A 57,671-nucleotide genomic window follows, 5' to 3' on the forward strand; every position below is an offset into this window, starting at 1 on the left:
GGACGAGGAGCTCGACGAGCCTGCGGCGGGCCGCGCGTGACCTGACAGCGGGCCCCGGCGCGGAGTGCGCCGGGGCCCGCTGTCGTACGTGCCTGCCCGCTGTCGTACGTGCCTCAGGAAGCCGCGTCAGGCGTCGGGACGGCTTCGAGCAGTGCCCGGAGCCGGGTCGTCCGCTCCTGGGCCGGGATCTGCGCCACCGCGTGCGGGAGCGCCTGGTCCACCCCGTGCACCACGGACAGATGGCGCTCGCCCCGGCCGAACGCGGTGTAGACCCACGGCCGGCTCAGCCCCGCCGCCGCGTCGCCCGGCAGCACCACCACCGCGGCGGGCCAGCGCATTCCGGCCGCCTGATGGGCACTGAGCGCCCACCCGTGCCGCACCGCCGACTCCACCCGCTCCTGCGGTACGACGACGGGGACGCCGCCGCACTCCAGGTGCAGCCCCTCGGCGTCGGCCGAGCGCACCACCCCGGGCACCGCACGGCCGGGCGCCGGGACATGGATTACGCGGTCGCCCGGGTCGAACCCGCCGAACCGGCCGGGCCCCGGGTTGAGCCGCTGCTTCAGGGCCTCGTTGAGCACCCGGGTCCCGGCCGCCCCGCCATGGCCCACGGTGATGACCTGGGTGTCGCCCGCGGGGATGGAGAAGGCCCGGGGCACCGAGTCCGCGACCAGCTGCACCGCGCGGTGGACGGCCTCGCCCGCGTCGCGGACCGGGACGATCACGACCTCCTTGCCGGGGGCCTCGACCTGGGTCAGCTCACCGATGCCGATACCGGAGACCAGCTCGCCGATCGGCCCGGGGTCCGGCGTACGGGAGACGACCTGCGGGCACGCGCGTGCGGCCAGCACGTCGGCGAAAACCCGCCCCGCGCCCGCCGAGCCCAGCACACCGGGGTCACCGCTCAGCACCAGCCGGACGCCGTCCGCCAGCGCCTCGACCAGGACGGCCGCGCCCTCCACGTCCAGCTGGGGGGCGTCCAGCACCACGAGCAGGTCCAGGGCGAGCGCCCCGTCCTCGTCGCGGCCGGGGCCCTCGGTGGCGGAGAGCAGCCCGGCCAGGGTGACCGCCGCGTCCGGGGCGCCGACCGCGTCCGCCAGTCGGCGGCGGCCGTCCTCGCTGTGGGTCGCGCCCAGGGCCCGCAGCCCCAGGCCCCGCGCCGCCGCGATCAGGGCGGCGGGCTCGGCCCGGGCCGCCTCGCCGCCGCTGTGCGCGACGAGCCCGGCGGTGGCCGCCGTACGGATCAGCTCGGCGGCCGAGGGGGAGGGCGCGGCGGCAGCGGCCTCCGCCCAGTCGGCGCCCTTCTCGCAGGCGTTCATGAGGCGGGCCAGGCCGTCGGCGAGGCTCTCCTCGGCCAGCGCGTACCGGTCCAGGCCCAGCAGCACCTGGACCGGCTCCGGGGTCTCGGTCCCGGTCTCCGCGTCCGCCGGGGCCTCGCCGTCCTCCTCGTCCTCGTACACGGCGTCCGGCTCCGTGGGGTCCGTGCCCTCCTGGAAGACCAGGGCGACACCCTCCTCCACGGCGTTGCGCACGGCCTCCTCCGGGTCGCTCACCGCACGCTCGGCGAGCGCAGCCCGGACCGCCTCGGCGTCCAGTGCCGTGTGGCCCTGGAGGGCGGCGCGCTCCAGCAGCCAGCCGACCAGGGCCGCCGTGCGGCGCCCGTCGTCCGGGCCGCACGCGGCGCCCAGCAGGGCCCGGGCGAAGCCGTCCGCCTGCTCGGGGCGGACGCCCGGGACCGCCAGCAGCTGCCAGGGGTCGGCGCGCAGCAGCTCGGCGGCCTGTTCGCCCAGGGTCCCGGTGGCGGGGCGGGCCAGGGCCTCGGGGGCCCCGCCCTCGGTGAGGACCGCCCGCACCGCCTCCGTCGCCTCGGGCGAGGCGGTCCGGTCGACGGGGTCGACCGGGGTCGGCGCGGGGCGGGGAGGCCGTCCTGCGGGGGCCGGGGCGGCGCGACGGGGCGCGGGTGCGGCGGCGGGGGAGTCGAAGAACTCCGTGCCCGCCTTCTCGCCGCTCTCCACGGCCCGGACGGCCGCCAGCAGATCGGCGGCGGGGCCGCTCAGCTTCGTACCGGCGGCGACGGGGCCTCCCTTCTCGGCCTTGCGCTTCGCGATCTTCTCGCGCAGCTCACGCTGGGCGGCCAGCTCGGCCTGCGCCTCGGAGAGCGCGGCGGCCGCGGGCGCTTCACCCGCAGGCCCGTCATCGGCCGCGTCACCGGTCTCGTCGGCCACTTCAGCCTCAGGCCCGGCCTCGGCCTCGGCAGCGTCGGGCGCTTCGGCGTGCGCGGGGCCTTCGGCGTCGGTGGCCGCCGGGGGCTCGGTGCCCTGCGGTGTGTCCGTGCCGACGGTGCCGGGGGTCTCCCCGGGAAGCGCAGTCACAGCGTGCTCCAGTCCTGGTCGGGATAGCGGTGCACGGGCGCCGACACATCGTCGAGCGCCTGGCAGATCTCGTAGGGAAGACTAAGCGCCTCCACTGACAAAGCCTCCGCGAGCTGCCCGGCGTTGCGCGCACCGACGATCGGGGCGGCCACCCCCGGCCGGTCGCGCACCCAGGCCAGCGCCACATGGAGCGGGCTCGTCGCCAGGCCGTCCGCCGCCGTCGCCACCGCGTCGGTGATCCGGGCCGCCGCGTCGTCCAGATACGGCTCGACGAAGGGGGCGAGCCGTTCGGAGGCGCCCCGGGAGTCGGACGGGGTGCCCTGGCGGTACTTGCCGGTCAGCACGCCACGGCCCAGCGGCGAGGAGGGCAGCAGCCCGATGCCGAGGTCCAGCGCGGCGGGCAGCACCTCCCGCTCGATGCCCCGCTGGAGCAGCGAGTACTCCATCTGCGTACTGGCCAGCCGGGTGCGCACCCCGGGCGCGGCGAGCTGCCAGGTGGCGGCCTTGGCCAGCTGCCAGCCGCAGAAGTTCGACACGCCCGCGTACCGGACCCGGCCGGAGGAGACGGCCAGGTCCACCGCCTGGAGCGTCTCCTCCAGCGGGGTCGCCGGGTCGAAGGCGTGGACCTGCCACAGGTCCACGTAATCCGTGCCGAGCCGCTCCAACGAGGCGTCCAGGGCGGCCAGCAGGTGTCCGCGCGAGCCGTTGACGCGTCGGTAGGGGTCGGGGACGTTTCCGGCCTTCGTGGCGATGACCAGATCCTCGCGTGGCACCAGGCTGCCCACGAGCCGCCCGAGCAGGTATTCGGCCTCCCCGCCCCCGTACACATCGGCGGTGTCCACCAGGGTGCCGCCCGCGTCCCAGAAGGCCTTGAGCTGGTCGGCGGCGTCGTGCTCGTCCGTGTCCCGGCCCCAGGTGAGGGTGCCGAGCCCGATCCGGGACACGCGTAGGCCGGTGCGGCCGAGATGCCTCTGCTCCATGGGCGCTGAGATTACTGGCCATGGCCCCACGGGGTGCAGGCCTGTGGACAACGGGAGGTCGCGCGGGCCTGCCGGATCGCCGCCACCCGCGCTAGAGTCCCCAGGAAGGGACGTTACTGATCAGTAAGGGGAGCGGCTATGCGGCTCGGCATCAATCTCGGTTACTGGGGCGCGGGGATGGACGGCGACAACCTCGCGGTCGCCCAGGAGGCCGATCGCCTCGGCTACGACGTCTGCTGGGCGGCCGAGGCCTACGGCTCGGACGCACCGACCGTGCTGACCTGGGTCGCGGCCCAGACCGAATCCATCGACGTCGGCTCCGCGATCATGCAGATCCCGGCCCGCCAGCCCGCCATGACCGCGATGACCGCCGCCACCCTCGACTCGCTCTCCGGCGGCCGTTTCCGGCTCGGCCTCGGCGTCTCGGGCCCGCAGGTCTCCGAGGGCTGGTACGGCGTCAAGTTCGACAAGCCGCTGGCCCGCACCCGCGAGTACGTCGAGATCGTCCGCAAGGCGATGACCCGCGAGCGGCTCTCCTACGAGGGCCAGCACTGGACGCTGCCGCTGCCCGGCGGCCCCGGCAAGCCGATCAAGCTCACCGTCCACCCGGAGCGCGAGCACATCCCGCTCTACATCGCCGCGATCGGCCCGAAGAACCTGGAGCAGACCGGTGAGATCGCCGACGGCGCCCTGCTGATCTTCCCCTCCGCCGAGCACCTGGAGGAGACCGCGCTCACCTATCTGCGCGCGGGCCGGGAGAAGGCCGGGAAGACCCTGGAGGGCTTCGACGTCTCCCCGACGCTGCCGCTCGCCATCGGCGACGACGTCAGGGGCCTCGCCGACATGTTCCGCCCGTACACCGCCCTGTACGTCGGCGGCATGGGCAGCCGGAAGCAGAACTTCTACAACCAGCTCGCGCAGCGCATGGGGTACGAGAAGGAGGCCGCCGAGATCCAGGACAAGTACCTGGACGGGGACAAGGCCGGGGCCGCCGCCGCCGTACCGCACCAGCTGATCGACCAGACGACGCTGCTCGGGCCCATCGAGCGCATCGCCGACCGGATGCAGGCGTACGCGGCCGCCGGGGTCACCACGCTCAACCTCGCCCCCGCCGGCTTCACCCTGGAGGAGCGGCTCACCGCCCTGCGCGCCGGCACGGACGCCCTGGAGCGCTCCGGGCTCGCGTAACGCCTTCAGAGGCTCTCGCGTAACGCCTTCAGAGGCTTCGGGGCAGCACTACGGCCGTGGTGGGGGCTCGGGGGTCTTCCCCGCCACGGCCGTCACCGGGAACAACGCGCCGCACGCCCCGGGGTTACGCGGGGCGCCTTCGCCGCCGCCTCCGTTGCTCCGGTTGCCGACTCCTCCCGGGCGCATTTGACTGCTGCTCTGCGCACTACTGCCCCGTGGCGTCCGCCTCGCGGGGACCGGTACGGAGGTGGCCGTCATGCTCTCAGCCCACAGCCTGTTCCAGGAGATCCTGGAAGACGACGAGGCCTACCGGCTCTTCTGCTCCATCGCCGCCAGCGGGGAGTCCCAGGGCGGCTGGGAAAACGCGCGGATCGCCGCCCTGGTCCCCGAGAGCCGCCGCGCCCTGGCGCCCAGGATCGTCCGGCACGGCGCCGACGAGGACAAGCACGGCCGGATCTTCAACGCCCTGCTGAAGAAGCGCGGGCTGCGACCGGCCGACGTCCCCCCGGAGACCGACTACACGATGCTCCTGGAGCAGCAGGGCATCGGCCTCGCCCACTCCCGGCTGCGCGGCGAGGAACGCCTCACCGAGCGCGACATCATCACCTATCTGGCCCACAGCCGGATCACCGAGCAGCGCGCCTCCGAGCAGATGCGGCTGCTGCGGCGCTACTTCGCCGACCACCCCGACATCGGCCGCGCGGTGCGGATGATCTCCGACGACGAGGACAACCACCTCGCCTACTGCCACGAGGAGCTGCTGCGGCTCGCCCGGGAGGGCCACGGCCGCACCATCCAGCGCATCATGCGCGAGTGCGCCCTGGCGGAGATCCGCGTCTACCGCGACGTCAGCCTCGCGGTGATGGACCACATGGGCCGGCTGCTGGGCTGGCCGCGCCCCAAGGCTCTGGCCCTGGCGGCCGGAATCCACGCCGTGTACGCGTACGAGCGTCTGATCGGCTGGTGGCGCATGGTCAGCCTGGAGATGCCCGAGCGGCGCGACGCGCTCGGCGGCCGGGCCGTACCGGAACCCGAGTACGCGTGACCCTGTACGGGCACGCGTGAACCTCAGGGCAACATGTGACCCTCACAGCCACCCGCGGCGCTTGAACTGGCGGTGCAGGCCGACCACCGCCAGGGTCATGAACAGGATCACCGCCGGGTACGTCCACCCCCAGTGCAGCTCCGGCATGTGGTCGAAGTTCATGCCGTAGATGCCCGCCACCATCGTCGGGACGGCGGCCATCGCCGCCCACGCCGAGATCTTGCGCATGTCGTCGTTCTGCCGCACCCCCATCTGCGCGAGATGGGCCGAGAGGATGTCCGACAGCAGCCGGTCCAACCCCTCCACCTGCTCGTTGACCCGCGTCAGGTGGTCGGCGACATCACGGAAGAACGGCTGCGCCTCCTGGTGGACGAACGGCACCCCGGCCCCCGCCAGCCGGGTCATCGGCGCAGTCAGCGGACCGGTGGCCCGGCGGAACTCCAGGACCTGCCGCTTGAACGTGTAGATGCTCGCGGCCGTGTTCGAGGAGTCGCCGCTCGCGCTCGGGGCGAAGACCTCGGTCTCCAGCTCCTCCAGGTCCACCTGGAGCTCACCCGCCACGTCGATGTAGTGGTCCACCACCGCGTCGCTGATCGCGTACAGCACCGCGGTCGGCCCGTGCGCCAGTATCTGCGGGTCCGCCTCCAGGCGGCTGCGGACGTCCGCCAGCGGGGCGCTGTCGCCGTGCCGGACCGTCACCACGAACGAGTCCCCGATGAAGATCATCAGCTCATCGGCGCTCACCGTGTCGCTGCTCGACTCGTAGACGACCGGCTTCAGCACCGCGAACAGGGAGTCGTCGTACACCTCCAGCTTGGGGCGCTGGTGCGCGCGCAGCGCGTCCTCGACCGCGAGCGGGTGCAGCCCGAACTCGTGGCGCACCAGGTCGAACTCCCGCTCGCTCGGCTCGTGCAGGCCGATCCAGAGGAAGGCGTCGTCGGACGCCCGCGCCTTGTCGAGCGCATCGGAGAAGTCGTCGGGCCCATCGGTCCGGCGGCCGTCCTGGTAGATGGCACAGTCCACGATCATTTCGGCATCCTCGGGAGGTTAAGGACCACAACGTACAAGGTGGGCGGGGTCAGCTCACCGCCCCCTCCTTCCCCGCGACGGCCGTCCTCGCACCCCCGCCCGTGAGACAAGCCCGGCATGATCCAAACGAGAGGCCCTAGGCTGACGGGTATGCCCACGCTGATCCTCGTACGCCACGGACGCTCCACCGCCAACACGGCCGGAGTGCTCGCGGGCCGCACCCCCGGGGTCCTCCTCGACGAGCGCGGCACCGAACAGGCCGCCGCCCTGCCCGCGCGGCTGTCCGCGCTCGCCCTCGCCGCCGCCGTCACCAGCCCCCTGGAGCGCTGCCGCCAGACGCTCCAGCCGCTCATCGACGCCCGGCCCGGGCTGCCCGTGCACACCGAGGAGCGCATCAGCGAGTGCGACTACGGCGACTGGTCGGGCCGCAAGCTCGCCGAACTCTCCGACGAACCGCTGATGTCCGTCGTCCAGCAGCACCCCTCCGCCGCGGCCTTCCCCGGCGGCGAGTCGATGCGCGCCATGCAGGCCCGCGCCGTCGACGCCGTACGCGACTGGAACGACCGGATCGAGGCGGAGCACGGCGAGGACGCCACGTACGTCATGTGCTCGCACGGCGACATCATCAAGTCCCTCGTCGCCGACGCCCTGGGCATGCACCTGGACCTCTTCCAGCGCATCCACGTGGACCCCTGCTCGGTCACCGCGATCCGCTACACGCGGCTGCGTCCCTTCCTCCTGCGGGTCGGCGACACCGGCGACCTCACCCCGCTGGCACCGCGCGAACAGGCCGTCGGTGCGGACGCCGTGCCCTCCGGCGCGGGTGACGCCACGTCGGACGCGGCGGTCGGGGGCGGCGGGGGCGCGCCGTGATCTCCGTGGGCAGTAGGGTGGACGCGCCGTAGCGCCGCTATCCACCCCATCGATTCTCAAGGGAGACAGGACGTGTCCCGTCAGGTGTTCCTCTACGACCCACCGGACCGATTCGTGGCCGGTACGGTCGGGTTGCCTGGCCGCCGTACGTTTTTCCTGCAGGCCTCCTCCAAGGGCCGGGTCACCAGCGTCGCCCTGGAGAAGACCCAGGTGGCCGCCCTGGCCGAGCGGATCGACGAACTGCTCGACGAGGTGGTCCGGCGTACCGGGGGTAACTCGCCGGTGCCCGCCGTGGCTCCCACCGACGTCACCGACACCGCCCCCCTCGACGTCCCCGTCGAGGAGGAGTTCCGGGTCGGCACCATGGCCCTGGCCTGGGACGGCGACGAACAGCGCATGATCGTCGAGGCGCAGGCCCTCGTCGAGCTCGACGCGGACTCCGAGGACGACCTCGCGGAGGCCGAGGAGAAGCTCCTCCAGGACGAGGAGAACGGCCCGCCGATGCTCCGCGTCCGGCTCAGCGGCGCCCAGGCCCGCGCGTTCGCCAAGCGTGCCCTGGACGTCGTCAACGCCGGCCGTCCGCCGTGCCCGCTGTGCAGCCTGCCGCTCGATCCGGAAGGACACGTATGCCCGCGCCAGAACGGATACCGTCGCGGAGCCTGACGGACACCGAGCTGCTCACCCTGCTCACCGAGGGCACGCTCACCGTGCTCGGGCAGGTCGGCGGGGCGTCCAACGCGGTGCTGCACTGCACCGTCGCGTACGAGGGCGAGGAGCGCACCTGCGCCTACAAGCCGGTCGCGGGCGAGCAGCCGCTGTGGGACTTCCCCGACGGGACGCTCGCGCAGCGGGAGGTGGCCGCGTACGAGATCTCCCGGGCGACCGGGTGGGACCTCGTGCCGCCCACCGTGCTGCGGGACGGGCCGTACGGGCAGGGCATGTGCCAGCTCTGGATCGACGCCCCCGAGGAGGACCCGCCCGAGCTGCTGGCCCTCGTCGAGGGCGACGAGCCGGGCGAGGGCTGGAAGGCGGTGGGCCTCGCCGACGTGGGAGGGGGGAAGACCGCGCTGCTGGTGCACGCGGACGACCCCCGGCTGCGGCGGCTCGCGGTGCTGGACGCGGTGATCAACAACGGTGACCGCAAGGGCGGCCATCTGCTGCCGGCCCCCGGCGGGCTCCTGTACGGCATCGACCACGGGGTCACCTTCAACGCGGACGACAAGCTGCGCACCCTCCTGTGGGGCTGGGCCGGCGAGCCGCTCACCGAGGAGGCGCTGCGGGTGCTCGGGCTGCTCGCCGGAGAGCTGGCGGCGGGGGAGCCCCTGGCCACCCGGATGGCGCAACTCATCACGGCGGCCGAGGTGGAGGCCCTCCGGGGGCGGGTGGCGGGGCTGCTCGGCAGCGGGGTGCACCCGAAGCCGGGCGGGCAGTGGCCGCCGATCCCGTGGCCGCCCGTGTAGCGGGCCTGGCGAGCATCGGCGAACACCCTGGCCGTACAGCCTTTCGAAGGTTTACCGCAAGAGTGCCTCTTCGGACAGGAATACGGATCCGGTTCGTATCCGGAAGCATCGTCCGGTTACGCTCATGACATGCATGCCTGGCCCGCTTCTGAGGTCCCCGCCCTGCCTGGCAAGGGCCGCGACCTTCGGATCCACGACACCGCGACCGGCGGACGGATCACCCTTGACCCCGGTCCCGTCGCCCGCATCTACGTCTGCGGCATCACGCCGTACGACGCGACCCACATGGGTCATGCGGCGACCTACAACGCGTTCGACCTCGTTCAGCGCGTGTGGCTCGACACCAAGCGGCAGGTTCACTACGTCCAGAACGTGACCGACGTGGACGACCCACTCCTGGAGCGGGCCGCACGCGACGGTCAGGACTGGACCGAGCTCGCGGAGCGCGAGACGGCACTCTTCCGCGAGGACATGACCGCCCTGCGGATGCTGCCCCCGCAGCACTACATCGGAGCGGTCGAGGCCATACCGGGCATCGTGCCGCTCGTCGAGCGGCTGCGGGAGGCGGGCGCCGCCTACGACCTCGAAGGCGACGTCTACTTCTCCGTCGACGCCGACCCGCACTTCGGCGAGGTCTCCGGGCTCGACGCGGCGGCGATGCGCCTGCTCTCCGCCGAGCGCGGCGGCGACCCCGAGCGCCCCGGCAAGAAGAACCCCCTCGACCCGATGCTCTGGACGGCCGCCCGCCCGGGCGAGCCGAGCTGGGACGGGGCCTCCCTGGGCGAGGGCCGCCCGGGCTGGCACATCGAGTGTGTGGCCATCGCGCTGGACCACCTCGGCATGGGCTTCGACGTCCAGGGCGGCGGCTCCGACCTTGTCTTCCCGCACCACGAGATGGGCGCCTCGCACGCCCAGGCGCTGACCGGCGAGCACCCGTTCGCCAAGGCGTACGTCCACGCCGGCATGGTCGGTCTCGACGGCGAGAAGATGTCCAAGTCCAAGGGCAACCTCGTCTTCGTCTCCACCCTGCGCCGCGAGGGCGTGGACCCGGCGGCGCTCCGGCTCGCCCTGCTCTCGCACCACTACCGCGCCGATTGGGAGTGGACCGACCAGGTTCTCGCCGACGCCGTCGAGCGCCTCGCCCGCTGGCGCGCCGCGGTCTCCCGCCCCGACGGCCGGCCGGCCGACGCACTGGTCGAGGAGGTCCGCGAGGCCCTCTCCGACGACCTGGACACCCCCGCGGCGCTGGCCGCCGTGGACCGCTGGGCCGAGCTCCAGAGCGCGGAGGGCGGTACGGACGAGGGGGCACCCGGCCTCGTGTCCCGTACCGTCGACGCGCTGCTCGGCGTCGCGCTCTAGAGGAGCGGCGGACCGCACCACGCGACCGGCCCCGGACTTCTCCGTGAAGTCCGGGGCCGGTTCTCGTGGTCACTCCTCGTCGGGACTCTCTCCGGACGCCTCGTCAGGCCCCTTGTCGCCCTTGTCCTCGGGCTTTCTCGTGGGCCCCGCCTCGGGGCGCGGCGGCTTCGGCGGCCGGGTGCGGCCGCTGGAGGGGTCCCGTAGATACGCCGCCGAGTCACCGCTCTCCGTCGCATGGCCGCCGGGCCCCGGGCCGCCGTCCCGGCGCCGCAGATACCGCTCGAACTCCCGGGCGATGGCCTCGCCGGACGCCTCGGGCAGCTCCGCGGTGTCCCGCGCCTCCTCCAGCGTCTGGACGTACTCCGCGACCTCGCTGTCCTCCGCCGCCAGCTGGTCCACCCCGACCTGCCAGGCCCGCGCGTCCTCCGGCAGCTCGCCCAGCGGGATGCGCAGCCCGATCAGGTCCTCAAGACGGTTCAGCAGGGCCAGCGTCGCCTTCGGGTTCGGCGGCTGCGACACGTAGTGCGGCACCGCCGCCCACAGGCTCACCGCCGGCACCCCGGCATGGGTGCACGCCTCCTGGAGGATGCCGACGATGCCCGTCGGGCCCTCGTACCGGGTCTCCTCCAGGTCCATGGTCCGCGCCAGGTCCGCGTCGGAGGTGACCCCGCTCACCGGCACCGGCCGGGTGTGCGGGGTGTCACCGAGCAACGCGCCCAGGATGACGACCATTTCGACACCCAGCTCATGGGCGAAGCCGAGGATCTCGTTGCAGAACGAGCGCCAGCGCATCGACGGTTCGATCCCGCGCACCAGGACGAGGTCCCGCGGCTTCTCCCCGCCGACGCGCACCACCGACAGACGGGTCGTGGGCCAGGTGACCTTCCGTACCCCGTTCTCCAGCCACACCGTGGGCCGGTTGACCTGGAAGTCGTAGTAATCCTCGGCGTCCAGCGCCGCGAACACCTCGCCCTTCCACTCCCGGTCCAGGTGGCTCACCGCTGTGGAGGCGGCGTCACCGGCGTCGTTCCAGCCTTCGAACGCGGCCACCATGACCGGGTCGATCAGCTCGGGCACCGACTCGAGCTCGATCACCCGGGCCTCCTTCCGAAGTCTCCATACGTACGGAGCAACCTTACGGCTTCGGGGCCCCTGGGCCGCAGCCCGTTTGCACGGCCGGGTGAACCTTGCCAGCAGGAGTGGATCAGCGGCCCGATCAGTGCATCAGCCCGTTTGCGCCCTCACTGCCAGAGTGTGGAAGGTGCCTCCCGCCGCACCACCGGGGCGATCTCCTCCGCGAACCGCTGGAGCGTCTCCAGCTGCTCCGGCCGGCTCAGCCCGAAGCCGTCCACGGTGATCGACTGGAGGTCGTGGCGGTAGACCGTGTGCCAGCCGAGGATCTTGTCGATGATCTGCTGGGGGGAGCCGATGAGTTGGGGGCCGCCCGCGATCGCGTCCTCGATGGTCCGGAACGGGGTGTTGTAGCCGGCCTTGCCCGCCAGGTGCGGCTTGAAGGTCTGCCGCACCCGCGCCTCGTACAGCTCCTTGTACTGCTCGACCGCCGCCTGCGAGCTGTCCGCGATGAGCAGCCCGCCGGAGCCCGCCGCCACCCGTGCGTCCGCCGGATCGTGCCCGTACGCCTCGAACCGCTCCCGGTAGTGCGCGATGAGCTTCGCGTACGCCTCGCGCGGCTGGATGGCGTTGGCCGTGAAGAGCGGGTCGCCGTGTTTCGCTGCCAGCTCCGGGGAGTTGAGGCTGGTCGCCGAGCCGTGCCAGATGCGGGGGAGACCGCCGTACGGACGGGGCACCGTCGTCACGTTCTTCAGCGGCGGGCGGAACTCGCCCTCCCAGTCGACGCCCTCCTCGGTCCAGAGGCGGCGCAGCAGCTCGTACTTCTCCTTCTGGAGGTCCCACTGCCGCTCCTCGTCGAGCCCGAAGAGGTCGAAGTGGCCCGCCTCGGCGCCCTTGCCGACCACCAGCTCGATACGGCCCCGGGATATCTGGTCGAGCGTCGCGAAGTCCTCCGCCACCCGGACCGGGTCCAGGATCGCGACGACGGTCACGCCGGTGAGCAGCCGGATCGTCCTCGTACGGGCCGCGATCGCGCCGAGCACCACGCTCGGGCTGGAGGAGAGGAAGGCCCCGGCGTGCCGCTCGCCGACCGAGTAGGAGTCGAAGCCGAGCTCCTCCGCCACCGCCGCGGTGGCGATCACTTCCTCGAACCGGTCGGCGGGGGAGGGGAGTTCACCGGTGAGCGGGTGTGGGTCATGGCCGATCAGGGAAAGCACCGAGAATCTCATGACCTCCACTCTCCTCGCGGCACATTGCGCGCGTATGGCGGGAGTGTGGCGCGTGGAGAGGGCGGCCCCCCCCGTGCGTGGGAAGCCGCCCTCGGCGGATCGTGGGCCCTCGGTGGGCCCTTGGTGGGTCAGTCGCGGTCGGCCAGCAGCTTCTCGACGCCGTCGCGGACGTCGTCCGTCGCCAGGCCGCGGATCGTCAGCGTGGTCCGGCGGCGCAGCACGTCGTCCGCCGTCTCGGCCCACTCGTGGTCGCGGGCGTAGGCGACCTGCGCCCAGATCTCCGGGGCGTCCGGGTGGACGCGCTCGGCCAGCTCCGGGCTCTCGTTGGCCAGCCGCGCGATGTCGAAGGCGAGCGAGCCGTAGTGCGTGGCCAGGTGCCGGGCGGTGTCCGGCGCCATGCGCGGGCCGGGGGCGGGGCCGTCGACGAGCAGCCGGTGGGCGACCGCGTTCGGGTTGGCGATCCCGGGCAGCGGCAGCTTCTTCGGCAGCCGGTTCATCGGCTCCATGTCCTCGGCCAGCGGGTGCCCGGGCAGGGCGGCCAGCTTGTTCATCACCGTACGGCCGATGTGGCGGAACGTCGTCCACTTGCCGCCCGCGACCGACAGCATGCCGCCGCGGCCCTCCGTGACGACCGTCTCGCGCTTGGCCTTGGAGGTGTCGCCGGGACCGCCGGGCAGCACCCGCAGACCGGCGAAGGAGTAGGTGATCAGGTCGCGCGAGAGCTGCTGGTCCTTGATCGAGAACGCCGCCTCGTCGAGGATCTGCGCGGTGTCGGCCTCGGTCACCGAGACGTCCGCCGGGTCGCCCTCGTACTCCTCGTCCGTCGTGCCGAGGAGCAGCATGTCCTCCCACGGCAGCGCGAACGTGATCCGGTACTTGTCGATCGGGGTGGCCAGCGCCGCCCGCCACGGACGGGTCCGCTTGAGGACCAGGTGGGCGCCCTTGGAGAGGCGGATGGAGGGCGCCGCGTTCGGGTCCTCCATCTTCCGCAGGTGGTCGACCCAGGGGCCGGTCGCGTTCAGCACGAGACGGGCGGTGACGCCGAACTCCGTACCGTCCACGCTGTCCTTCAGCTCGGCGCCCGTGACGCGGCCCCGGGTGAAGCGCAGGCCCGTGACGGCCGCGTGGTTGAGGACGACGGCGCCCGCGTCGACGGCCGCGCGGACCGTCATCAGCGCCATGCGGGCGTCGTTCATCTGGTCGTCGCCGTAGACCGCGACGGCCTTGAGGTTGTCGGTGCGCAGCTCGGGGACGTCGCGCGACGCCTTGGCCGGGGATATGACGTGGCCGACGCCGTCGCCGAACGCGGAGAGCGCGGAGTAGGCGAAGACCCCCGCGCCGAGCTTGGCCGCGCCGTGCGGGCCGCCCTTGTAGACGGGCAGGTAGAAGGTGAGCGGGTTGGCCAGGTGCGGGGCCACCTCGCGGGAGACCGCGCGGCGCTCGAAGTGGTTCTCCGCGACCAGCTTGACCGCACCGGTCTGGAGGTAGCGCAGACCGCCGTGGAGCAGCTTGGAGGAGGCGGAGGAGGTGGCGCCGGCGAAGTCACCGGCGTCCACCAGAGCCACCCGCAGCCCGGACTGCGCGGCATGCCAGGCGGTGGAGATGCCCAGGATGCCGCCGCCGATGACCAGGAGGTCGTACGTCGCCCGGGACAGCTGCTCCCGGGTTTCGGCGCGGCTCGGCAGGGAGCCGGAGGCCGGGTGCGTTCCGAGGGCGGGAACGCTCTGCAGGGTGGTCATTTCGAATGCTCCTCGTCAGCTTTCTTCGTCCTCGACCCAGCCCATGGTCCGTTCGACGGCCTTGAGCCAGCTCTTGTACTCGCGGGCACGGGTGTCCGCGTCCATGCGGGGGGTCCACTCGGCGGCCCGGCGCCAGTTGGCGCGCAGGGCGTCGGTGTCCGGCCAGAAGCCGACGGCCAGGCCGGCGGCGTAGGCGGCGCCGAGGCAGGTGGTCTCGGCGACCATGGGGCGCACCACGGGTGCGTCCAGGAAGTCGGCGAGGGTCTGCATCAGCAGGTTGTTGGACGTCATGCCGCCGTCGACCTTGAGCGCGGTCAGCTCGACGCCGGAGTCCTTCGTCATGGCGTCGCTGATCTCGCGGGTCTGCCAGGCGGTGGCCTCCAGGACGGCACGGGCGATGTGCGCCTTGGTGACGTAACGGGTGAGACCGGTGATCACACCCCGGGCGTCGGGACGCCAGTAGGGGGCGAACAGGCCGGAGAAGGCGGGCACGAAGTAGGCGCCGCCGTTGTCCTCGACCGAGGAGGCCAGCGTCTCGATCTCGGCGGCCGACTTGATCAGGCCCATCTGGTCGCGCATCCACTGCACCAGCGAACCGGTGACCGCGATGGAGCCCTCCAGGGCGTACACCGGGGGCTTGTCGCCGATCTGGTAGCCGACGGTGGTGAGCAGCCCGTTGTACGAGTTCACCGGGGTGCCACCGGTGTTCATCAGCATGAAGGTGCCGGTGCCGTACGTGGACTTGGCCTCGCCCTCGGCGAAACAGGTCTGGCCGAACAGGGCCGCCTGCTGGTCACCCAGCGCGGAGGCGACGGGCACGCCGTCGAGGATGCCGCCCTTGGCGTTGCCGTACACCTCGGCGGAGGAGCGGATCTCGGGGAGGACCGCGGCGGGGATGCCGATGGAGGAGAGGATCTTCTCGTCCCACTCCATCTTGTGCAGGTTCATCAGGAGGGTGCGCGAGGCGTTGGTGACGTCGGTGACGTGGACGCCGCCGTCGGTGCCGCCGGTCAGGTTCCAGATGACCCAGGAGTCCATGGTGCCGAAGAGGATGTCGCCGGCCTCGGCGCGCTCGCGCAGCCCCTCGACGTTGTCGAGCAGCCAGCGGACCTTGGGCCCGGCGAAGTACGAGGCGAGCGGCAGCCCGGTCTCGCGGCGGAAGCGGTCCTGGCCCACGTTGCGGCCGAGCTCCTTGCAGAGCGCGTCGGTACGGGTGTCCTGCCAGACCAGCGCGTTGTGCACCGGCTCACCGGTGTTCTTGTCCCACAGGAGCGTGGTCTCGCGCTGGTTGGTGATACCGATCGCCTTGACGTCTGCGGAGGTGATGCCGGCCTTGACGATGGCCCCGGCGACGACCTCCTGCACGTTCTCCCAGATCTCGGTCGCGTCGTGCTCGACCCAACCCGGCTTCGGGAAGATCTGCTCGTGCTCCTTCTGGTCGACCGAGACGATCCGGCCGTCCTTGTCGAAGACGATGCAGCGGCTGGAGGTGGTGCCCTGGTCGATGGCCGCGATGAACGGGCCGGTGCCGTGGGTGCCGGTGGTGTGTGCGTCGGTCACGGTGTGCTCCCGGAAGTCTGTGAAAGGAAAGGGTTACGGCGCTGATACCCGCGTGGGTCAGGCGAAGGCGAGGTTGTAGAGCCCACCGGCGAGCGCGCCGCCGATGAGCGGACCCACGATGGGTACCCACGCGTAGCCCCAGTCGGAACCACCCTTGTTCGGCAGCGGCAGCGCCGCGTGCACGATGCGCGGCCCGAGGTCACGGACCGGGTTGATGGCGTACCCCGTGGGCCCGCCGAGCGAGAGGCCGATGCCGACCACGACCAGGGCCGTGACCAGGGCGCCGAGCGTGCCGAGGCCGTTGCCCTCGTCGTTGAGGCCCTGGGTCAGGATCGCCAGGACCAGCACGAGCGTGGCGATGACCTCGGTGACAATGTTCTGCACGCCGTTGCGGATCTCGGGGCCGGTGGAGAAGATCCCGAGCACCGGTCCTGCCTTCGGGGCGGAGGTCTGGTCGACCATCGCCTCGTCGGTGGGCTGCGCCTTGATGATCTCCGGGTCGGTGAGGTGGGCGTGGAACTGCCCGTAGTACACCGCGTAGACCAGTACGGCGCCGATCATCGCGCCGAGCAGCTGCGACCCGAGGTAGAGGGGCACGTCGCCCCACGCGGTGCCGCCCTGAATGGCGAGGCCGAGGGTGACCGCGGGGTTGAGGTGGGCGCCCGAGACGCCGCCGGCCAGGTAGGCACCGGTCAGCACGGCGAAACCCCACCCGAAGGTGATGGCCAGCCAGCCCGCGTTCTGGGCCTTCGAGCGCTTCAGCGTGACGGCGGCACAGACACCGCCGCCGAGCAGGATGAGTACGGCGGTACCGATGGTCTCGCCGATGAAAATGTCGGAGCTGGACACCCGCGACTCCTTTGTCCTTCGTCCAGGGGGGAGCGGAACACCGGTCCCTCGGTGCTTCACGCCCCAGGCGGGGTATCCACAAATCGTGGGCGACCCACCTGTAAGGGCTTGACCGGCCCTTGGCACTGTCACACCCTAACGCGTATTGCCGTTAGGCGTTCGACAATGCCGACCGTTGAACGGCAGTGTTTCCCCCGAGTGAAGGAAGCGTCAAGGGTTCTGTGGCCGAGGACTCGGTGCGCGACGCGATCGTTACCCCACGATGCGCCCGGACGCGCGCGGGCGCACCCGGGCGCTCGGATGTGTAGGTGCGCCAGGTGTTACGGGGATGGTCGCCCCGGTTCTCAGAAGCGCCCGGCGCCCAGGTCTCGGGAGACCGCCCGCGCACAGTCCCGTACGGCAGCGATCAGCTCGGGCCGCAGCACGCCGCCCGGCGCCACCCGCTCCACCGCGCCCGTCACCGCCACCGCGCCCACCGGCATCCGGCGCCGGTCGTGGACCGGCGCGGACACGGCGGCCACGCCCTCCCAGGTCTCCTCGGCGTCGGCGGCCCACCCCTGAGCGCGGATCAGGTCCAGCATCGCCTCGAACTCGTCGGCGGCCGTCACCGTACGCGCGGTGAAGGAACGGCGCTCCGCCTCCATGACCTCGCTGTGCGCCACCGGGTCGTACGCGGACAGCACCTTGCCGAGCGCCGTGGAGTGCAGCGGCTGCATCGCCCCGACCTCCAGCACCTGGCGGCTGTCGTCGGGCCGGAAGACGTGGTGGACGATGAGGACGCCGTGCTGGTGGAGCACGCCGAGGTGGACGCTCTCGCCGCTGGAGCGGGCCAGGTCGTCCGTCCAGACCAGGGCGCGGGCCCGCAGCTCGTGGACGTCGAGATAGCTGTTGCCGAGCCGCAGCAGCTCGGCGCCGAGCTGGTAGCGCCCCGAGGCGGCGTCCTGCTCGACGAACCCCTCCAGCTGGAGGGTGCGGAGGATTCCGTGGGCGGTGCCCTTGGCCAGCCCCAGGGAGGAGGCGATGTCGGACAGCCCGAGCCGCCGCTCGCCGCCCGCCAGCAGGCGCAGCATCGCGGCCGCCCGCTCCAGCGACTGGATGTTCTTGGCCATCGCGCCGTACTCCTCCACCTCGGTTCGACAATGCTGAACACTATCGGTCGATGCCGACCTGCGCCGGATTCCGGGGGAAAGTCTCCTCCTGACGGCCCGCCGCGCCCGCACCCGCACAGCATGCAGTCCGTCTCATGGACGCACCGACCACGCGTCGAGGTGTCCGGCTACGCTGACGGGGTGCGCCTTCCCCAAGAAGGACGCAAAGCCGACAGCCGTCGCATCCCTGGGAGATCATCCATGGCCTCGTTGCCTACACCCGCCCCCGACAGCCGGACCCGCGCAGCAGCCCTGCGCGAGGCGCTCGCCACCCGGGTGGTGGTGGCCGACGGAGCGATGGGCACCATGCTCCAGGCGCAGGACCCGACCCTTGAGGACTTCGAGAACCTCGAAGGCTGCAACGAGATCCTCAACATCACCCGCCCCGACATCGTGCGCTCCGTCCACGAGGAGTACTTCGCGGTCGGCGTCGACTGCGTCGAGACCAACACCTTCGGAGCGAACCACTCCGCCGCCAACGAGTACGAGATCGCCGACCGGATCTTCGAGCTCTCCGAGTCCGGCGCCCGGATCGCCCGCGAGGTCGCCGACGAGTTCGCGGAGAAGGACGGCCGCCAGCGCTGGGTCCTCGGCTCCATCGGCCCCGGCACCAAGCTGCCCTCGCTCGGCCACATCACGTACGACGTCCTGCGCGACGGCTACCAGAAGAACGCCGAGGGCCTCCTCGCGGGCGGCTCCGACGCCCTGATCGTCGAGACCACCCAGGACCTGCTGCAGACCAAGTCCAGCATCATCGGCGCGCGCCGGGCCATGGAGGCCCTCGGCATCGACGTGCCGCTGGTCTGCTCCCTCGCCTTCGAGACGACCGGCGTCATGCTGCTCGGCTCCGAGATCGGCGCCGCCCTCACCGCGCTGGAGCCGCTGGGCATCGACTTCATCGGTCTGAACTGCTCCACCGGCCCGGACGAGATGAGCGAGCACCTGCGCTACCTCGCCCGCCACTCCCGTACGCCCCTGATGTGCATGCCCAACGCCGGCCTGCCCGTCCTCACCAAGGACGGCGCGCACTTCCCGCTCGGCCCCGACGGCCTCGCCGACTCCCAGGAGACGTTCGTCCGGGACTACGGCCTCTCCCTCGTCGGCGGCTGCTGCGGTACGACCCCGGCCCACATGAAGGCCGTCGTGGACCGGGTCCGCGGGCTCACGCCGCCCGAGCGCGACCCCAGCCCCGAGCCCGGCGCCGCCTCGCTGTACCAGCACATCCCCTTCCGCCAGGACACCGCCTACCTGGCGATCGGGGAGCGCACCAACGCCAACGGCTCCAAGAAGTTCCGCGAGGCCATGCTGGAGGCCCGCTGGGACGACTGCGTGGAGATGGCCCGGGACCAGATCCGCGAGGGCGCGCACATGCTCGACCTCTGCGTCGACTACGTGGGCCGCGACGGCGTCGCCGACATGACCGAGCTGGCCGGCCGCTTCGCCACCGCCTCCACCCTGCCGATCGTGCTGGACTCCACCGAGCTGCCCGTGCTCCGCGCCGGCCTGGAGCAGCTCGGCGGCCGGGCCGTGCTGAACTCGGTGAACTACGAGGACGGCGACGGCCCCGAGTCCCGTTTCGCGCAGGTCAGCGCCCTGGCCGCCGAGCACGGCGCCGCCCTGATCGCACTGACCATCGACGAGGAGGGCCAGGCGCGGACGATCGAGCACAAGGTCGCCATCGCCGAGCGGCTCATCGAGGACCTCACCACCAACTGGGGTATCCGCGAGTCCGACATCCTCATCGACACCCTGACCTTCACCATCTGCACCGGCCAGGAGGAGTCCCGCGGCGACGGCATCGCCACCATCGGGGCGATCCGCGAGCTGAAGAAGCGCCACCCGGACGTCCAGACCACGCTGGGCCTCTCCAACATCTCCTTCGGCCTCAACCCGGCCGCCCGCGTCGTGCTGAACTCCGTCTTCCTCGACGAGTGCGTCAAGGCGGGACTGGACTCCGCGATCGTCCACGCCTCCAAGATCCTGCCCATCGCCCGGCTGGAGGAGGAGCAGGTCAAGGTCGCCCTCGACCTGATCTACGATCGCCGCGCCGAGGGCTACGACCCCCTCCAGAAGCTCATGGAGCTGTTCGAGGGCGTCAACATGAAGTCGATGAAGGCGGGCAAGGCCGAGGAGCTGATGGCCCTCCCGCTGGACGAGCGGCTCCAGCGCCGCATCATCGACGGCGAGAAGAACGGCCTGGAGGCCGACCTCGACGAGGCGCTCCAGGACACCCCGGCCCTGGACATCGTCAACAACACGCTGCTCGAAGGCATGAAGGTCGTCGGCGAGCTGTTCGGCTCCGGCCAGATGCAGCTGCCGTTCGTCCTCCAGTCCGCCGAGGTCATGAAGAGCGCGGTGGCCCACCTTGAGCCGCACATGGAGAAGTCCGACGACGAGGGCAAGGGCACCATCGTGCTCGCCACCGTCCGCGGCGACGTCCACGACATCGGCAAGAACCTCGTCGACATCATCCTCTCCAACAACGGCTACAACGTCGTCAACCTCGGCATCAAGCAGCCCGTCTCCGCGATCCTGGAAGCCGCGGAGGAGCACCGCGCCGACGTCATCGGCATGTCCGGCCTCCTGGTGAAGTCCACCGTGATCATGAAGGAGAACCTCCAGGAGCTGAACCAGCGCAAGATGGCCGCCGACTTCCCGGTCATCCTCGGGGGCGCCGCGCTGACCCGGGCCTATGTCGAGCAGGACCTGCACGAGATCTACGAGGGCGAGGTCCGCTACGCCCGCGACGCCTTCGAGGGCCTGCGCCTGATGGACGCGCTCATCGGGGTCAAGCGTGGGGTGCCGGGCGCGGCCCTGCCCGAGCTGAAGCAGCGCCGGGTCCCGAAGAAGGAGGCCGTGGCGGTGCTGGAGGTCGAGGAGCCCGAGGGCTCGGTCCGCTCGGACGTCTCCACCACCAACCCCGTCCCCGAGCCGCCGTTCTGGGGCACCCGGGTCATCAAGGGCATCCCGCTCAAGGAGTACGCCTCCTGGCTCGACGAGGGCGCCCTGTTCAAGGGCCAGTGGGGCCTCAAGCAGGCCAGGACCGGTGACGGACCGACGTACGAGGAGCTGGTGGAGACCGAGGGACGCCCGCACCTGCGCGGCTGGCTCGACCATCTCCAGTCCAACAACCTCCTGGAAGCCGCCGTCGTCTACGGCTACTTCCCCTGCGTCTCCAAGGGCGAGGACCTGATCCTCCTGCACGAGGACGGCTCCGAGCGCACCCGCTTCACCTTCCCGCGCCAGCGCCGCGGCCGCCGCCTCTGCCTCGCGGACTTCTTCCGCCCCGAGGAGTCCGGCGAGACGGATGTGATCGGCCTCCAGGTCGTCACCGTCGGCTCCCGGATCGGCGAGGCCACCGCCGAGCTGTTCGCCGCCAACTCCTACCGGGACTACCTGGAGCTGCACGGCCTCTCCGTCCAGCTCGCCGAGGCCCTCGCCGAGTACTGGCACGCCCGGGTCCGCAGCGAGCTGGGCTTCGCCGGGGAGGACCCCGCCGACGTCGAGGACATGTTCGCGCTGAAGTACCGGGGCGCACGGTTCTCGCTCGGTTACGGGGCCTGCCCCGACCTGGAGGACCGCGCGAAGATCGCCGACCTCCTCCAGCCGGGCCGGATCGGCGTCGAGCTCTCCGAGGAGTTCCAGCTCCACCCGGAGCAGTCCACCGACGCCCTCGTCATCCACCACCCCGAGGCGAAGTACTTCAACGCACGGTAGCCGCCCCTTCACCCCGCGGCTCCGCGTCGTTCGCGCACCGCGGCCCGACACGTCGTACACTGGTCGGTCCAGTGCAGGCCGGTCGCCCTCCCCTTGGGGAATGGCGGCCGGCCTTCTCGTCCCTTACGGAAGGTGTGCCGGATGACGAGTACGGTCCCCGCGTCCCTGACCCGCACGGCCGAAGGCGCCGCCCTGCAGGCGGTCCTTCTCGACATGGACGGAACCCTGGTCGATACCGAGGGCTTCTGGTGGGACGTCGAGAAGGAGGTCTTCGCCGACCTCGGACACCGTCTGGAAGAGCCCTGGCGGGACGTCGTCGTCGGCGGGCCGATGACCCGCAGCGCCGGCTACCTGATCGACGTCACCGGCGCCGACATCGCTCTGGACGAGCTGACCGTGCTGCTCAACGACCGCTTCGAGAAGCGCATCCGGCACGGCGTGCCGCTCATGCCCGGCGCCGGGAGACTGCTGGCCGAGCTGGCCGCGTCACAGATCCCCACCGCGCTCGTCTCGGCCTCGCACCGCCGGATCATCGACCGGGTGCTGGACTCGGTGGGCCACCACCACTTCGCGCTCACGGTCGCCGGTGACGAGGTCACCCGCACCAAGCCGCACCCCGAGCCCTACCTCACCGCCGCCGCGGGCTTCGGCGCCGACCCGTGGTGCTGCGCGGTCATCGAGGACACCGCGACCGGGGTGGCCGCCGCCGAGGCGGCGGGGTGCCGGGTGGTCGCCGTACCCTCCGTGGCCCCCATCGCACCCGCCTCCGGCCGGGTCGTCGTCGGCTCCCTCGAAGAGGTCGACCTCGCCTTCCTGCGGAAGCTCATCACCTCCACGGGCTGAAGGATCCGTGTGCGTTCCGGCAATTTTCCGTGGACGTGAATCAGCCACAGGCCCCCTGTGTGAAGAGGCGGGAAGGGTGAGCTTCCTCACCTGGAAGCCCTCCCTGGCCTGCCGTGATCGGTTGATCTGTCCGGAATGGTGATCAAATATCGCCCCCTTCGGAGGCCGGGGGAGGGCGGCCCGCTCCGAGCGCGGTCGGGGCGGTCACCGGCGGCTACTAACTTTGATTCCTCACCCACCGTGATGAGGGAGAACGTCCGTATGAACCGCAAGACCCTGGTGCTGCCGGCCGTCGTCGGCCTGCTCGCCCCCGTGCTCGCCGCCTGCGGCAGCACGGACAGCGGCGCCGGTGGCGAGGGCGCCATCGTCGTCGGCACCACGGACCAGCTCGTGGCCTCCGAGGAGAACCCCGCTCCTCTCGACCCGGCCATCGGGTACGAGGCAGGCGTCTGGAACGTCCTGCGGCAGACCGTGCAGACCCTGACCACCGTGCCGGGCGGCGGCGGCGAGCCGGTGCCCGAGGCCGCGCAGAGCTGCACCTTCACGGACAACGCGAACGAGAGCTACCGCTGCACCCTGCGCGCGGGCCTCAAGTTCGCCGACGGCACCCCCGTCACCGCCGAGGATGTGAAGTTCTCCATCCAGCGGGTGATCGACATCAACTCCGACAGCGGACCGGTCGGGCTCCTCGCCAACATCGACACGATCGAGACCAAGGGCAGCGACCAGGTGATCTTCCACCTGAACACGCCCGACGCGACCTTCCCGTACAAGCTCGCCACCCCCGCCGCCGGCATCGTCCCCAAGGGGAAGTACCCGGCGAAGGAGGCGCGCGACGGCTTCCAGGTCGACGGCTCGGGGCCGTACACCATGAAGCCGCAGGTCGAGGACGGCCGGGTCACCCGGATCGCCTTCACCAAGAACCCCTCCTACAAGGGCGAGCTGAAGGTCCTCAACGACAAGGTCGAGATGGACCTCTTCCCCGACGCCGACGCCATGGGCAAGGCGCTGGAGGAGAAGAAGATCCACATGATGACCCGGGCCATGTCGCCCGAGCAGGCCCGCGACATGCTGGTGAAGCCCAAGGAGGGCATCGAGCTCACCGAGATGCCCGGCCTCGCCATCAGCTACCTCGGGTTCAACACCAAGGACCCCGTGGTCAACAAGTCCGTCCGGCAGGCCATGGCGCAGATCATCGACCGGGGCGAGATCGCGGGCAAGGTCTACGGCACGACCGCCGAGCCGCTCTACTCGCTGATCCCCTCCAGCATCACCGGCCACACCAACGCCTTCTTCAACAAGTACGGCGAGCCCAGCACCGCCAAGGCCGCGCAGACCCTCAGGAACGCCGGGGTCAAGACGCCGGTCAAGTTCACCCTGCACTACACCAACGACCACTACGGCTCCGCCACCGCCAAGGAGTTCAAGGCGCTCCAGGCGCAGCTGAACGGCTCGGGCCTCTTCGACGTCGACGTCCAGGGCAAGGAGTGGTCGAAGTACCGCCCGGAGCAGAAGCGCGGCGACTACGCGGCCTACGGCATGGGCTGGTTCCCCGACTTCCCGGACCCGGACAACTACACCGCCCCGTTCCTGGACAAGAACAACTTCCTCAACTCCCCCTACCGGTCGCAGGAAGCGCAGAACGTCCTCATCCCGAAGTCGCGCCGCGCCGCCGACCGCAGCGCCGCCGCCACGACGTACGAGAAGCTCCAGGACATCGTCGCCACCGACGTCCCCGTCCTGCCGATCTGGCAGGGCAAGCAGTACGTGGCCTCCCGCAGTGGGGTCGCCGGTGCCGAGCGGTCCGTCAGCGCCACCTCGGAACTCCAGCTCTGGGAACTGAACAAGACCAACGCCTGAGCACCGCCCGGAACCACGAAAGCCGTCCGGCCCGCACCCCCTGTCAGCAGGATCGGTGCGGGCCGGACGGCTTTTGTGCGGCGGCTGTTACTGCGCTCCCGGACGCACCAGGCCGCTCTCGTACGCGTACACCGCGGCCTGCACCCGGTCGCGCAGGCCCAGCTTCGTCAGCACATGGCCCACATGCGTCTTGACCGTCGTCTCGCTGACGAACAGGTCCGCCGCGATCTCCGCGTTGGACAGGCCCCGCGCCACCAGCTTCAGGACCTCCACCTCCCGGTCCGTCAGCGTGTGCAGGGCGTCCGGGACCGGATCCTCGCCCGAGGGCAGGTGGTCCGCGTACTTGTCGAGGAGCCGGCGCGTGATGCTCGGGGCGAGCATCGCCTCACCCGCCGCCACCACCCGGATCGCCTGGACCAGCTCGTTGGCCGGGGCGTCCTTCAGCAGGAAGCCGCTCGCGCCGGCGCGCAGCGCCTCCACCACGTACTCGTCGAGATCGAACGTGGTCAGCACCAGCACCTTCGCCGGGCCGTCCTTGCCGGGGCCGGTGATCTGGCGGGTGGCCTCCACCCCGTCCATCCGCGGCATCCGGATGTCCATCAGCACCACATCGGGCTGAAGCGCCCGCACCTGGTCGATGGCCTGCAGACCGTCACCGGCCTCACCCACCACCGCCAGATCGCCCTCTGCCTCCAGGATCATCCGGAAACCGGTGCGCAGCAGAGGCTGGTCGTCGACCAGTAGGACGCGGATCGCCACGGGAACTCCTTAACGGCCCTCAAGAGCCACGGGTCGGCCGGCCTCGGCCCGGACCGGTCCCATTCTGCCTTGATCATCCTCGCCCGACTCCGCCGGGCGGATCGACAGCGGATACACCGGGGGAGTCCCGCCGAATTCCGGACACACCGCCTGGTGATCGCACCAGCCGCACAGCTTCGTCGGGCGCGGCCGCCAATCGCCGGTCCGCGTCGCCAGGTCGATCGCCTCCCAGAGCGCGAGCAGCTTGCGCTCCACCCGCTCCAGGTCCGCCACCACCGGGTCGTACGTCAGCACATCGCCGCTGCCCAGATAGACCAGCTGGAGGCGGCGCGGCACGATCCCCTTCAGCCGCCAGATCACCAGCGCGTAGAACTTCATCTGGAAGAGCGGGCCCTCGGCGTACTCCGGCCGCGGCGCCTTCCCCGTCTTGTAGTCGACGATCCGCACATCCCCGGTCGGCGCCACATCGATCCGGTCGATCACCCCGCGCAGCCGCAGCCCCGACTCCAGCTCCGTCTCGACGAAGAGCTCCCGCTCGGCCGGCTCCAGACGCGTCGGGTCCTCCAGCGAGAACCACCGCTCCACCAGCCGCTCCGCCTCACCCAGCCAGCGCGACAGCCGCTCGCCCTCGGCGTCGTCGGCGAACAGCTCGCCCAGCTCCGGCTTCGTCTCCAGCAGCCGGTCCCACTGGCCGGGAATCAGCGCCCGCGCCCGGGGTGCCGTACGGTCCGCCGCCGGGGCGTCGAAGAGCCGCTCCAGCACCGCATGGACCAGCGTGCCCCGGGTAGCAGCCTCGCTGGGCTTCTCCGGCAGTTTGTCGATGACCCGGAAGCGGTAGAGCAGAGGGCACTGCATGAAATCGCTCGCCCGCGACGGCGACAGAGATGTGGGCGGCTGCGGCGGCCGGGGCACGGTGCTCATGTCTCACGACCCTACGGCCCGCCACTGACAACCGGCGGCATACCATCGACGGCAGACCATCCCAGACAGCATCATCGTGGCGCAGGCCACGTACCGAACCGAAGGGACCCCGTGGACGAGAGCGGCGACAGCGGGCGGCCGCAGCCCGGCGCAGGGGGAACGGACCCCTCCGCCGCCCCCGGCAGCGGCAAGCCGAAACGGCCCGCTGATCCGGGCGGCGGCCTGCTCATGGGCCGTCCCTTCGGAGTGCCCGTGTACGTGGCGCCCAGCTGGTTCGTCGTCGCCGCGCTGATCACCTGGGTCTTCGGAGGCCAGCTCGACCGGGTGCTGCCCGAACTCGGCGGCGCCCGCTATCTCGTCGCCCTGTTCTTCGCGATCGCCTTCTACGCCTCCGTACTCGTCCACGAACTGGCCCACACGGTCGCCGCCCTGCGCTACAAGCTCCCCGTCCGCCGCATCCAGCTCCAGTTCTTCGGCGGCGTCTCCGAGATCGAGAAGGAGACCGAGACCCCCGGCCGCGAGTTCATCCTCGCCTTCGTCGGCCCCCTCCTCTCCCTCGTCCTCGGCGGTGTCTTCTACGGCGCGATGCGGTTCGTCGAGCCCGGCACCGTCCCCGGCGTCCTGATCGCCGGCCTGATGATCTCCAACCTCATCGTGGCCGCCTTCAACCTGCTGCCCGGCCTGCCCCTCGACGGCGGCCGGATGCTCCGCGCCATCGTGTGGAAGATCACCGGCAAGCCCATGAGCGGCACCATCGCCGCCGCCTGGGTCGGCCGGGGCCTCGCCGTCACCGTCCTCATCGGCCTGCCGCTGCTCACCCACACCGGTGCGCTCGGCACCGCCAACGAGGACATCGGCGGTGTGGAGACCGTCATGGACGCCCTGCTCGCCGCGATCCTCGCCGGCATCATCTGGACCGGCGCCGGGAACAGCCTGCGCATGGCCCGGCTCCGCGAGCACCTGCCCGACCTGCGGGCCCGCACCCTCACCCGGCGCGCCGTCCCCGTCGAGTCCGCCACCCCCCTCTCCGAGGCGCTGCGCCGGGCCAACGAGGCGGGCGCCCGCGCGCTGGTCGTCGTCGACGGACAGGGCAACCCCAAGGGCGTCGTCCGCGAGGCCGCCATCGTCGGCGTCCCCGAACACCGCCGCCCCTGGGTCGCCGTCAGCGGCCTCGCCCAGGACCTCACCGACGGCATGAAGGTCCCCGCCGAACTCGCCGGCGAAGCCCTCCTGGACCGGCTCAAGGCCACCCCGGCCACCGAGTACCTGGTGATCGAGGAGACCGGCGAGATCTACGGCGTCCTCTCCACCGCCGACGTGGAGCGCGCCTTCGTCAAGGCCATGGCCCGCCCCGAGTCCTGAAGGCCCCGGAAAAGGGCCCCTGAAACACCGGTACGCTGGTCACATGTCTGAACCGACCGGTGCCGCCCGCCGACGTGGGCCCTTCAAGGTCGGGGACCAGGTCCAGCTCACCGACCCCAAGGGACGCCACTACACCTTCACGCTCGAAGCCGGGAAGAACTTCCACACCCACAAGGGTTCTTTCCAGCACGACGAGCTGATCGGTGCTCCCGAGGGCAGTGTTGTCCGAACCACGGGAAACGTCGCCTACCTCGCGCTGCGGCCCCTGCTCCCCGACTACGTCCTCTCCATGCCCCGCGGCGCCGCCGTGGTCTACCCCAAGGACGCGGGGCAGATCCTGGCCTTCGCGGACATCTTCCCCGGCGCCCGCGTCGTGGAGGCCGGGGTCGGATCCGGCTCGCTCTCCACCTTCCTGCTGCGCGCCATCGGTGAGCAGGGCATGCTGCACTCCTACGAGCGCCGCGAGGACTTCGCCGAGATCGCCCAGCAGAACGTCGAGCGCTACTTCGGCTCGCCGCACCCCGCCTGGCAGCTGACCGTCGGAGACCTCCAGGACAACCTCTCCGACACCGACGTCGACCGCGTCGTGCTGGACATGCTCGCCCCCTGGGAGTGCCTGGAGGCCGTCTCCAAGGCCCTGGTGCCCGGCGGCATCCTCTGCGCCTACGTCGCCACCACCACCCAGCTCTCGCGCACCGTCGAGTCCATCCGCGAGATCGGCTGCTTCGCCGAACCGCAGCCCTGGGAGTCGATGATCCGCAACTGGCACGTCGAGGGCCTGGCCGTCCGCCCCGACCACCGGATGATCGGCCACACCGGCTTCCTGGTCACCGCCCGCCGGCTCGCGGACGGCGTCGAGCCGCCGCTGCGCCGCCGCCGCCCCTCCAAGGGCGCCTACGGCGAGGACTACGACGGACCGGGCAGCCAGAGCCGCGGAGGCTCCGCCGCCGACCGCGGCTGACCCGCCCAACGAACCGGCGCCGCCGCGCAGTTCCCCGACCGACCGGGGAACTGCGCGGCGGCGCCTTCGCGTTGCCCCCGGGCGCGAGCCCTGGCGGTGAAACCGGCGCACACCCCGCCGTTCCCCCGGCGTGTGAGGTGTGGCACGATGCTGGCCACCCCTCGGGGGCGGGCCCGCCCCCGCCCCGGGCTCCCAGGAACCACATGGAGACACACCGCGTGCAGACCTCCGCGCTCCCGGACCTCGCGCACACCGCCACGAAGCCGGTGCACTGGCTCGCCACGGCCGCGGCCATGGCCGGCGTCGTCGCCCTGGCCGGGCTGCTCCAGCCCCGTACGGCCACCGCCACCGCCACGGCCCCGGAGAAGCGGACCACCACGCCCGTGGCCGCCCCGGACCCGGCGACGGTGGACTTCCCCCTGGAGTGCGGCGGCGCCGGGACCACCGTGGCGAAGCAGGCCCCCGGAGACCTCGACGGCGACGGGCGGCCGGAAACCGTCGCCGTGGTCCACTGCGACGCGGGCTCGGGGACCCCGCCGAGCGGCATCTACGTCCTGACGCAGCGGAGCGGGGCCGCACCGAGGGTCGTGGCGACCCTGGTGGACCCCGCTGACAGGAAGACCGTCGGGGAGTTCGCCGTACGCGAGGGGCGCGTCTCGGCGACCCTGCTCGGCTACTCCTCGCTGGAGGTGCCCCGCTGCTGCCCCGACCAGGAGGAACAGGCCTCCTGGCGGTGGAAGGGCCATGCCTTCGTCCGCACCTCGGGAGACCTCGCGCGCAGCGTCTGAGCGGCTGCCCGTACGGGTCAGGCCGCGTCCGGCCCGTACACCTCGACGTTGTCCTTCACGCGCCGCACGTGGATGCAGTCCCCGGGGCACTCCTTGGCCGAATCCACCACATCCTGGAGGAGCGGCAGCGGCACCGGTGTGGTGGCCCCCGGGTCCTGCAGCAGCTCGTCGTCCGAGCTCTTCACGTACGCCAGGCCGTCGATGTCCAGCTCGAAGACCTCCGGCGCGTACTGCACGCAGATGCCGTCGCCCGTACAGAGGTCCTGGTCGATCCAGACCTCCAGGTCCTGCGTGTCACTGTCGCCCGGCGAGTCCTGCTGCACGGTCATGCTTCCTGCCGTTCCTGCGTATCCGAACCAATTGGAGCCAGCTCTGACGGGTGTTGAACGCTTCGACGATACAACCGGCGGCTTTCCGATGCCGAAGGGTGGGTATTCCCTTGACGTGAGGGAGAGCGCAAGGGTGAAGATCGGACACACCCCGCAGTCTTTGTGATCTAGGGGTTTCAATCACCACCAGCCCAGGTAGGGTCAGGAAGCGTCCAGCTCCCCATGGAGGAGGTGAGGACCGTGGCAGCCCACGACGACGACATCAACCGCGGCATCCGGCCCGCGCGAGGGTCAGAAGACCCGGCCGGCCAGGTTGCCTATCTCGAGCAGGAAATCGCCGTCCTGCGACGTAAGCTCGCCGACTCTCCGCGTCATACGAGGATTCTCGAAGAGCGGATCGTCGAGTTGCAGACGAATCTGGCAGGCGTGTCCGCTCAGAACGAGCGGCTCGCCAACACGCTCCGTGAGGCGCGTGACCAGATCGTGGCGCTCAAGGAGGAGGTCGACCGGCTCGCACAGCCGCCGGCCGGCTTCGGAGTGTTCCTGCAGGCCAACGAGGACGGCACCTGCGACATCTTCACCGGGGGCCGCAAGCTCCGGGTGAACGTGTCCCCCAGCGTCGAACTGGAGGACCTCCGGCGCGGCCAGGAGGTCATGCTCAACGAAGCGCTCAACGTGGTCGAGGCCATGGAGTTCGAGCGGGCCGGGGACATCGTCACCCTCAAGGAGATCCTTGAGGACGGCGAGCGCGCCCTGGTGGTCGGGCACACCGACGAGGAGAGGGTGGTGCGGCTCGCCGAGCCGCTGCTGGACATCACCATCCGCTCCGGTGACGCCCTGCTGCTGGACTCCAGGTCCGGTTACGTCTACGAGGTGGTCCCCAAGAGCGAGGTCGAGGAGCTCGTCCTCGAAGAGGTTCCGGACATCGACTACGACAAGATCGGCGGTCTGGGCGACCAGATCGAGCTGATCCGCGACGCGGTCGAGCTCCCCTACCTCCACCCCGACCTCTTCAAGGAGCACGAACTGCGACCGCCGAAGGGCATCCTGCTCTACGGTCCGCCCGGCTGCGGCAAGACGCTCATCGCCAAGGCCGTCGCCAATTCGCTCGCCAAGAAGGTCGCCGAGGTGACCGGGCAGCCCGCGGGGAAGAGCTACTTCCTCAATATCAAGGGCCCCGAGCTCCTCAACAAGTACGTCGGCGAGACCGAGCGGCACATCCGCCTGGTCTTCCAGCGTGCGCGGGAGAAGGCGAGCGAGGGCACCCCCGTCATCGTCTTCTTCGACGAGATGGAATCCCTCTTCCGCACCCGCGGCAGCGGCGTCAGCTCGGACGTGGAGAACACCATCGTCCCGCAGCTGCTCGCCGAGATCGACGGTGTGGAGGGTCTGGAGAACGTCATCGTCATCGGCGCCTCCAATCGCGAGGACATGATCGACCCCGCCATCCTGCGACCCGGCCGACTCGATGTGAAGATCAAGATCGAGCGTCCGGACGCCGAGGCAGCGAAGGACATCTTCGCGAAGTACCTGACCCCGTCGCTCCCGCTGCACGCGGACGACCTCTCCGAGCACACCGGCTCGCGGGAGGCCGCCGCCCACGCCATGATCCAGTCGGTCGTGGAGCGGATGTACACGGAGTCCGAGGAGAACCGCTTCCTCGAGGTCACGTACGCCAACGGCGACAAGGAAGTCCTGTACTTCAAGGACTTCAACTCCGGCGCGATGATTCAGAACATCGTCGACCGGGCAAAGAAAATGGCCATCAAGGCATTCCTCGAACACCAGCAGAAGGGTCTGCGCGTCTCTCATCTCCTCCAGGCCTGCGTGGATGAGTTCAAGGAGAACGAGGACCTGCCCAACACCACCAACCCGGACGACTGGGCCAGGATTTCCGGTAAGAAGGGTGAGCGGATCGTCTTCATCCGCACACTCGTCACCGGAAAGCAGGGCGCGGACACCGGGCGCTCCATCGACACGGTGGCCAATACCGGCCAGTACCTGTAATACGCCGACCGGCTGCGGATGCCTGGAGGGGCATCCGCAGCCGGTCGTTTTCCCCCGTTCCGGCCACACCGGAACAATGTCGTAATTGATCTCCCCACCGGCGCAGAGGCGCTCTAGGCTCTGCGGTACCGCCGAGTCGCGCAGTGCGGTGACGGGCACCGCATACGCACCGGACAAGCAGCGGTACTTGAGCGTCGCTCCCGGACGGGACCGACGCCGGGCAAGGAGGGCCGCATGACCGTACGGCGAGTAATGGGCATCGAGACGGAGTACGGGATCTCCGTCCCCGGCCACCCCAACGCCAATGCCATGCTCACCTCGTCCCAGATCGTCAACGCCTACGCGGCGGCGATGCACCGGGCGCGCCGCGCCCGCTGGGACTTCGAGGAGGAGAATCCGCTGCGTGACGCGCGAGGCTTCGACCTCGCCCGTGAGACCGCCGACTCCAGCCAGCTCACCGACGAGGACATCGGCCTGGCCAATGTGATCCTCACCAACGGTGCCCGGCTCTACGTCGACCACGCGCACCCCGAATACAGCTCGCCGGAGATCACCAACCCGCTCGACGCGGTGCTCTGGGACAAGGCCGGCGAACGGATCATGGCCGAGGCCGCCGAGCGGGCCGCCGCCATCCCCGGCGCCCAGCCGATCCACCTCTACAAGAACAACACCGACAACAAGGGCGCCTCCTACGGCACGCACGAGAACTATCTCATGCAGCGGGAGACCCCGTTCTCGGACATCGTGCGCCATCTGACGCCGTTCTTCGTCTCCCGCCAGGTCGTCACCGGCGCGGGGCGGGTCGGCATCGGCCAGGACGGCCACGAGCACGGCTTCCAGATCAGCCAGCGCGCCGACTACTTCGAGGTCGAGGTCGGCCTGGAGACCACGCTCAAGCGCCCCATCATCAACACCCGGGACGAGCCCCACTCCGATGCGGAGAAGTACCGCCGGCTCCATGTGATCATCGGCGACGCCAACCTCTCGGAGATCTCGACCTATCTGAAGCTCGGCACCACGTCCCTGGTGCTGTCCATGATCGAGGACGCCTTCATCACCGTCGACCTCGCCGTCGACCAGCCCGTCCGCACGCTGCACCAGGTCTCGCACGACCCGGACCTGCGCCAGCTGATCACGCTCCGCAGCGGCCGGACACTCACCGCTGTCCAGCTCCAGATGGAGTACTTCGAGCTGGCCCGCAAGTATGTGGACGAGCGGTTCGGCACCGACGCCGACGACCAGACCAAGGACATCCTGACCCGCTGGGAGGACACGCTCAACCGGCTGGAGACCGACCCGATGAGCCTGGCCGGTGAGCTGGACTGGATCGCCAAGCGGGAGCTCATGGAGGGCTACCGCCGCCGCGACTCGCTCGACTGGGACGCCCCCCGGCTGCATCTGGTCGACCTCCAGTACGCCGACGTACGCCCCGACAAGGGGCTCTACAACCGTTTGGCGGCCCGTGGGCGGATGAAGCGGCTGCTGGACGAGGACGACGTCACCAGGGCCCGTACGAAGCCTCCGGAGGACACCCGGGCCTATTTCCGGGGCCGCTGTCTGGAGCAGTACGCCGACGACGTGGCGGCCGCCTCCTGGGATTCGGTCATCTTCGACCTGCCGGACCGCGACTCGCTCCAGCGGGTGCCGACCCTGGAGCCGCTGCGGGGCACCAAGGAGCACGTCAAGGACCTCCTCGACCGCTGTCGTACGGCGGATGAGCTGGTCCGCACGCTCTCGGGCGGCTGAAAGGGGTCCGGGCTGGGAATCAATCACCCGAGGCCCGGACGTTGAACAACTACCGGGCCAAATGTCGGACCTCGTGGGTAGGGTCTGATCAAGAGCTGCGATTGCTTCGAACCGAGCGGGGTGAGCTACATGGCGACCAAGGACACCGGCGGCGGACAGCAGAAGGCCACGCGTTCCACCGAGGAGACCGAGGAGCAGGCGCAGGACGCGCAGGCGTCCGAGGACCTCGCGGAGCGCCAGGAGAAGCTGAGCGACGATGTCGACTCGGTCCTGGACGAGATCGACGACGTCCTCGAAGAGAACGCCGAGGACTTCGTCCGGTCCTTCGTTCAAAAGGGTGGACAGTAGTTCACGAGTGTGAACGCCCGGTAGGTCCCGGGCGACCGTGTTGAACCGGGGGAGACGGGGTGACGGCGACCGCCACGGCGGTCGCCGTCACCCCGCTCGCCAACCGGAGGAGCGCCACCGGTCCGCGAGCGCGGGATCTGCGCAGATCCCTTCGCCGAACATGTGGATCACCGCCTCGAGGCGGGTAGGGTCCGTGGCGTACGTTGCTTCAACTGCAATCCGGCCATCGGCAAGTTGGGGGATGATCCTGACTCTCTTGCGCAGGGCCATCGCATACCTGGAGGGAAACGCGTGGAAGCCAACACTCGTAGCACCGGGCGTCTACCAGCTGCCTTCCTGACGCCGGGTTCGTCCTCGTTCATGGACTTCCTGTCCGACCAGTCGCCCGAGATGCTCCCGGGCAACCGGAGCCTGCCGCCGCTCCAGGGGGCCATCGAGGCACCGCACGGGACGACCATCGTCGCGGCGTCCTTCCCCGGTGGCGTCGTCCTGGCCGGTGACCGGCGCGCCACCATGGGCAACATGATCGCGCAGCGCGACATCGAGAAGGTCTTCCCGGCCGACGAGTACTCGGCGGTGGGCATCGCCGGCACCGCCGGACTGGCCGTGGAGATGGTCAAGCTGTTCCAGCTGGAGCTGGAGCACTTCGAGAAGGTCGAGGGCGCCCAGCTCTCCCTGGAGGGCAAGGCCAACCGGCTCTCCACCATGATCCGCTCCAACCTGGCCATGGCCATGCAGGGCCTCGCCGTGGTCCCCCTCTTCGCGGGGTACGACGTCGACCGCGACAAGGGCCGCATCTTCTCCTACGACGTCACCGGCGGCCGCTCCGAGGAGAACGGCTACGCCGCCACCGGCTCCGGGTCGATCTTCGCCCGCGGCTCCATGAAGAAGCTCTACCGCGAGGACCTGACGGAGGAGCAGGCCCTCACCCTGGTCGTGCAGGCGCTGTACGACGCCGCGGACGACGACTCGGCGACCGGCGGCCCGGACGTGGCCCGCCGCATCTACCCGATCGTCACCGTCATCACCGACGAAGGCTTCCGGAGGCTGACCGACCAGGAGTCCTCCGAGATCGCGCGCTCCATCCTGGAGCGCCGACTGGAGCAGCCCGACGGCCCGCGCGCCGCGCTGCTCTGACCCGGACTCCGAGCCTTTTTCCGATGCACTCGTCACTGACAGGAAGGGACGGATAGCCGGTGTCGACGCCGTTCTATGTCTCACCCCAGCAGGCCATGGCCGACCGGGCGGAATACGCCCGCAAGGGCATCGCCCGTGGTCGCAGCCTCGTTGTGCTGCAGTATGCCGACGGCATTGTCTTCGTCGGCGAGAACCCGTCCCGCGCGCTGCACAAGTTCAGCGAGATCTATGACCGGATCGGCTTCGCCGCCGCCGGCAAGTACAACGAGTACGAGAACCTCCGCATCGGCGGCGTGCGCTACGCCGACCTGCGCGGATACACCTACGACCGCGACGATGTGACGGCCCGTGGGCTGGCCAACGTCTACGCGCAGACGCTCGGCACCATCTTCTCCAGCGCGGCCGAGAAGCCCTACGAGGTGGAGCTGGTCGTCGCCGAGGTCGGGTCCGCGCCCGAGGGCGACCAGATCTACCGGCTGCCGCACGACGGTTCGATCGTGGACGAGCACGGCTCGGTCGCGGTCGGCGGCAACGCCGAGCAGATCAGCAGCTTCCTGGACCAGCGCCACCGCGACGGCATGACGCTCGCCGAGGCGCTCAAGCTGGCCGTCCAGGCGCTCTCCCGCGAGCCGGGCGGCGGGGAGCGGGAGATCCCCGCCGAGCGCCTCGAAGTCGCGGTGCTGGACCGTACGCGGCCCCAGCAGCGCAAGTTCAAGCGGATCGTCGGCCGCCAGCTGACCCGGCTGCTCGACGCGGAAGCGGCGAGCGCCACCCCGACGGACGCCCCGTCCGACGTGGAGGACGCCGATACCCCGGAGGCCGGCTCCTCGGAGACCGCCACCCCGGAGAACCGTACCCCCGGCACCGGCACCGGGAACGCGCCCGACTCCACCGAGGAGTAGACGGAACGCACCCCGCAGATGCCCCCAGGCCCCGCCGGCCTGGGGGCATCCGTCATGTCCGGGAGGCGGCGGGCGGCGGGGCCGTGGAGCCCCGTACGACCAGCTGGACCGGCAGGCTGCCCGGCTCGGCGGGGCGGCCCTCCAGTACGGCGAGCAGCGCCTCCATGCCCCGCTCGCCGACCTGCTCGGCGGGCAGCCGTACGGTGGTGAGCTCCGGCTCGACGGCGGTGGCCAGCGCCAGGTCGTCGAAGCCGGTGACCGAGAGATCGTCCGGCACCCGCAGCCCGAGCCGGCGGGCCGCCTTGCAGGCCCCGGCCGCCAGGATGTCGTCGTCGCAGACGACCGCGGTGGGCCGCTCCCCGGCGACCGCCAGCGCCTGCTCGGCCGCCTGGCGCCCGGCCCGTACGTCGAGCGGGGACCGTACGGTTCGGACCGTGGCGTTGGGCACCGCGCCCACCGCGTCCCGCAGCGCCTGCGCCCGGACCGCGAACGTCCACGTGTCCACGGCGGACGCCAGATGCACGAACCGGCGGTGGCCGAGGCCCAGCAGATGCTCCGTCACCTGGCGCATGCCGTCGGCGATGTCCAGGTTCACGTGGGCCGCGGCGTCCGTGCCGGCCGGGTCGCTGTCCAGCATCACCAGAGGCAGGTCGGCCCCGTGCAGGGCGCTCAGCGCGTCGGAGGCCATCGAGGAGGCGATCACCCCGTCCAGGGCGGCGCGGGCGGAGGCGAACGGGGCCCGGGCCGGTCCCGTGCCGTCCGGTGAGGGGTAGAGCACCACGCCGAAGTCGTGCTCGGCTGCGACGGCGGCGGCCCCGGTGTAGACCCGGGCGAAGAACTCGTTGGTGAGGGCGGGGACCACCAGCAGTGCGGTCCTGGTGCGGCCGAGGCGCAGATTGCGGGCGGCCAGATTGGGCCGGTAGCCCAGCTCCGCCGCATGGTCCCGGACCCGCTGGGCGGTGGCCTCGGACACCCGGCCCGGCCACTTCTCGCCGAGCACCAGGGAGACCGTCGCCTGCGAGACGCCCGCCGCACGGGCCACGTCGCGGCTGGTGGGCCGGGGCGGGGCGGGCTGGTGGGGGTCGGTCACTCGGGCCTCCGTGCGGGGTGTTTCCGTGACGCCGCGAGGTGGACCCGCGGACTGCGGACATGGTACGTATGAACCTCGACGTTATACGTAAAACCTCGGGTGGCGGCAGCCGCCCGGCGGAAAGGGGCGGGAATGGCCGCGGGATATCTGGACATCCTCCGGGCGCGGCATGCCGCCCGGCTGCTGACGGGCACGCTGGTGGGACGGCTGCCCAACGGCACCGCACACATCGCGATCGTGCTCTTCACCCGAGCCGAGGGCGGCAGCTACACGCTGGCCGGCGCGCTGGCCGCCGCGTACGGGCTCGCCACCGCCGTCGGACAGCCGCTGCTCGGCCGGGCCGTCGACCTGTACGGGCAGCCGCGTGTCCAGCTCCCCGCCGCCGTGCTCTCCGCGCTCGGCATGGTCCTGTTCGCCGTCGCAGGCCTCGGCTCGCTGCCGCTGGCGTACGCGGCCGTCGTCGTCGCCGGAGTCGCCACACCGCCCCTGGAGGGCGGTCTGCGGGCCCTGTGGCCCAGCGTGCTGAAGCGCGAGGACCAGGTGCACCGGGCGTACGCCCTGGACGCAGTGGCGCAGGAGATCATGTTCACCGTCGGGCCGCTCCTGGTGACGCTCCTCGTCTCGCTCTGGTCCCCGGCCGCCGCCCTGCTCGTCATCAACGCCATAGGCGTCCTGGGCGCGCTGTCGGTCGTCCTGTCTGAGCCCTCCCGCACCTGGCGCTCCGCACCCCGCGAGGCGCACTGGCTCGGCGCCCTGCGCTCGCCCGGACTCCTCGCCCTGCTCGGCACGTTCTTCTTCGTGGGGCTCGCGCTCGGCTCCATCACGGTGGCCGGTGTGGCCTACGCGGACGACCACGGCCGCGAGTCGGTGTACGGCTGGCTGATGGCCGCGCTCGGCCTCGGCGCCCTGATCGGGGGCCTGGGCTACGGGGCGCGGCAGTGGGCCGGTGCGCCCGAGCGGCGGCTGCGCGTCATCGTCGGCCTCCTGGCCCTGGGCTACCTGCCGTTGACGCTCACCCCCTCGGTCCCGGTCATGACCGCGCTGGCCGCCCTCGCCGGAGTCTTCCTCGCCCCGGCCATCGCCTGCTCGTTCATCGTGGTGGACCGGCACGCGCCGCGCGGCACGGTGACCGAGGCGTTCTCCTGGCTCGTGACCACTTTCGGCGTCGGCGCGGCAGCCGGAACGGCCGTCGCGGGACCGGCCGTGGAGCTCGGCTCGACCGCCTGGAGCTTCGGCGTGGCGGGGGTCGGCGGAGTCCTCGCCCTGGTGGTCCTGCTGGCCACGGGGAAGGTCCTCGCAGCTCCCGTACGGGACCCTGCCGTCGTGACCGGATCGGAAAATGATCGAAACGGTGCTGTCGAACCCGGTTTCAGCACCGGCCGTAAGGCGTAATGTTCAGTCATGGACCGCCGCATTTTCGGGCTGGAGAACGAGTACGGCGTCACGTGCACGTTCAGGGGACAGCGCCGACTGTCACCTGACGAAGTGGCGCGCTACCTCTTCCGCCGTGTTGTGTCATGGGGCCGCAGCAGCAATGTCTTTCTGCGGAACGGCGCCCGCCTCTACCTCGACGTGGGATCGCATCCGGAATATGCAACCCCCGAATGCGACAACGTGACCGAACTGGTCACGCACGACAAAGCGGGCGAGCGCATTCTCGAAGGCCTGCTCGTCGACGCCGAACGCCGCCTGCACGAGGAGGGAATCGCGGGCGACGTCTATCTCTTCAAGAACAACACCGACTCAGCGGGAAACTCCTACGGGTGCCACGAGAACTACCTCGTCGCCCGGCACGGGGAATTCTCCCGGCTCGCGGACATCCTCATCCCCTTCCTCGTCACCCGGCAGCTCATCTGCGGCGCGGGCAAGGTGCTCCAGACGCCGCGCGGAGCCGTCTACTGCGTCAGCCAGCGTGCCGAGCACATCTGGGAGGGCGTCAGCTCCGCGACCACCCGCTCCCGGCCGATCATCAACACCCGTGACGAACCGCACGCCGACGCGGAGCGGTACCGCCGCCTCCACGTCATCGTCGGTGACTCGAACATGTCCGAGACGACCATGCTGCTCAAGGTCGGCGCCACCGACCTGGTGCTCCGCATGATCGAGGCGGGCACCGTGATGCGCGACCTGACCCTGGAGAACCCGATCCGGGCCATCCGCGAGGTCAGCCACGACCTCACCGGCCGGCGCAAGGTGCGCCTGGCCAGCGGCCGCGAGGCCTCGGCCATCGAAGTCCAGCGGGAGTACTACGAGAAGGCCGTGGACTTCGTCGAGCGCCGGGGCATCCGCACCGGCACCGTCGACCAGGTCCTGGAGCTGTGGGGCCGCACGCTCGACGCCATCGAGGCCGAGGACCTCGACCGGATCGACACCGAGATCGACTGGGTCATGAAGTACAAGCTCATCGAGCGGTACCGGGCCAAGCACAACATGACCATGTCGAACCCGCGGGTCGCCCAGATAGACCTCGCCTACCACGACATCCACCGTCGCCGCGGGTTGTTCTACCTCCTGGAGAGGAAGGGCCAGACCGCCCGCATCTGCAACGACCTGAAGATCTTCGAGGGCAAGTCCGTGCCCCCGCAGACCACCCGGGCGCGGCTGCGCGGCGACTTCATCCGCCGGGCCCAGGAGCAGCGGCGGGACTTCACCGTCGACTGGGTCCACCTCAAGCTCAACGACCAGGCGCAGCGCACGGTGCTCTGCAAGGACCCGTTCCGGTCCGTGGACGAGCGCGTGGAGAAGCTGATCGCGGGCATGTGAGCGGCGCCGGGGCACCCCCTCGGCAGGCTGTGGCGTGACAAGGCCCCGTACGTGTTCCTCGTACGGGGCCTTGCGCACGGCCTAGAGTGGTTCGGACTAACCACAGTGCCCCCTGAGATCTGAGGAACCAGTGCGCCGAATTGCCGGCCTTCTCGTCGCCCCCCTCCTGCTGCTGTCGGCAGTGGCCTGCGGCAGCGACGACAAGGCCTCCGACTCCGCCTCGTCCAAGAACGGCGTGCCCGCGATCACCGCGGGCGCCAAGGTCGGCGAGAAGCCCACCATCTCCAAGGGCGAGGGAGACCCGCCCAAGGAGCTGAAGACCGAAGTCATCAGCGAGGGCGACGGTGCGAAGCTCAAGAACGGCGACGCGATCCAGGTCAACTACCTCGGTCAGTCGTGGGACTCCGACAAGCCGTTCGACAACAGCTTCGACCGCAAGCAGCCCTTCGACCTGACGCTCGGCGCGGGCATGGTCATCCAGGGCTGGGACAAGGGTCTCGTCGGCCAGAAGGTCGGCAGCCGCGTCGAGCTGGTCATCCCGCCGGAGCTCGGCTACGGCGAGCAGGGCCAGGGCGACATCAAGCCGAACGCCACCCTCGTGTTCGTCGTCGACATCCTGAAGGCCACCCAGATCCCGGCCACCGCCAAGGGCACCGAGGTCGCCCAGGACAACATCGACCTGCCCAAGGTCGGCGTGAAGACCGACGGCAAGGCCCCGACCGTCACCATCCCCAAGGGTGACCCGCCGAAGAAGCTGGTCTCCAACTACGTCCTGGAGTCCGACGGCGAGGTCGTCAAGGAGTCCGACAGCGTCGTGGTGAACTACGTCGGCATGATCTGGAAGGGCGCCAAGGAGTTCGACAACACCTACTCCACCGGCAAGACCCAGACCTTCCCGCTGTCGCAGGTCACCCTCAAGGGACTCAAGACCGGTCTGATCGACAAGAAGGTCGGCAGCCGCGTCCTCCTCGTCATCCCGCCGGACCAGGCCTTCGGCGACCAGCAGCAGCAGGCGATCCCGAAGAACTCCACGCTGGTCTTCGCCGTGGACATCCTCGCCAAGGTGTAAGACTGTCCCGGTTGCCCAGTTCATCATTTTGAGGAGCAGTTCAGTGAGCATCGAGAAGCCCGAGATCGACTTCCCGGGTGGCGAGCCGCCGGCCGACCTGGAGATCAAGGACATCTGGGAGGGCGACGGCCCCGTCGCCAAGGCCGGCGACCAGGTCAAGGTCCACTACGTGGGCGTGGCCTTCTCCACCGGCGAGGAGTTCGACGCCTCCTGGAACCGCGGTACGCCGCTGGCCTTCAACCTCGGTGCCGGCCAGGTCATCGCCGGCTGGGACAAGGGCGTCCAGGGCATGAAGGTCGGCGGCCGCCGCCAGCTGACCATCCCCGCGCACCTCGCGTACGGCGACCGCGGCGCGGGCAGCGCGATCGCCCCGGGCGAGACGCTGATCTTCGTCTGCGACCTGGTCTCGGTCTGATCCGTTCCGGACGCGCGCGAGTGAGGGCCCCCACCACACCGGTGGGGGCCCTCACCGCTGTCCGGCCCACGGGCCCGCTTTGGTCCCGACACCCCGGGGCGGTACGGTCGACGGTCGTAGAGCACAAGAGAAAGGGCGTCGATGGCGATTGCCAAGGCCGAGCGGTTGATGAACCTCGCGCTGTGCCTGCTGGGGACCCGGCGCCCGCTCAGCAAGCGCGAGCTGCGCGGCTCCATCGAGGCCTACCTCGAAGCGGGCTCCGACGACTCATTCAACCGGATGTTCGAGCGCGACAAGGACGATCTGCGCGAGCTCGGCCTCGTCATCGAGACCGTCGAGAACCTCGACGGCGACACCGGCTACCTGGCCCGCCGCGACAGCAACCGGCTGCCCCCCATCACCCTGGACGCCGAGGAGGCCGCAGCCCTCGGCCTCGCCGCCAAGGTCTGGCAGCAGGCCCGCCTCGCCGGGGCCGCCAGCGGCGCCCTGCAGAAGCTGCGCGCGGCCGGGATGCCCGAGGCCGAGGACGCGTACGAGGTGCACAGCGCCCTCGAACCCCGCATCCCCGTCCACGAGGCCGCCTTCGAACCCCTGATGCTCGCCTGCCGCGACCGCCGCCCGGTCACCTTCGACTACCGCAAGGCCAACTCCGCCGCCCCCGTGCAGCGCCAGGTCGAACCCTGGACCCTGGAGTGCTGGCGCGGCCACTGGTACCTCGCCGGCTGGGACCGGGGCCGCGGCGCCGAACGCGTCTTCCGGCTTTCCCGCATCACCGGCAAGGTCCGCTCCCGCAACGGGGCCTTCACCGCCGAGGTGCCCGACGTCGTCACGGTCCGCGAGACCGTCGAGAGCTGGGCCGGCGAGACCGCAACCCGCACCGCCCGGATCAGGCTCCGCGCCGGATCCGGCTACCCGCTGCGTTCGCGGGCCATATCCGTCCATGAGCGCGGGGACGGCTGGGACGAGCTGGAGATCCCGTACGGACACGGGCTGGATGCCTGGCTCGTCGAGTTCGGGCCGGACGTCGTCGTGGAGGAACCCGCCGATCTGCGGGCCGATGTGGTGGACCGGCTGCGCGCCGTGGCCAAGGACTAGGGGACAGCGACCATGGCCACGAACGCGATCGACCAGACCCGCCGGATGCTCTCCCTGGTGACGTACCTCCGTGAGCGCCCCGGCGCCCACGTCCAGGACGTGGCCCGGGCCTTCGGGATCACCGAGGACGAGCTGATCTCGGACCTCGACGTGCTCCCCATGTGCGGGACCAGCTTCCGCGGCGGCGACCTCCTCGACATCGACACCGACGGCGATCGGATCTGGTGGCACAACCCGGACGACGTCGCCGAGCCGCTCCGGCTCGCCGCCGACGAGGCCACCGCGCTGCTCGTCGCCGCGCGCGCCGTCGCCACCCTGCCCGGACTGCGCGAGAGCGACCGGGAGGCCCTGCTCCGCGCCACCGCCAAGCTGGAGGCGGCGGCCGGGGAGTCCGGCGCGGCCAGCTCCCGGCTCTCGGTGACCTTCGAGGCGGAGGGCGGCGTCTTCGCCGACGTCGACCGGGCCATCTCCGAGCGCCGCCGCCTCTGGCTGCGCTACTACTCGCCCGCCCGCGACGAGCTCACCGAACGCGAGGTCGACCCGATCCGGCTCTTCGCCGTCGGCCACACCTACATGGAGGGCTGGTGCCGGCTCTCCGAGGCCCGCCGGACCTTCCGTCTGGACCGGGTCGCCGAGATCCGCCTCCTCGACGCCCCCGCCGAGGCGCCGGAACTGGAGCTGCGCGACCTCTCCGAAGGACTGGTCCAGCCGGCCGCCGAGGACCCCGAGGTCGTCATCGAGGTCGGCACCGGCGGCCGCTGGGTCGCCGAGTACTACCCGCACGACTGTGCCGAGGAACTCCCCGACGGCGGTCTCCGCATCACCCTGCGCACCCCCGACCCGGCATCGCTGCGCCGTCTCGCCCTCCGCCTCGGCGGCGAGGGCCGCATCGTCTCCCCGCCGGAGCTCGCCGAGAGCGCCCGGACGGCGGCCCGTGAGGCGCTCGCCGCCTACGACACGGTCTGAGCCGGGCCCGGAGGGGAGACCAGATGAACCCGACGTACCTCACGCCGGCCGCCGTCCGTACGGGGCCGGTCCCGGTCCCCGTACCCGCCGCCGTACGGTTCCGGGCCGCCTGCCCCGACTGCCGCGGGCGCTTCGAGCTCGCGGCCGGCGCGCTGCGGCTGGCCATAGGCGCCACCAGCCGCACCACCTTCTACACCTTCACCTGCCCGGAGTGCGCGGCCCCGGTCCGCAAGCCCGCCGGGGAACGCATCATCGAACTGCTCACCGGCGGCGGCGTACGGACCCTGCGCCTGCACGCCACCCCGTAGCCCCCCACGCCCGTAGGAAGAGGCACCGCCGCATGTTCTGGCCCATGCTCGCCATCGCCCTGGGATTCCTGGGGGTCGCCGTCCTCGGCGTACTGGCCATCAAGGTCTTCGTCGAGGTGCAGCGCCTCGGCCGTCAGGTCACCACCACCACCGAGCGGATCAACCAGGCGTCGGAAGACCTCGAACGGGCGGCGACGCGCCTCGCGGCCACCGGCGACAGCCTGCGGTAGGAGGCCCGCGGCCTGATGTCCGAGAGCGCCGAAGGGTACGCTGCATGGGTCGGCCCAGGCAGGGAGGTGCGGGCCGCAAGCCGCAGGACGCACGGGCATTGCCTCGCGTTTACCCCTGCGGGTTACGATCGCTGCCAAGCGCAACGATCGGACGTATGCCCGGTCGAACGGGTAGCGAGCCCACCCTCCAGCCGCCTCAGTGAGAAGGAAGTCGCACATGATCGGCAACCTGAAGCCCCTCGAGATCATTCTGATCATCGCCGTCATCCTGCTGCTCTTCGGTGCCAAGAAGCTTCCCGACATGGCGCGTTCGCTCGGCAAGTCGGCCCGCATCCTCAAGAGCGAGGCCAAGGCGATGAAGAAGGACGACGCGGCGGCCGCCACGCCCACGACGGAGACCGTTGCGGACCCGGCTCCTCCGCAGTCCACCACCGCGCGCACCATCCAGGCCGCTCCGGGTGACGTCACCAGCTCCCGCCCGGTCAACGAGCCCAAGCCCACCACCCAGGCCTGACCGCTGACGCACTTCGCCGACAGCCGCCGCACGAGACGAGGGAAGTGGGTTGCTCAAGTCTGCCCGCAAGCAGGAGAAGGACGACGAGGGGCGGATGCCTCTCCTCGATCACCTGCGTGAGCTGCGTAACCGGCTGCTGAAGGCCGTGCTGGCGATCGTCGTCGTGATGATCGTCGCGGCGTTCTACCAGAAGGAGATCTACGAGTTCCTTCTGGCTCCTATCCAGGAATCCGTCGGCTGCAAGAACGGCGTCGTCACCACGGTCGACGGCAAGTCCTGCGCGCTGCTGAAGACCGACACCCTGATCGGGCCGTTCACCAACGCGCTCAAGGTCGCGCTGATGTCCGGTGTGCTGCTGGCCACCCCGGTCTGGCTGTACCAGCTGTGGGCCTTCGTCGCCCCGGGTCTGCACAAGGGCGAGAAGCGCTACGCCTACGCCTTCGCCGTCGTCGGCGCACCGCTCTTCCTGGCCGGTGGCTACCTCGCCTACGCGATCCTGCCGCAGACCGCCGAGATCATGCTCGGGTTCAGCCCCGACGATGTGCAGAACCAGATCGGGCTCGACAGCTATCTGGATCTGCTCGTCCGCATGGTGATCGTCTTCGGTCTCGCCTTCGAACTGCCCCTGCTGCTCATCGCGCTGAACATGACGGGCCTCATCACCGGCAAGCGGATGCTCGGCTGGTGGCGCGGGATGATCGTCGGCCTCACCGCCTTCGCGGCCATCGCGACCCCCGGTGGCGAGCCCGTCTCGATGCTCCTCCTCGCAGGCCCGCTCGCGGTGCTCTACTTCATCGCCGTCGGCTTCTCCCTGCTGAACGACAAGCGGCGCAACCGCAAGAACCCCGACGCCGAGCTCAGCGACGACGAGGCATCCGAGCTCGATCTGACGCCGGAGCCGGTCGGCGGGATCGAGCCCGTGGCGGCCCCGCGCAGAGCGCTTCCGGAGCAGGCGTCCGGTGACGCGGACGGCTCCCGATCGCACCGGCTCAACGGTTACGACGACATCACCTGACCTTGTAGGGTCCGGAAGGGTGACCAGCGAGATCACCCTCTTCGTCAATCCCACCGCAGGACGCGGCCGGGGCGCGCACGCCGCGCAGCCGGCCGCTTCCGCGTTGCGGGACGCCGGATTCTCCGTCCGTACGGTCCTTGGCGAGGACGCCGACGACGCCCTGCGCCGGGCCCGCGAGGCCGTCGCGGCGGGGACCGGGGCACTGATAGCCGTGGGCGGGGACGGGCTGATGTCCCTCGCCCTCCAGGCCGTCGCAGGGACGGCCACCCCGCTGGGCGTCGTCGCCGTCGGCACCGGCAACGACTTCGCCCGCGCGCTGGGCCTGCCGATACGTGATCCGGCCGCCGCCGGTGCGCTGGCCGCGCGGATGCTCAAGGAGGGCGGTCACCGGGACATCGACCTCGGGCGGGCCGGGGAGCGGTGGTTCGGGACGGTGCTCGCCTCCGGGTTCGACTCGCGGGTCAACGACCGGGGCAACCGGATGCGCTTCGTCGGCGGCCGGTTCAAGTACGACCTCGCGATCCTCGCCGAACTGGCCGCCTTCAAGCCCATCCCGTACCGCATCCGGCTCGACGGCGGCCAGGTGCGCGAGATCGAGGCGACGCTGATCGCGGTGGGCAACGGGACGACGTACGGCGGCGGCATGCGGATCTGCGCCGAGGCGGCGATGGACGACGGACTCTTCGACGTGACCGTGGTGGGGGAGTGCTCCCGCGCCACCCTCCTCAAGGTGTTCCCGAAGGTTTACAAAGGCACGCATCTGAGCCACCCCGCCGTCACCGTGCACCGGGTCGCCTCGATCGAGCTGGCGGCGGCCGGCGTCACGGCGTACGCGGACGGTGAGCCGCTGGGCGCGCTGCCGCTCACGGCGACCTGTGTACCGGGTGCCGTACAGGTGCTGGCGGGGTGAAGGGCCAAGGGGATTTAAAGATCGGGCTGACTGTCAGAGGTGACGGGTAGGCTCGTATGCAAGATGACAGAGGACCTCTCACCAGCTGAGCGATACCAGGCATCCCGCGCCCGTGCGGCCGAGATGGCGACGGCCCTCGGGCCCTTCCGGGAGATGTACGAGTTCGGACTGGACCCGTTCCAGATCGAGGCCTGCCAGGCCCTTGAGGCGGGCAAGGGGGTGCTGGTCGCGGCCCCGACGGGGTCGGGGAAAACGATCGTCGGCGAGTTCGCCGTGCACCTGGCCCTAGAGCAGGGCCGCAAATGCTTCTACACCACGCCGATCAAGGCGCTCTCCAACCAGAAGTTCGCCGATCTGGTCAAGCGGTACGGCGCGGACAAGGTCGGCCTGCTGACCGGCGACAACAGCGTCAACTCCGAGGCGCCGGTCGTCGTGATGACCACCGAGGTCCTGCGGAACATGCTGTACGCGGGCTCGCAGTCGCTCTCCGGCCTCGGTTATGTGGTCATGGACGAGGTGCACTACCTCTCCGACCGCTTCCGTGGCGCGGTGTGGGAAGAAGTGATCATCCACCTGCCGGAGTCGGTGACACTGGTGTCGCTGTCGGCGACCGTCTCCAACGCCGAGGAGTTCGGCGACTGGCTGGACACCGTGCGCGGCTCCACCGAGGTGATCGTCTCCGAGCACCGGCCCGTGCCGCTCTGGCAGCACGTCATGGCCGGACGCAGGATGTACGACCTCTTCGAGGAGGCCACCGACCACGGGGGCCGCGGCGCCGGACGCCGTGAGGTCAACCCGGACCTGGTCCGTCTCGCCCGCCAGGAGAACCAGCAGGGGTACAACCCCCGCGACCGCCGCCGGGGCAAGATGATCCGGGAGGCCGACCGCGAGCGCGAGCGGCGCCAGCGCAGCCGCATCTGGACGCCCGGCCGGCCCGAGGTCATCGAGCGGCTGGACAACGAGGGCCTGCTGCCCGCCATCACGTTCATCTTCAGCCGGGCCGGCTGCGAGGCCGCCGTCCAGCAGTGCATGTACGCCGGGCTCCGGCTCAACGACGAGGACAAGCGCCGGCTGGTGCGCGAGATCGTCGAGGAGCGGACCGCCTCCATCCCCGGCGAGGACCTGCACGTCCTGGGCTACTACGAGTGGCTCGAAGGGCTTGAGCGGGGCATCGCCGCCCACCACGCGGGCATGCTGCCGACCTTCAAGGAGGTCGTCGAGGAGCTGTTCGTACGGGGACTGGTCAAGGCGGTCTTCGCCACCGAGACCCTGGCGCTCGGCATCAACATGCCCGCGCGCTCCGTGGTGCTGGAGAAGCTCGTCAAGTGGAACGGCGAGCAGCACGCCGACATCACCCCCGGCGAGTACACGCAGCTCACCGGTCGGGCCGGGCGGCGAGGCATCGACGTCGAGGGCCACGCGGTGGTCCTGTGGCAGCGCGGCATGGACCCGACGGCACTGGCCGGGCTCGCGGGCACGCGTACGTATCCGCTGCGCTCCAGCTTCCGCCCCTCGTACAACATGGCCGTGAACCTGGTGCAGCAGTTCGGGCGGCACCGGTCGCGGGAGTTGCTGGAGACCTCGTTCGCCCAGTTCCAGGCGGACAAGTCGGTGGTCGGGATCTCGCGGCAGGTGCAGCGCAACGAGGAGGGCCTGGAGGGCTACAAGGAGGGCATGACCTGCCACCTCGGTGACTTCGAGGAGTACGCGCGGCTGCGCCGCGACCTCAAGGACCGGGAGACGGAGCTCGCCAAGCAGGGTGCGGCGCAGCGGCGGGCGGCGGCGGCCTCCTCGCTGGAGAAGCTGAAGCCCGGCGATGTCATCCATGTGCCGACGGGGAAGTTCGCGGGTCTTGCACTGGTGCTGGATCCGGGGCTGCCCGCCGGGCGGGCCAACGGGCACCGCGGGTTCGACCACCACGACGGGCCGCGTCCGCTGGTGCTGACCGCCGAGCGGCAGGTCAAGCGGCTGGCCTCGATGGACTTCCCGGTGCCGGTGGAGGCGCTGGACCGGATGCGGGTGCCGAAGTCGTTCAACGCGCGCTCGCCGCAGTCCCGGCGTGATCTGGCCTCCGCGCTGCGGACCAAGGCCGGGCACATCGTGCCCGACCGGCACCGCAAGGGGCGGGCGCCCGCCGCCGACGACCGCGAGATCCTCCGGCTGCGGAACGAGCTGCGCGCGCATCCGTGCCACGGGTGCGACGAGCGCGAGGACCACGCGCGGTGGGCCGAGCGCTACCACCGGCTGCAGCGGGACACGCGGCAGCTGGAGCAGCGGATCGAGGGGCGGACGAACACGATCGCCCGGACCTTCGACCGGATCGTCGCGCTCCTGACCGAGCTGGACTATCTCCGGGGCAACGAGGTCACGGAGAACGGGCGGCGGCTGGCCCGGCTCTACGGGGAGCTGGATCTGCTCGCCAGTGAGTGTCTGCGCGAGGGCGTGTGGGAGGGGTTGAACCCTGCCGAGCTTGCTGCTTGCGTCTCGGCGTTGGTCTTCGAGGCGCGGCAGGCCGATGACGCGGTCGCGCCCAAGCTGCCGTCCGGGCCCGCCAAGGTCGCCATGGGCGAGATGGTGCGGATCTGGGGGCGGCTGGACGCGCTGGAGGAGGACTTCAAGATCAACCAGACGGAGGGGGTCGGGCAGCGCGAGCCTGATCTCGGCTTCGCCTGGGCGGTCTACATGTGGGCCTCCGGGCGCACGCTGGACGAGGTGCTGCGCGAGGCGGAGATGCCGGCGGGGGACTTCGTACGGTGGTGCAAGCAGGTGATCGACGTGCTGGGGCAGGTGGCTGCGGCGGCTCCTCGGGAGGGGAGTGCGGGGGCGAGTTCTGTTTCCCGGAATGCTCGGAAGGCGGTCGATGCGGTGCTGCGGGGGGTTGTGGCGTACAGCTCTGTCGGCTGACGCGGCCCCTTCCCGAAACCGGGGCTCCGCCCCGGACCCCGCTCCTCAAACGCCGGAGGGGCTGGGGTGAGGCGGGGCTCCGTCCCGGACCCCGCTCCTCAAACGCCGGAGGGGCTGGATGTTGTGCGGCTTCTCATCGCCGCTCCGGCGCAGACCAGGCCCAGCAGTACCGTCAGGCCGCCGACGATGATGTTGTTGACGATCACTCCGGCGTCGGGGCTGCTCCCGACCACCCAGGTCGACACGATCACCCACGCACCGATCGCGCACATCGCCCAGCTCAGGCCGTACATGCGCTCCGGCATCATGGTGAAGCCGAGGGCCAGGACGGCGATCGCGATACCCATCACCAGGTTGTGCGTCACCAGGGCGGGCTGGCTGGCCGTGAAGTGGAGCACCCAGGGGGAGACGGCGCAGTAGAGGCCGACGAGGAACACCGGCGCGTCCACCAGGGCCACGTCGCGGCCGCCCATCATCCTGTCGTACCGTGCGCTCATTTCGGAGGCGTCGGGGTGGCCCGCCATGTCACCCCGGATGCCACTCCTGGCGTCTGAGACGTTGCTCATGAGATTTCGTCTCCTTCGGTCCTGCGGGCCCCGACGCCGTGCGGAGTGTGCGCCAGGCACCCATATGTCTATTCTGCTCTTATCTGTCCCTTATGTGCACCCCTGGATGTCCCGCTGTTCAGGCGTTCCGCGAGGGCGAGCAGACGACGAAGGGCGGTGGGCCGGGATTTCCCGCGGCCCACCGCCCTTGTCACGCCCGTGCGGCTACTTCGGGGGCATCAGGACCGAGTCGACGATGTACACCGTCGCGTTGGCGGTCGGGACGTTGCCGCAGACGACCTTCGAGGTGTCGTTCACGGTGTACTCCGTGCCCGAACCGGCCGTCGTCAGCTTGCTCTTCTCCAGCGTGTCGAAGGAGCCCTTCTCCAGCTGCTTCGGCGTCAGCTTCTCGCCCACCACGTGGTAGGTGAGGACCTTGGTGAGCTCGGCCTTGTCCGCCAGCAGCGCGTCCAGGTCGGCCTTCGGGATCTTGGCGAAGGCGTCGTTGGTCGGGGCGAACACCGTGATGTTCTCGGCGTTGTTCAGCGTGTCGACCAGACCGGCCTGCTTCACGGCGGTCACCAGCGTCGACAGCTCCGGGTTGTTCGACGCGGCCGTCGCGACCGGGTCCTTCGCCATGCCGTCGAACGAGCCCGCGCCGTCCTGCGGCACGGACGCACAGCCCGGGCCGAACGGCTTGTCCGTGGTCATGGAGTCGTCGGCCGAGGCGCTCGTCGACGCGGCCGCGCTGGGGGTCGAGCCCGCCGCCGAGTCCTTGGAGGAGTCGCCCGAGGAGCAGGCGGTCAGGGCCAGCGGCAGGACGGCCGCGGCGGCCACGGCGACGGCGGTGCGACGGAAGTGGAGGGTGTTCATGGTGTGTCTCCTGGATCGAAGGTACTGAGCGGGAGGGGAGGGGTGAACGGTGCTCAGGGGTGGGGGAGGGGGAGGGGTGGTGGCGAGAGGTGGTGCGGGGCGGCGTCCGGCGTTCCGCGATCCGATCCACGAGCCGTTCCGTGGTCCGTCTCCCAGCCGCGGGAGACGGACCCGGTGCCGGAGCCGGTCGTCCGACCAGGAGCCGCCTCGCTCCTGCGGCCGGCCCGGCGCCCCCGACCGGTGGCGGCGCACCGCACGAACGGCTCCCCGGCCGTCCGGGCGGCGCTGCCGCCGCCGACCGCATCGCAGACCGGGTCGGCCGACAGGACGGGCCGCCGGCCCGCCCCGCCCACCGCGGTGACCGGCGCCGGCCGGTGCACGTGGGGCGCGGAGGGCGAGGGGGCGGCGCACCGGGCGCACGGCCCGGTGGCCCGGCCGCCGGGCGCGGCGAACGTGGCGCGCGCCGGGCGGGACCGCCGGGACCCGAGGGCCCCGTCCGTCCGCGGAGTGTTCCGATCTGCTCTCACGTAAGGGATTCGGCGCGGGGCTCCCCGCGGATTGGTCCGGTGGGGGCATTCACTCGATCGAGTTAGTTCCGATCATCGACCAATCCTTCCGGCGGCCTGCGACGAATGGAGTGCGAGGAGCGTCTCCGTACTGCTCCGAACAGCGCAGCAGGCAGGGCCGGAGGGAGACCGGGATGGCACGGGAGCGGCGGCGGACAGCCGTGGTGGGGAGCGGGGTCGCGGGACTGACCGCCGCCCATGTTCTGCGTAGGGCGCACGACGTCACGCTGTACGAGGGGGACGACCGCGTCGGCGGCCACGCTCACACGCATGAGCTGGCGGCCTCCGACGGCAGGGTGCACCGCGTCGACTCGGGCTTCATCGTGCACAACCGGCGGACCTACCCCCACCTGCTGCGGCTCTTCGACGAACTGGGCGTCGCCACCCAGGAGTCGGAGATGTCGATGTCCGTACGGTGCGAAGGGTGCGGCCTGGAGTACGCGGGCGCCCGCGGGCCCGCCGGACTCTTCGCCCAGCCCCGCTCGGCCCTCCGCGGCCCGTATCTGCGGATGCTCGCCGAGGTGACCCGCTTCCACCGTGCCGCCCGCGCCCTGCTGGAGCTGCCGGAGAGCCCGGCCACCGACATGACGCTGGGGGAGTTCGCCCGGCGCGGCCGCTTCTCCCCGTACTTCCACGCCCACTTCCTCACCCCCATGGTCTCCGCGGTCTGGTCCTGCGACCCGGTCACCGCCCTGCGCTACCCGGCCCGCTACCTCTTCGCGTTCCTGGCCCACCACGGCATGCTCACCATCGGCGGCTCCCCGGTCTGGCGGACCGTCACCGGCGGCTCGCGCGCCTACGTCGAGCGGGTCGTCAAGCAGCTCACCGCCGTCCACATCGCGACCCCGGTCCGGGCCATCACCCGCCACGCGGACGGCGTCGAGCTCACCACCGAGGACGGCACGACCACGCCGTACGACGCCGTCGTCATCGCCACCCACCCCGACCAGGCGCTCCGGCTGCTGGCCGACCCGACCGACGCCGAACGCGACACGCTCGGCGCCTTCACGTACTCCCGGAACCCGACGCTCCTGCACACCGACACCACGCTGCTGCCCCGCAGCCGGGGCGCCAGGGCCTCCTGGAACTACCTGATGCCCTCCTGCGCCGCCGACGCGGACCGGGTCACCGTCAGCTACGACATGAACCGGCTCCAGAGGCTCGACGCACCCGAGACCTTCGTCGTCACGCTGAACGGCTCCGACCGGGTCGACCCCGGTTCCGTACGGGCCCGCATGGTCTACGAGCACCCCGTCTACACCCCGGAGTCGGTGTCCGCCCAGGCCCGGCTGCCCGCTCTCTCCGGGCCTGTCACCGCCTTCGCCGGGGCGTACCACGGCTGGGGCTTCCACGAGGACGGCTGCCGCTCCGGGGCCGAGGCCGCCGCCGCCCTGGGGGTGACGTGGTGAGCGGGGCCGCCCTGTATCCGTGCACCATCACGCACGTACGGACCAAGCCCAGCAGGTACGCGCTGCGGCACCGGACCTACCTGTGGCTCATCGACCCGGACGCCCCGCCCCGGCTGCCGCGCGCCCTGCGGCCGCTGGCCCGGTTCGAGGCGCGGGACCACTTCGGCGGGACCGCGCCCACCATCCGGGCCGGGCTGAGCCGGTTCCTGGAAGCCCGTGGGGTGGACCTCGCCGACGGCTCCGTCACCATGCTCACCCAGGCCCGCGTCCTCGGCCATGTCTTCAACCCGCTCACCGTCTACTGGTGCCGCCGCGCCGACGGCTCCCCGCTCTGTGTCGTGGCCGAGGTGCACAACACGTACGGGGAGCGGCACGGCTATCTGCTGCACCCGGACGCCGAGCACCGTGCCACGACCGGCAAGGAGTTCTACGTCTCGCCGTTCTTCCCCGTCGACGGCGGGTACCGGATGCGGCTGCCCGAGCCCGGCGACCGGCTGGACCTGAGCGTCCATCTGGAGCGCGACGGGGCCCGCCCGTTCACCGCGACCGTACGGGGCACCCGCCGCCGGGCCACCCCCCGGGCGCTGGCCAGCCTCGCCCTGCGTCACCCCCTCTCCACCGTCGCCGTCTCTCTCGCCATCCGGCTGCACGGCATCCGGCTCTACCTGCGCGGCCTCCCCGTGCAGCCCCGTCCCCAGCACCGCCCACAGGAAGGCATGCAGTGACCGCGCCCACCCACCAGCTGCCGGCAGACCGGACCCCCGACCCGGCAGCACCCGTCCCCGCGCAGCGGGGCCACGACCACGGACCGGCCGGACCGCAGTCTCCCGCCACCGACCCCGAACGCTGGCCCGACATCGTGACCCGGCCCCGCGCCTCCCGCGCCCGGACCGCCGTCGCGGAACGCATCGTCCGCCGCGCGCTCGCGAAGCTCCCCCTGCGCGCCCGGCTCGCGGGCGTGGAGGACATCGGCCTCGGCGGGCCGCTCATGGACATCCGCGACCCCGACGCCTTCTTCGGCCGGATCGGCGCGAGCGGGCTCATCGGCTTCGGCGAGTCCTACATGGCCGGTGAGTGGGACGCCCCCGACCTCGTCGCCGTTCTGACCGTCCTCGCCGACAACGCGGCCGAACTGGTCCCCGCCCCGCTGCAACGGCTGCGCTCCCTGTGGGCGTTGCGCAAGCCCTCCGCCCAGCTCAACACCCCCGAGGGCTCACGGGACAACATCAGCCACCACTACGACCTCTCCAACGACCTCTTCGCCCTCTTCCTGGACGAGACGCTCTCCTACTCCTCCGCCGTCTTCCGCGGCTTCCCCGCCGAGCAGGCCCTCCTGCCCGCCGCCCAGCACCGCAAGATCGACCGGCTGCTGGACGCCGCCGGGGTCCGCGAGGGCACCCGGCTCCTGGAGATCGGCACCGGCTGGGGCGAACTCGCCCTCCGGGCCGCCGCCCGGGGCGCCCGCGTCACCACCGTCACCCTCTCCGCCGAACAGCGCGAGCTGGCCCGTACGCGCATCCGCGAGGCCGGGTTCGCCGACCGGGTCGAGGTCCGGCTCTGCGACTACCGGCAGGTCACCGGCGACTACGACGCCATCGTCAGCGTCGAGATGATCGAGGCGGTCGGCGAGGAGTTCTGGCCCGTCTACTTCCAGACGCTGGACCGGCTGCTCGCCCCCGGCGGCCGGGTCGCCCTCCAGGCCATCACCATGCCGGACGACCGGCTGCGCGCCAGCCGCTCCACGTACACCTGGATCCACAAGTACATCTTCCCGGGCGGGCTGCTGCCCTCCACCGAGGCGATCGAACGGGTCACCACCGAGCACACCCGGCTGCGGACCGCCCAGCGCATCGGCTACGGCGCGCACTACGCCGAGACGCTCCGCCTCTGGCGCGAACGGTTCACCGAGCGCACCGCCGAGGTCGACGACCTCGGCTTCGACGCCGTCTTCCGCCGGATGTGGACCTTCTACCTGGCCTACTCGGAGGCGGGTTTCCGCTCCGGCTACCTCGATGTGCAGCAGCTGCTCCTGACCCGTGAACCGACTCAGCCGGAGACCCCGTGACCACCACCGCCAACAGGCCGCCTGCGAAGCCCTCCGCCCGCCGCACCCCCACCGGCGCCGCCCAGCGCCTCGAACCCCTGGCCGAGCGGCTGCTCGGCGGCGGGCTGCCGGTCCGGGTCCGGATGTGGGACGGCAGCGAGGCCGGGCCCGAGGACGCCCCCACGGTCCATGTACGTTCCCGGCGCGCCCTGCGCCGCCTGCTCTGGGAGCCGGGCGAACTCGGCCTGGCGGAGGCGTACATCACCGGCGAGATCGACCTCGACGAAGACCTCGGCGACGGGCTGCGCGCCATGCGCCGCGCGGTCGCCGAACGCGGCCTCACCCCGCCCGCGCCCTCCCTCGCCGACCGCCTCAGCGCCGCGGGCACCGCCCTGCGCCTCGGCGCCGTAGGACCCCGCCCGCCGGTCCCGGCGGCCCGGGCCGGGCTGCGCGGGGCGCTGCACAGCAAGGCCCGCGACCGGGCGGCGATCAGCCACCACTACGACCTGTCCAACGCCTTCTACGCCCTGCTCCTCGACGAGACCATGGCGTACTCCTGCGGCTACTGGACCAGCGACGCCCCCGGCTACGGCCCCGCCGACGCCCAGCGCGACAAGCTGGAGCTGATCTGCCGCAAGCTCGGACTGCGGCCCGGTGCCCGCCTGTTGGACATCGGCTGCGGCTGGGGCTCGCTGACCCTCCACGCGGCCCAGCACCACGGTGTCCGGGTCACCGCCGTCACGCTCGCCGCCGAACAGGCCGCGTACGTACGGGAGCAGGTCACGGCACGCGGTCTGGAGGAGCTCGTCGAGGTCCTCAACATCGACTACCGGGACATCGCGGAGCGGCCGGAGACCCGGGGCACGTACGACGCCGTCTCCACCATCGAGATGGGCGAGCACGTCGGGGACGCCGAGTACCCCGCCTTCACCCGCATCCTGCATGACTCCCTGCGTCCGCAGGGCCGGGTGCTGGTCCAGCAGATGTCGCGCGGCGCCAACGCCCCGGGCGGCGGCGCGTTCATCGAGTCGTACATCGCCCCGGACATGCACATGCGGCCCGTCGGGGAGACCGTCGGTCTGCTGGAGGGCTCCGGCCTCGAAGTGCGGGACGTGGAAGCGCTACGCGAGCACTACGTCCTGACCGTGGACGCCTGGCGGCGGACGCTGGAGGAGCGGTGGGCGGAGTTCGTCGCGCTGGTGGGGGAGGAGACCGCGCGCGTCTGGCGGCTCTACCTTGTCGGCGGCGCCCTCGCGTTCGAGGAACGGCGCATGGGCGTCGACCAGATCCTTTGCGTACGGCCCGACCGGGCGGGGAAGGCCGCGATGGAGCCCACCCGGGCCGGCTGGTACGGAGCGGGCCGGTGAGCGGCTTCGCCTGGGCCGCGTTCGCGAGCGGGCTCGCGGGCGCGGCCGGCGCCGCCCTCGCCGTCATGCTGGCCACCTTCGCCATCGCCCTCAAGAAGGGCGTCCACCGCATCGTCGACGTCGCCTGGGGCCTCGGCTTCGCCGCCGTCGCCCTCGTCTCGTACGGCCTCTCGGCGGGGGAGGGCGATGACATGCGGCGGCTGGTCGTGACCGTGCTGACCGTGGTCTGGGGGGTGCGGCTCGCCGTTCACATCGGGCGGCGCGGGCGCGGCCACGGGGAGGACCCGCGCTACGAGAAGATGCTCGCCAAGGCCCCCGGCAACCCCCAGCTCTACGCCCTGCGCAAGGTCTACCTCCTCCAGGGCGCGCTGGTCTGGCTGGTCTCGCTGCCGGTCCAGGCCGCGCACTATCTGACCGGGCCGCTGGTGTGGTGGGCCTGGGCGGGTGCCGTCCTGTGGGCGGTCGGGCTCGCCTTCGAGGGGATCGGGGACCACCAGCTCGCCCGGTTCAAGGCCGACCCCGCCAACAAGGGGAAGATCATGGACCGGGGCCTGTGGTCATGGACCCGGCACCCGAACTACTTCGGTGACTTCCTTGTCTGGTGGGGCCTGTTCCTCTTCGTCTGCCAGGCACCCGCTGCCGCCGCCGCGACGGTCGTGGCCCCGCTGGTGATGACGTTCCTGCTGACCAAGGGGAGCGGGGCGGCCCTGCTGGAGCGCCATATGGCCGACCGCCCCGGGTTCGCCGAGTACCAGGCCCGGACCAGCGGGTTCTTCCCCCGGCCGCCGCGCGGATGACCCCTGAGGGGGCCTGTGCGCGCTCACACGTACAGGCCCTCAGTCCAGCCCGCGCGCCTTCTCGAACCGGGCCCGCGCCTCGCCCAGGTCCACCACCGGATCCGGGTAGTCGAGCGTGTCCTTCACCTTCCACGGCTCGTGGACCGCGGACCCCTTCACCTCCGCCAGCTCCGGCACCCACCGCCGTACGTAATCGCCGCGCGGGTCGTAGCGCTTGGCCTGGGTCACCGGGTTGAGCACCCGGTTGGGACGGGTGTCCGTCCCCGTGCCCGCGACCCACTGCCAGTTGAGCTGGTTGTTCGCGATGTCGCCGTCGACCAGCAGCTCCAGGAAGTGCCGGGCGCCGACGCGCCAGTCCACGTACAGCGTCTTGGTGAGGAAGCTCGCTGCGAGCAGCCGGCCCCGGTTGTGCATCCATCCCTCGTGCGCCAGCTGCCGCATCGCCGCGTCCACCACGGGGTAGCCGGTGTGCCCGGTCTTCCATGCGGTGATCTCGTCCTCGTCCGAGCGCCAGCGGTCCTGGCGCGGCCGGTAGTCGGACCAGGAGGCGTCGTGGCGGGCTGCGAGGACCTGGTGGTGGAAGTCGCGCCAGGCCAGCTGCCGGACGAAGGCGTCGCCGCCCGGTCCGCCCTTCTCCTGGGCCCGGGTGGTCAGTTCGGCGGCGGAGACCGTACCGAAGTGGAGGTGCGGGGAGAGCCGGGAGGTGGCGTCCCCGGCGAGATCGTCGTGGCCGTCGGCGTAGTCGCCCATGTCGCCCTTCAGCCAGGACGTCACCAGCTTGCGGCCCGCCTGCTCGCCGCCCTCGGCCAGGCCGGGCGAGACGTTCTTGACGTCGTCCCGGGCGGGGAGCGGGTCGGAGGAGAGCGCACCGTCCGGCAGCCGGACCGTGCGGGGTGCGGTCAGTGTGCCCCGTACCCCCGCCGCCTCCCAACGGCGGAAGTACGGGGTGAACACCGCGAAGTGGTCCTTGCCCGCCGGGACCACCCGGCCCGGAGCGAGCGCGGTGACCACCGCGTCATGGATGCGCAGCTCACAGCCGCTGTCCGCCAGGGCGGTACGCAGCTGCTCCTCACGCTGTGCCGCGTACCCGCTCACCCCGGCGGCCATGTGCACCGCCCCCGCCCCGGTCTCCTCGACCAGCCGGCGCACCTCCTTCGCCACCGCGCCCGTACGGACGATGAGCCGGCCGCCCCGTTTCCGTAGTCCGGC

General features: G+C 71.1%; 51 protein-coding genes and 1 pseudogene (2 of these 52 cut by a window edge). 36 read left to right on the top strand and 16 right to left on the bottom strand.

Annotation, left to right across the window (positions count from 1 at the left end; all coding sequences use genetic code 11):
* A protein-coding gene (locus R2B67_RS30310; RefSeq protein WP_018515381.1) for a hypothetical protein crosses the window boundary here: on the top strand, positions 1–40 show its 3' end. Its footprint begins 623 nt before the window's first position; the window shows 40 of its 663 coding nt (coding positions 624–663); its start codon lies off the left edge, out of view; the stop codon is at positions 38–40.
* A 73-nt stretch (positions 41–113) separates the two neighbouring features.
* On the opposite strand, the gene R2B67_RS30315 is transcribed toward R2B67_RS30310, so the two are convergent.
* Positions 114–2,372, bottom strand: a complete 2,259-nt coding sequence (locus tag R2B67_RS30315; RefSeq protein WP_317822459.1) for a helix-hairpin-helix domain-containing protein — start codon at positions 2,370–2,372, stop codon at positions 114–116.
* Positions 2,369–3,352 (bottom strand): aldo/keto reductase, encoded by a 984-nt coding sequence (locus R2B67_RS30320; RefSeq protein WP_237325044.1) that lies wholly within the window; start codon positions 3,350–3,352, stop codon positions 2,369–2,371. Before R2B67_RS30320 ends, R2B67_RS30315 begins: the two co-directional genes overlap by 4 nt.
* A gap of 138 nt (positions 3,353–3,490) precedes the next feature.
* Between R2B67_RS30320 and R2B67_RS30325 the strand changes: the two genes are divergently transcribed.
* Both R2B67_RS30325 and R2B67_RS30330 read left to right on the top strand, forming a co-directional pair.
* The gene (locus tag R2B67_RS30325; protein WP_317822461.1) at positions 3,491–4,540 is read left to right on the top strand and encodes an LLM class F420-dependent oxidoreductase; all 1,050 of its coding nucleotides are present in this window, start codon (positions 3,491–3,493) and stop codon (positions 4,538–4,540) included.
* A gap of 256 nt (positions 4,541–4,796) precedes the next feature.
* Entirely contained in the window at positions 4,797–5,585 is a 789-nt protein-coding gene (locus R2B67_RS30330; RefSeq protein ID WP_317822462.1) for a ferritin-like domain-containing protein, read from the top strand.
* Positions 5,586–5,627: 42 nt separating this feature from the next.
* Here R2B67_RS30330 and corA read toward each other — a convergent pair whose 3' ends face one another.
* Positions 5,628–6,614 (bottom strand): magnesium/cobalt transporter CorA, encoded by a 987-nt coding sequence (gene corA / locus R2B67_RS30335; RefSeq protein WP_317822464.1) that lies wholly within the window; start codon positions 6,612–6,614, stop codon positions 5,628–5,630.
* Between the two features lie 150 nt (positions 6,615–6,764).
* Between corA and R2B67_RS30340 the strand changes: the two genes are divergently transcribed.
* The 4 genes from R2B67_RS30340 (at position 6,765) to mshC (ending at position 10,306) form a co-directional block, all read left to right on the top strand.
* The gene (locus R2B67_RS30340) at positions 6,765–7,487 is read left to right on the top strand and encodes a histidine phosphatase family protein (RefSeq protein ID WP_018515375.1); all 723 of its coding nucleotides are present in this window, start codon (positions 6,765–6,767) and stop codon (positions 7,485–7,487) included.
* Between the two features lie 72 nt (positions 7,488–7,559).
* Entirely contained in the window at positions 7,560–8,150 is a 591-nt protein-coding gene (locus R2B67_RS30345) for an Rv2134c family protein (RefSeq protein ID WP_018515374.1), read from the top strand.
* The gene (locus R2B67_RS30350; protein WP_317822467.1) at positions 8,114–8,947 is read left to right on the top strand and encodes an Rv2133c family protein; all 834 of its coding nucleotides are present in this window, start codon (positions 8,114–8,116) and stop codon (positions 8,945–8,947) included. The genes R2B67_RS30345 and R2B67_RS30350 overlap by 37 nt, the downstream gene beginning before the upstream one ends.
* Positions 8,948–9,076: 129 nt before the next feature.
* A complete protein-coding gene (gene mshC / locus R2B67_RS30355) occupies positions 9,077–10,306 on the top strand; it encodes a cysteine--1-D-myo-inosityl 2-amino-2-deoxy-alpha-D-glucopyranoside ligase (RefSeq protein ID WP_237325038.1) in 1,230 nt (409 codons plus the stop codon).
* A gap of 69 nt (positions 10,307–10,375) precedes the next feature.
* Here the strand turns inward: mshC and R2B67_RS30360 are convergent, their stop codons facing one another.
* The 6 genes from R2B67_RS30360 to R2B67_RS30385 all read right to left on the bottom strand — a co-directional run bounded on the left by R2B67_RS30360 (position 10,376) and on the right by R2B67_RS30385 (position 17,863).
* The gene (locus R2B67_RS30360) at positions 10,376–11,401 is read right to left on the bottom strand and encodes a PAC2 family protein (protein WP_109977069.1); all 1,026 of its coding nucleotides are present in this window, start codon (positions 11,399–11,401) and stop codon (positions 10,376–10,378) included.
* Between the two features lie 146 nt (positions 11,402–11,547).
* Positions 11,548–12,606: an LLM class flavin-dependent oxidoreductase gene (locus R2B67_RS30365; protein WP_317822469.1), complete on the bottom strand. Its 1,059-nt coding sequence runs from the start codon at positions 12,604–12,606 to the stop codon at positions 11,548–11,550.
* Between the two features lie 128 nt (positions 12,607–12,734).
* On the bottom strand, positions 12,735–14,345 hold the full coding sequence (locus tag R2B67_RS30370) for a glycerol-3-phosphate dehydrogenase/oxidase (protein WP_018515369.1): 1,611 nt from the start codon (positions 14,343–14,345) through the stop codon (positions 12,735–12,737).
* A gap of 15 nt (positions 14,346–14,360) precedes the next feature.
* A complete protein-coding gene (gene glpK / locus R2B67_RS30375) occupies positions 14,361–15,905 on the bottom strand; it encodes a glycerol kinase GlpK (protein WP_317822470.1) in 1,545 nt (514 codons plus the stop codon).
* 57 nt (positions 15,906–15,962) lie between these two features.
* Entirely contained in the window at positions 15,963–16,754 is a 792-nt protein-coding gene (locus R2B67_RS30380) for an MIP/aquaporin family protein (protein WP_109977066.1), read from the bottom strand.
* A 344-nt stretch (positions 16,755–17,098) separates the two neighbouring features.
* Positions 17,099–17,863: an IclR family transcriptional regulator gene (locus R2B67_RS30385; RefSeq protein ID WP_043186377.1), complete on the bottom strand. Its 765-nt coding sequence runs from the start codon at positions 17,861–17,863 to the stop codon at positions 17,099–17,101.
* 240 nt (positions 17,864–18,103) lie between these two features.
* On the opposite strand from R2B67_RS30385, the gene metH reads away from it, so the two are divergent.
* The 3 genes from metH to R2B67_RS30400 all read left to right on the top strand — a co-directional run bounded on the left by metH (position 18,104) and on the right by R2B67_RS30400 (position 24,322).
* Positions 18,104–21,619 (top strand): methionine synthase, encoded by a 3,516-nt coding sequence (gene metH / locus R2B67_RS30390; RefSeq protein ID WP_317822472.1) that lies wholly within the window; start codon positions 18,104–18,106, stop codon positions 21,617–21,619.
* A 141-nt stretch (positions 21,620–21,760) separates the two neighbouring features.
* Entirely contained in the window at positions 21,761–22,462 is a 702-nt protein-coding gene (locus R2B67_RS30395; protein WP_317822473.1) for an HAD family hydrolase, read from the top strand.
* Between the two features lie 261 nt (positions 22,463–22,723).
* A complete protein-coding gene (locus tag R2B67_RS30400; RefSeq protein WP_317822475.1) occupies positions 22,724–24,322 on the top strand; it encodes an ABC transporter substrate-binding protein in 1,599 nt (532 codons plus the stop codon).
* Between the two features lie 87 nt (positions 24,323–24,409).
* On the opposite strand, the gene R2B67_RS30405 is transcribed toward R2B67_RS30400, so the two are convergent.
* Both R2B67_RS30405 and R2B67_RS30410 read right to left on the bottom strand, forming a co-directional pair.
* Positions 24,410–25,081 carry a response regulator gene (locus tag R2B67_RS30405; RefSeq protein ID WP_030570198.1) on the bottom strand — a complete coding sequence of 224 codons (672 nt, stop codon included), beginning with the start codon at positions 25,079–25,081 and terminating at the stop codon, positions 24,410–24,412.
* 9 nt (positions 25,082–25,090) lie between these two features.
* The gene (locus R2B67_RS30410; protein ID WP_317824993.1) at positions 25,091–25,936 is read right to left on the bottom strand and encodes a RecB family exonuclease; all 846 of its coding nucleotides are present in this window, start codon (positions 25,934–25,936) and stop codon (positions 25,091–25,093) included.
* A gap of 177 nt (positions 25,937–26,113) precedes the next feature.
* On the opposite strand from R2B67_RS30410, the gene R2B67_RS30415 reads away from it, so the two are divergent.
* The 3 genes from R2B67_RS30415 (at position 26,114) to R2B67_RS30425 (ending at position 29,113) form a co-directional block, all read left to right on the top strand.
* Positions 26,114–27,364 (top strand): site-2 protease family protein, encoded by a 1,251-nt coding sequence (locus R2B67_RS30415; RefSeq protein WP_317822479.1) that lies wholly within the window; start codon positions 26,114–26,116, stop codon positions 27,362–27,364.
* A 43-nt stretch (positions 27,365–27,407) separates the two neighbouring features.
* A complete protein-coding gene (locus tag R2B67_RS30420; RefSeq protein WP_018515359.1) occupies positions 27,408–28,325 on the top strand; it encodes a tRNA (adenine-N1)-methyltransferase in 918 nt (305 codons plus the stop codon).
* 218 nt (positions 28,326–28,543) lie between these two features.
* Positions 28,544–29,113, top strand: coding sequence for a hypothetical protein (locus tag R2B67_RS30425; RefSeq protein ID WP_317824994.1), 570 nt, complete (start codon positions 28,544–28,546; stop codon positions 29,111–29,113).
* Between the two features lie 17 nt (positions 29,114–29,130).
* Here the strand turns inward: R2B67_RS30425 and R2B67_RS30430 are convergent, their stop codons facing one another.
* Entirely contained in the window at positions 29,131–29,442 is a 312-nt protein-coding gene (locus tag R2B67_RS30430; protein WP_317822481.1) for a ferredoxin, read from the bottom strand.
* 240 nt (positions 29,443–29,682) lie between these two features.
* Between R2B67_RS30430 and arc the strand changes: the two genes are divergently transcribed.
* The 6 genes and pseudogenes from arc to prcA all read left to right on the top strand — a co-directional run bounded on the left by arc (position 29,683) and on the right by prcA (position 35,582).
* Positions 29,683–31,449, top strand: coding sequence for a proteasome ATPase (gene arc, locus R2B67_RS30435; RefSeq protein ID WP_026242082.1), 1,767 nt, complete (start codon positions 29,683–29,685; stop codon positions 31,447–31,449).
* A 234-nt stretch (positions 31,450–31,683) separates the two neighbouring features.
* On the top strand, positions 31,684–33,195 hold the full coding sequence (gene dop / locus R2B67_RS30440; RefSeq protein ID WP_317822483.1) for a depupylase/deamidase Dop: 1,512 nt from the start codon (positions 31,684–31,686) through the stop codon (positions 33,193–33,195).
* A 129-nt stretch (positions 33,196–33,324) separates the two neighbouring features.
* Positions 33,325–33,543 carry a ubiquitin-like protein Pup gene (locus R2B67_RS30445; RefSeq protein ID WP_018515354.1) on the top strand — a complete coding sequence of 73 codons (219 nt, stop codon included), beginning with the start codon at positions 33,325–33,327 and terminating at the stop codon, positions 33,541–33,543.
* Positions 33,544–33,696: 153 nt separating this feature from the next.
* Positions 33,697–33,883: pseudogene (locus tag R2B67_RS30450) on the top strand (endonuclease domain-containing protein); the annotation flags it as partial.
* Positions 33,835–34,680 (top strand): proteasome subunit beta, encoded by an 846-nt coding sequence (prcB, locus tag R2B67_RS30455; RefSeq protein ID WP_026242117.1) that lies wholly within the window; start codon positions 33,835–33,837, stop codon positions 34,678–34,680. The pseudogene R2B67_RS30450 and the gene prcB, both read left to right, overlap by 49 nt.
* Positions 34,681–34,739: 59 nt before the next feature.
* Positions 34,740–35,582, top strand: a complete 843-nt coding sequence (prcA, locus tag R2B67_RS30460) for a proteasome subunit alpha (protein ID WP_237325028.1) — start codon at positions 34,740–34,742, stop codon at positions 35,580–35,582.
* 52 nt (positions 35,583–35,634) lie between these two features.
* Here prcA and R2B67_RS30465 read toward each other — a convergent pair whose 3' ends face one another.
* Entirely contained in the window at positions 35,635–36,672 is a 1,038-nt protein-coding gene (locus R2B67_RS30465) for a LacI family DNA-binding transcriptional regulator (protein WP_317822487.1), read from the bottom strand.
* 132 nt (positions 36,673–36,804) lie between these two features.
* Between R2B67_RS30465 and R2B67_RS30470 the strand changes: the two genes are divergently transcribed.
* The 12 genes from R2B67_RS30470 (at position 36,805) to R2B67_RS30525 (ending at position 48,861) form a co-directional block, all read left to right on the top strand.
* Positions 36,805–38,064 carry an MFS transporter gene (locus R2B67_RS30470; RefSeq protein ID WP_317822489.1) on the top strand — a complete coding sequence of 420 codons (1,260 nt, stop codon included), beginning with the start codon at positions 36,805–36,807 and terminating at the stop codon, positions 38,062–38,064.
* Between the two features lie 9 nt (positions 38,065–38,073).
* The gene (pafA, locus tag R2B67_RS30475; protein WP_026242080.1) at positions 38,074–39,435 is read left to right on the top strand and encodes a Pup--protein ligase; all 1,362 of its coding nucleotides are present in this window, start codon (positions 38,074–38,076) and stop codon (positions 39,433–39,435) included.
* Positions 39,436–39,565: 130 nt separating this feature from the next.
* Entirely contained in the window at positions 39,566–40,504 is a 939-nt protein-coding gene (locus R2B67_RS30480) for an FKBP-type peptidyl-prolyl cis-trans isomerase (protein ID WP_018515348.1), read from the top strand.
* 43 nt (positions 40,505–40,547) lie between these two features.
* Positions 40,548–40,919 (top strand): FKBP-type peptidyl-prolyl cis-trans isomerase, encoded by a 372-nt coding sequence (locus tag R2B67_RS30485; protein ID WP_317822492.1) that lies wholly within the window; start codon positions 40,548–40,550, stop codon positions 40,917–40,919.
* A 141-nt stretch (positions 40,920–41,060) separates the two neighbouring features.
* Positions 41,061–42,014 carry a helix-turn-helix transcriptional regulator gene (locus tag R2B67_RS30490; protein ID WP_018515346.1) on the top strand — a complete coding sequence of 318 codons (954 nt, stop codon included), beginning with the start codon at positions 41,061–41,063 and terminating at the stop codon, positions 42,012–42,014.
* 12 nt (positions 42,015–42,026) lie between these two features.
* Positions 42,027–42,980: a helix-turn-helix transcriptional regulator gene (locus tag R2B67_RS30495; protein WP_317822494.1), complete on the top strand. Its 954-nt coding sequence runs from the start codon at positions 42,027–42,029 to the stop codon at positions 42,978–42,980.
* A 23-nt stretch (positions 42,981–43,003) separates the two neighbouring features.
* Positions 43,004–43,288, top strand: coding sequence for a hypothetical protein (locus tag R2B67_RS30500; RefSeq protein WP_030570238.1), 285 nt, complete (start codon positions 43,004–43,006; stop codon positions 43,286–43,288).
* 32 nt (positions 43,289–43,320) lie between these two features.
* A complete protein-coding gene (locus R2B67_RS30505; RefSeq protein ID WP_018515343.1) occupies positions 43,321–43,518 on the top strand; it encodes a hypothetical protein in 198 nt (65 codons plus the stop codon).
* A gap of 217 nt (positions 43,519–43,735) precedes the next feature.
* Positions 43,736–44,032, top strand: coding sequence for a Sec-independent protein translocase subunit TatA (gene tatA, locus R2B67_RS30510; RefSeq protein ID WP_018515342.1), 297 nt, complete (start codon positions 43,736–43,738; stop codon positions 44,030–44,032).
* A gap of 49 nt (positions 44,033–44,081) precedes the next feature.
* Positions 44,082–45,047 (top strand): twin-arginine translocase subunit TatC, encoded by a 966-nt coding sequence (gene tatC / locus R2B67_RS30515; protein WP_317822496.1) that lies wholly within the window; start codon positions 44,082–44,084, stop codon positions 45,045–45,047.
* A 19-nt stretch (positions 45,048–45,066) separates the two neighbouring features.
* A complete protein-coding gene (locus tag R2B67_RS30520) occupies positions 45,067–45,957 on the top strand; it encodes a diacylglycerol kinase (RefSeq protein ID WP_317822497.1) in 891 nt (296 codons plus the stop codon).
* Between the two features lie 63 nt (positions 45,958–46,020).
* The gene (locus tag R2B67_RS30525) at positions 46,021–48,861 is read left to right on the top strand and encodes a DEAD/DEAH box helicase (RefSeq protein ID WP_317822499.1); all 2,841 of its coding nucleotides are present in this window, start codon (positions 46,021–46,023) and stop codon (positions 48,859–48,861) included.
* A 98-nt stretch (positions 48,862–48,959) separates the two neighbouring features.
* Here the strand turns inward: R2B67_RS30525 and R2B67_RS30530 are convergent, their stop codons facing one another.
* Together R2B67_RS30530 and R2B67_RS30535 are read right to left on the bottom strand one after the other, a co-directional pair.
* On the bottom strand, positions 48,960–49,427 hold the full coding sequence (locus tag R2B67_RS30530) for an SPW repeat protein (RefSeq protein ID WP_317822501.1): 468 nt from the start codon (positions 49,425–49,427) through the stop codon (positions 48,960–48,962).
* Between the two features lie 204 nt (positions 49,428–49,631).
* Positions 49,632–50,279 carry a fasciclin domain-containing protein gene (locus R2B67_RS30535; protein WP_237325020.1) on the bottom strand — a complete coding sequence of 216 codons (648 nt, stop codon included), beginning with the start codon at positions 50,277–50,279 and terminating at the stop codon, positions 49,632–49,634.
* Positions 50,280–50,979: 700 nt separating this feature from the next.
* Between R2B67_RS30535 and R2B67_RS30540 the strand changes: the two genes are divergently transcribed.
* From R2B67_RS30540 to R2B67_RS30560, 5 genes are read left to right on the top strand one after another with little or no spacing between them, the layout of a single operon-like run.
* Positions 50,980–52,254, top strand: a complete 1,275-nt coding sequence (locus R2B67_RS30540) for an NAD(P)/FAD-dependent oxidoreductase (RefSeq protein ID WP_317822502.1) — start codon at positions 50,980–50,982, stop codon at positions 52,252–52,254.
* On the top strand, positions 52,251–52,979 hold the full coding sequence (locus R2B67_RS30545) for a DUF1365 domain-containing protein (protein WP_317822504.1): 729 nt from the start codon (positions 52,251–52,253) through the stop codon (positions 52,977–52,979). Before R2B67_RS30540 ends, R2B67_RS30545 begins: the two co-directional genes overlap by 4 nt.
* Entirely contained in the window at positions 52,976–54,319 is a 1,344-nt protein-coding gene (locus tag R2B67_RS30550; protein ID WP_381074515.1) for a class I SAM-dependent methyltransferase, read from the top strand. Before R2B67_RS30545 ends, R2B67_RS30550 begins: the two co-directional genes overlap by 4 nt.
* Complete coding sequence (locus R2B67_RS30555) at positions 54,316–55,665, top strand: class I SAM-dependent methyltransferase (RefSeq protein ID WP_317822505.1); 1,350 nt, start codon at positions 54,316–54,318, stop codon at positions 55,663–55,665. Before R2B67_RS30550 ends, R2B67_RS30555 begins: the two co-directional genes overlap by 4 nt.
* On the top strand, positions 55,662–56,462 hold the full coding sequence (locus R2B67_RS30560; protein WP_317822506.1) for a DUF1295 domain-containing protein: 801 nt from the start codon (positions 55,662–55,664) through the stop codon (positions 56,460–56,462). The genes R2B67_RS30555 and R2B67_RS30560 overlap by 4 nt, the downstream gene beginning before the upstream one ends.
* A gap of 39 nt (positions 56,463–56,501) precedes the next feature.
* On the opposite strand, the gene R2B67_RS30565 is transcribed toward R2B67_RS30560, so the two are convergent.
* Positions 56,502–57,671, bottom strand: partial view of a cryptochrome/photolyase family protein gene (locus R2B67_RS30565; RefSeq protein WP_317822508.1) — the 3' portion only. The gene runs 186 nt beyond the window's last position; the window shows 1,170 of its 1,356 coding nt (coding positions 187–1,356); the start codon falls outside the window, past its right edge; the stop codon is at positions 56,502–56,504.

Source organism: Streptomyces cyaneofuscatus (genome assembly GCF_033109485.1).
Classification (GTDB): Bacteria; Actinomycetota; Actinomycetes; order Streptomycetales; family Streptomycetaceae; genus Streptomyces; species Streptomyces cyaneofuscatus.

What these genes read in the sequence shown, in the direction of transcription:
- R2B67_RS30320 (WP_237325044.1), bottom strand. Translation starts at nt 3,352, where the DNA reads ATGGAGCAGAGGCATCTCGGCCGCACCGGCCTACGCGTGTCCCGGATC.
- R2B67_RS30325 (WP_317822461.1), top strand. Translation starts at nt 3,491, where the DNA reads ATGCGGCTCGGCATCAATCTCGGTTACTGGGGCGCGGGGATGGACGGC.
- R2B67_RS30330 (WP_317822462.1), top strand. Translation starts at nt 4,797, where the DNA reads ATGCTCTCAGCCCACAGCCTGTTCCAGGAGATCCTGGAAGACGACGAG.
- corA (WP_317822464.1), bottom strand. Translation starts at nt 6,614, where the DNA reads ATGATCGTGGACTGTGCCATCTACCAGGACGGCCGCCGGACCGATGGG.
- R2B67_RS30340 (WP_018515375.1), top strand. Translation starts at nt 6,765, where the DNA reads ATGCCCACGCTGATCCTCGTACGCCACGGACGCTCCACCGCCAACACG.
- R2B67_RS30350 (WP_317822467.1), top strand. Translation starts at nt 8,114, where the DNA reads ATGCCCGCGCCAGAACGGATACCGTCGCGGAGCCTGACGGACACCGAG.
- mshC (WP_237325038.1), top strand. Translation starts at nt 9,077, where the DNA reads ATGCATGCCTGGCCCGCTTCTGAGGTCCCCGCCCTGCCTGGCAAGGGC.
- R2B67_RS30365 (WP_317822469.1), bottom strand. Translation starts at nt 12,606, where the DNA reads ATGAGATTCTCGGTGCTTTCCCTGATCGGCCATGACCCACACCCGCTC.
- R2B67_RS30370 (WP_018515369.1), bottom strand. Translation starts at nt 14,345, where the DNA reads ATGACCACCCTGCAGAGCGTTCCCGCCCTCGGAACGCACCCGGCCTCC.
- R2B67_RS30385 (WP_043186377.1), bottom strand. Translation starts at nt 17,863, where the DNA reads ATGGCCAAGAACATCCAGTCGCTGGAGCGGGCGGCCGCGATGCTGCGC.
- metH (WP_317822472.1), top strand. Translation starts at nt 18,104, where the DNA reads ATGGCCTCGTTGCCTACACCCGCCCCCGACAGCCGGACCCGCGCAGCA.
- R2B67_RS30395 (WP_317822473.1), top strand. Translation starts at nt 21,761, where the DNA reads ATGACGAGTACGGTCCCCGCGTCCCTGACCCGCACGGCCGAAGGCGCC.
- R2B67_RS30400 (WP_317822475.1), top strand. Translation starts at nt 22,724, where the DNA reads ATGAACCGCAAGACCCTGGTGCTGCCGGCCGTCGTCGGCCTGCTCGCC.
- R2B67_RS30410 (WP_317824993.1), bottom strand. Translation starts at nt 25,936, where the DNA reads ATGCAGTGCCCTCTGCTCTACCGCTTCCGGGTCATCGACAAACTGCCG.
- R2B67_RS30420 (WP_018515359.1), top strand. Translation starts at nt 27,408, where the DNA reads ATGTCTGAACCGACCGGTGCCGCCCGCCGACGTGGGCCCTTCAAGGTC.
- R2B67_RS30430 (WP_317822481.1), bottom strand. Translation starts at nt 29,442, where the DNA reads ATGACCGTGCAGCAGGACTCGCCGGGCGACAGTGACACGCAGGACCTG.
- dop (WP_317822483.1), top strand. Translation starts at nt 31,684, where the DNA reads ATGACCGTACGGCGAGTAATGGGCATCGAGACGGAGTACGGGATCTCC.
- R2B67_RS30445 (WP_018515354.1), top strand. Translation starts at nt 33,325, where the DNA reads ATGGCGACCAAGGACACCGGCGGCGGACAGCAGAAGGCCACGCGTTCC.
- R2B67_RS30470 (WP_317822489.1), top strand. Translation starts at nt 36,805, where the DNA reads ATGGCCGCGGGATATCTGGACATCCTCCGGGCGCGGCATGCCGCCCGG.
- pafA (WP_026242080.1), top strand. Translation starts at nt 38,074, where the DNA reads ATGGACCGCCGCATTTTCGGGCTGGAGAACGAGTACGGCGTCACGTGC.
- R2B67_RS30490 (WP_018515346.1), top strand. Translation starts at nt 41,061, where the DNA reads ATGGCGATTGCCAAGGCCGAGCGGTTGATGAACCTCGCGCTGTGCCTG.
- R2B67_RS30495 (WP_317822494.1), top strand. Translation starts at nt 42,027, where the DNA reads ATGGCCACGAACGCGATCGACCAGACCCGCCGGATGCTCTCCCTGGTG.
- R2B67_RS30500 (WP_030570238.1), top strand. Translation starts at nt 43,004, where the DNA reads ATGAACCCGACGTACCTCACGCCGGCCGCCGTCCGTACGGGGCCGGTC.
- R2B67_RS30505 (WP_018515343.1), top strand. Translation starts at nt 43,321, where the DNA reads ATGTTCTGGCCCATGCTCGCCATCGCCCTGGGATTCCTGGGGGTCGCC.
- tatA (WP_018515342.1), top strand. Translation starts at nt 43,736, where the DNA reads ATGATCGGCAACCTGAAGCCCCTCGAGATCATTCTGATCATCGCCGTC.
- R2B67_RS30525 (WP_317822499.1), top strand. Translation starts at nt 46,021, where the DNA reads ATGACAGAGGACCTCTCACCAGCTGAGCGATACCAGGCATCCCGCGCC.
- R2B67_RS30530 (WP_317822501.1), bottom strand. Translation starts at nt 49,427, where the DNA reads ATGAGCAACGTCTCAGACGCCAGGAGTGGCATCCGGGGTGACATGGCG.
- R2B67_RS30535 (WP_237325020.1), bottom strand. Translation starts at nt 50,279, where the DNA reads ATGAACACCCTCCACTTCCGTCGCACCGCCGTCGCCGTGGCCGCCGCG.
- R2B67_RS30540 (WP_317822502.1), top strand. Translation starts at nt 50,980, where the DNA reads ATGGCACGGGAGCGGCGGCGGACAGCCGTGGTGGGGAGCGGGGTCGCG.